This is a genomic window from Bacteroidota bacterium (genome assembly GCA_040388375.1).
Lineage (GTDB): Bacteria > Bacteroidota > Bacteroidia > UKL13-3 > UKL13-3 > JAAFJM01.
Genome location: JAZKBU010000004.1, coordinates 230,685 through 288,355, shown reverse-complemented (window position 1 = coordinate 288,355; position 57,671 = coordinate 230,685). Strand labels below are relative to the sequence as shown.

General features: G+C 36.4%; 57 protein-coding genes (2 of these 57 cut by a window edge). 27 read left to right on the top strand and 30 right to left on the bottom strand.

The features are described 5' to 3' along the window. Together V4538_07010 and V4538_07005 are read left to right on the top strand one after the other, a co-directional pair. A protein-coding gene (locus V4538_07010) for a PAS domain S-box protein (GenBank protein ID MES2380772.1) crosses the window boundary here: on the top strand, positions 1-1,162 show its 3' portion. The gene continues 911 nt to the left of window position 1, outside the view; only the last 1,162 of its 2,073 coding nucleotides appear in the window; its start codon lies beyond the left edge, outside the window; its stop codon occupies positions 1,160-1,162. Positions 1,163-1,219: 57 nt separating this feature from the next. Beyond that, the gene (locus V4538_07005) at positions 1,220-1,387 is read left to right on the top strand and encodes a DUF1328 domain-containing protein (GenBank protein ID MES2380771.1); all 168 of its coding nucleotides are present in this window, start codon (positions 1,220-1,222) and stop codon (positions 1,385-1,387) included. 70 nt (positions 1,388-1,457) lie between these two features. Here V4538_07005 and V4538_07000 read toward each other — a convergent pair whose 3' ends face one another. The 3 genes from V4538_07000 to V4538_06990 all read right to left on the bottom strand — a co-directional run bounded on the left by V4538_07000 (position 1,458) and on the right by V4538_06990 (position 9,797). Then, entirely contained in the window at positions 1,458-2,075 is a 618-nt protein-coding gene (locus tag V4538_07000; GenBank protein ID MES2380770.1) for an outer membrane beta-barrel protein, read from the bottom strand. Positions 2,076-2,241: 166 nt separating this feature from the next. Then, positions 2,242-3,507, bottom strand: a complete 1,266-nt coding sequence (locus V4538_06995) for a response regulator (protein ID MES2380769.1) — start codon at positions 3,505-3,507, stop codon at positions 2,242-2,244. A gap of 11 nt (positions 3,508-3,518) precedes the next feature. After that, positions 3,519-9,797, bottom strand: coding sequence for a HAMP domain-containing protein (locus V4538_06990; protein ID MES2380768.1), 6,279 nt, complete (start codon positions 9,795-9,797; stop codon positions 3,519-3,521). Between the two features lie 605 nt (positions 9,798-10,402). Between V4538_06990 and V4538_06985 the strand changes: the two genes are divergently transcribed. Further along, positions 10,403-10,558, top strand: a complete 156-nt coding sequence (locus V4538_06985) for a hypothetical protein (GenBank protein ID MES2380767.1) — start codon at positions 10,403-10,405, stop codon at positions 10,556-10,558. A gap of 37 nt (positions 10,559-10,595) precedes the next feature. Here V4538_06985 and V4538_06980 read toward each other — a convergent pair whose 3' ends face one another. The 5 genes from V4538_06980 to V4538_06960 all read right to left on the bottom strand — a co-directional run bounded on the left by V4538_06980 (position 10,596) and on the right by V4538_06960 (position 14,063). Next, a complete protein-coding gene (locus V4538_06980) occupies positions 10,596-12,008 on the bottom strand; it encodes a sigma-54 dependent transcriptional regulator (protein MES2380766.1) in 1,413 nt (470 codons plus the stop codon). A 2-nt stretch (positions 12,009-12,010) separates the two neighbouring features. Further along, complete coding sequence (locus V4538_06975) at positions 12,011-12,370, bottom strand: response regulator (protein ID MES2380765.1); 360 nt, start codon at positions 12,368-12,370, stop codon at positions 12,011-12,013. A 186-nt stretch (positions 12,371-12,556) separates the two neighbouring features. Continuing rightward, positions 12,557-12,799 (bottom strand): YtxH domain-containing protein, encoded by a 243-nt coding sequence (locus V4538_06970; protein ID MES2380764.1) that lies wholly within the window; start codon positions 12,797-12,799, stop codon positions 12,557-12,559. A 46-nt stretch (positions 12,800-12,845) separates the two neighbouring features. Further along, entirely contained in the window at positions 12,846-13,001 is a 156-nt protein-coding gene (locus V4538_06965) for a lmo0937 family membrane protein (protein ID MES2380763.1), read from the bottom strand. 114 nt (positions 13,002-13,115) lie between these two features. Then, positions 13,116-14,063 carry a YihY/virulence factor BrkB family protein gene (locus tag V4538_06960; GenBank protein MES2380762.1) on the bottom strand — a complete coding sequence of 316 codons (948 nt, stop codon included), beginning with the start codon at positions 14,061-14,063 and terminating at the stop codon, positions 13,116-13,118. A gap of 78 nt (positions 14,064-14,141) precedes the next feature. Between V4538_06960 and V4538_06955 the strand changes: the two genes are divergently transcribed. Genes V4538_06955 through V4538_06945 form a run of 3 tightly spaced genes read left to right on the top strand, consistent with a single transcriptional unit; the run spans position 14,142 to position 17,793 of the window. Continuing rightward, entirely contained in the window at positions 14,142-15,269 is a 1,128-nt protein-coding gene (locus tag V4538_06955) for a DUF748 domain-containing protein (protein ID MES2380761.1), read from the top strand. Between the two features lie 27 nt (positions 15,270-15,296). Continuing rightward, positions 15,297-16,703: an ATP-binding protein gene (locus V4538_06950; GenBank protein MES2380760.1), complete on the top strand. Its 1,407-nt coding sequence runs from the start codon at positions 15,297-15,299 to the stop codon at positions 16,701-16,703. Position 16,704: 1 nt separating this feature from the next. After that, complete coding sequence (locus tag V4538_06945) at positions 16,705-17,793, top strand: hybrid sensor histidine kinase/response regulator (GenBank protein MES2380759.1); 1,089 nt, start codon at positions 16,705-16,707, stop codon at positions 17,791-17,793. A 54-nt stretch (positions 17,794-17,847) separates the two neighbouring features. Here the strand turns inward: V4538_06945 and V4538_06940 are convergent, their stop codons facing one another. From V4538_06940 to V4538_06910, 7 genes are all read right to left on the bottom strand, one after another. Next, complete coding sequence (locus V4538_06940; GenBank protein ID MES2380758.1) at positions 17,848-18,294, bottom strand: PA2169 family four-helix-bundle protein; 447 nt, start codon at positions 18,292-18,294, stop codon at positions 17,848-17,850. Between the two features lie 380 nt (positions 18,295-18,674). Next, positions 18,675-19,442 (bottom strand): hypothetical protein, encoded by a 768-nt coding sequence (locus tag V4538_06935; GenBank protein MES2380757.1) that lies wholly within the window; start codon positions 19,440-19,442, stop codon positions 18,675-18,677. A gap of 33 nt (positions 19,443-19,475) precedes the next feature. After that, positions 19,476-19,916 carry a pyridoxamine 5'-phosphate oxidase family protein gene (locus tag V4538_06930; GenBank protein MES2380756.1) on the bottom strand — a complete coding sequence of 147 codons (441 nt, stop codon included), beginning with the start codon at positions 19,914-19,916 and terminating at the stop codon, positions 19,476-19,478. Between the two features lie 34 nt (positions 19,917-19,950). Further along, the gene (locus V4538_06925; protein ID MES2380755.1) at positions 19,951-20,658 is read right to left on the bottom strand and encodes a hypothetical protein; all 708 of its coding nucleotides are present in this window, start codon (positions 20,656-20,658) and stop codon (positions 19,951-19,953) included. A gap of 138 nt (positions 20,659-20,796) precedes the next feature. Further along, complete coding sequence (locus tag V4538_06920) at positions 20,797-21,273, bottom strand: hypothetical protein (GenBank protein ID MES2380754.1); 477 nt, start codon at positions 21,271-21,273, stop codon at positions 20,797-20,799. 182 nt (positions 21,274-21,455) lie between these two features. Beyond that, a complete protein-coding gene (locus V4538_06915) occupies positions 21,456-21,950 on the bottom strand; it encodes a response regulator (GenBank protein ID MES2380753.1) in 495 nt (164 codons plus the stop codon). A gap of 174 nt (positions 21,951-22,124) precedes the next feature. Next, the gene (locus V4538_06910) at positions 22,125-23,819 is read right to left on the bottom strand and encodes a YCF48-related protein (protein MES2380752.1); all 1,695 of its coding nucleotides are present in this window, start codon (positions 23,817-23,819) and stop codon (positions 22,125-22,127) included. Between the two features lie 243 nt (positions 23,820-24,062). On the opposite strand from V4538_06910, the gene V4538_06905 reads away from it, so the two are divergent. The 4 genes from V4538_06905 to V4538_06890 all read left to right on the top strand — a co-directional run bounded on the left by V4538_06905 (position 24,063) and on the right by V4538_06890 (position 26,453). Further along, positions 24,063-24,425: a hypothetical protein gene (locus V4538_06905; protein MES2380751.1), complete on the top strand. Its 363-nt coding sequence runs from the start codon at positions 24,063-24,065 to the stop codon at positions 24,423-24,425. Positions 24,426-24,791: 366 nt separating this feature from the next. After that, positions 24,792-24,986: a hypothetical protein gene (locus V4538_06900; protein MES2380750.1), complete on the top strand. Its 195-nt coding sequence runs from the start codon at positions 24,792-24,794 to the stop codon at positions 24,984-24,986. A 92-nt stretch (positions 24,987-25,078) separates the two neighbouring features. Further along, entirely contained in the window at positions 25,079-26,191 is a 1,113-nt protein-coding gene (locus tag V4538_06895; GenBank protein ID MES2380749.1) for an AI-2E family transporter, read from the top strand. A 43-nt stretch (positions 26,192-26,234) separates the two neighbouring features. Continuing rightward, positions 26,235-26,453, top strand: a complete 219-nt coding sequence (locus tag V4538_06890; GenBank protein ID MES2380748.1) for a DUF3606 domain-containing protein — start codon at positions 26,235-26,237, stop codon at positions 26,451-26,453. 12 nt (positions 26,454-26,465) lie between these two features. Here the strand turns inward: V4538_06890 and V4538_06885 are convergent, their stop codons facing one another. Then, a complete protein-coding gene (locus V4538_06885; GenBank protein ID MES2380747.1) occupies positions 26,466-26,825 on the bottom strand; it encodes a hypothetical protein in 360 nt (119 codons plus the stop codon). Positions 26,826-27,216: 391 nt separating this feature from the next. On the opposite strand from V4538_06885, the gene V4538_06880 reads away from it, so the two are divergent. Then, the gene (locus tag V4538_06880) at positions 27,217-27,813 is read left to right on the top strand and encodes a DUF4142 domain-containing protein (GenBank protein ID MES2380746.1); all 597 of its coding nucleotides are present in this window, start codon (positions 27,217-27,219) and stop codon (positions 27,811-27,813) included. Positions 27,814-27,895: 82 nt separating this feature from the next. Then, on the top strand, positions 27,896-29,104 hold the full coding sequence (locus V4538_06875) for an FAD-dependent oxidoreductase (GenBank protein ID MES2380745.1): 1,209 nt from the start codon (positions 27,896-27,898) through the stop codon (positions 29,102-29,104). A 67-nt stretch (positions 29,105-29,171) separates the two neighbouring features. On the opposite strand, the gene V4538_06870 is transcribed toward V4538_06875, so the two are convergent. The 7 genes from V4538_06870 to V4538_06840 form a co-directional block, all read right to left on the bottom strand. Continuing rightward, positions 29,172-29,528, bottom strand: a complete 357-nt coding sequence (locus tag V4538_06870) for a hypothetical protein (GenBank protein MES2380744.1) — start codon at positions 29,526-29,528, stop codon at positions 29,172-29,174. Between the two features lie 282 nt (positions 29,529-29,810). After that, positions 29,811-30,161 (bottom strand): hypothetical protein, encoded by a 351-nt coding sequence (locus tag V4538_06865; protein MES2380743.1) that lies wholly within the window; start codon positions 30,159-30,161, stop codon positions 29,811-29,813. Between the two features lie 10 nt (positions 30,162-30,171). Continuing rightward, positions 30,172-30,447, bottom strand: coding sequence for a DUF3764 family protein (locus tag V4538_06860; GenBank protein MES2380742.1), 276 nt, complete (start codon positions 30,445-30,447; stop codon positions 30,172-30,174). Between the two features lie 88 nt (positions 30,448-30,535). Then, positions 30,536-31,126, bottom strand: coding sequence for a Crp/Fnr family transcriptional regulator (locus V4538_06855; protein MES2380741.1), 591 nt, complete (start codon positions 31,124-31,126; stop codon positions 30,536-30,538). Between the two features lie 88 nt (positions 31,127-31,214). Continuing rightward, complete coding sequence (locus V4538_06850; GenBank protein MES2380740.1) at positions 31,215-32,735, bottom strand: T9SS type A sorting domain-containing protein; 1,521 nt, start codon at positions 32,733-32,735, stop codon at positions 31,215-31,217. A 280-nt stretch (positions 32,736-33,015) separates the two neighbouring features. Beyond that, complete coding sequence (tsaB, locus tag V4538_06845; GenBank protein ID MES2380739.1) at positions 33,016-33,711, bottom strand: tRNA (adenosine(37)-N6)-threonylcarbamoyltransferase complex dimerization subunit type 1 TsaB; 696 nt, start codon at positions 33,709-33,711, stop codon at positions 33,016-33,018. Between the two features lie 3 nt (positions 33,712-33,714). Beyond that, the gene (locus V4538_06840) at positions 33,715-35,772 is read right to left on the bottom strand and encodes a thiamine pyrophosphate-dependent enzyme (protein ID MES2380738.1); all 2,058 of its coding nucleotides are present in this window, start codon (positions 35,770-35,772) and stop codon (positions 33,715-33,717) included. Positions 35,773-35,952: 180 nt separating this feature from the next. Here V4538_06840 and V4538_06835 point away from each other — a divergent pair, with 180 nt between their 5' ends. The 7 genes from V4538_06835 to V4538_06805 all read left to right on the top strand — a co-directional run bounded on the left by V4538_06835 (position 35,953) and on the right by V4538_06805 (position 40,789). Further along, positions 35,953-36,255 carry a DUF1801 domain-containing protein gene (locus tag V4538_06835; GenBank protein ID MES2380737.1) on the top strand — a complete coding sequence of 101 codons (303 nt, stop codon included), beginning with the start codon at positions 35,953-35,955 and terminating at the stop codon, positions 36,253-36,255. Between the two features lie 107 nt (positions 36,256-36,362). Next, on the top strand, positions 36,363-36,578 hold the full coding sequence (locus tag V4538_06830; GenBank protein ID MES2380736.1) for a YdeI/OmpD-associated family protein: 216 nt from the start codon (positions 36,363-36,365) through the stop codon (positions 36,576-36,578). Next, complete coding sequence (locus V4538_06825) at positions 36,579-37,661, top strand: serine hydrolase domain-containing protein (GenBank protein ID MES2380735.1); 1,083 nt, start codon at positions 36,579-36,581, stop codon at positions 37,659-37,661. It abuts the gene before it with no gap. A gap of 174 nt (positions 37,662-37,835) precedes the next feature. After that, positions 37,836-38,921, top strand: a complete 1,086-nt coding sequence (locus V4538_06820; GenBank protein MES2380734.1) for a hypothetical protein — start codon at positions 37,836-37,838, stop codon at positions 38,919-38,921. Positions 38,922-39,113: 192 nt separating this feature from the next. Then, positions 39,114-39,536, top strand: a complete 423-nt coding sequence (locus tag V4538_06815) for a VOC family protein (protein MES2380733.1) — start codon at positions 39,114-39,116, stop codon at positions 39,534-39,536. 25 nt (positions 39,537-39,561) lie between these two features. Next, complete coding sequence (locus V4538_06810) at positions 39,562-39,960, top strand: AraC family transcriptional regulator (protein ID MES2380732.1); 399 nt, start codon at positions 39,562-39,564, stop codon at positions 39,958-39,960. Positions 39,961-40,027: 67 nt separating this feature from the next. Beyond that, entirely contained in the window at positions 40,028-40,789 is a 762-nt protein-coding gene (locus tag V4538_06805; GenBank protein MES2380731.1) for an SDR family oxidoreductase, read from the top strand. A 160-nt stretch (positions 40,790-40,949) separates the two neighbouring features. On the opposite strand, the gene V4538_06800 is transcribed toward V4538_06805, so the two are convergent. The 3 genes from V4538_06800 to V4538_06790 are packed head-to-tail and all read right to left on the bottom strand — an operon-like array spanning position 40,950 to position 44,263. Next, a complete protein-coding gene (locus V4538_06800; protein ID MES2380730.1) occupies positions 40,950-42,662 on the bottom strand; it encodes a hypothetical protein in 1,713 nt (570 codons plus the stop codon). An 11-nt stretch (positions 42,663-42,673) separates the two neighbouring features. After that, positions 42,674-43,447, bottom strand: a complete 774-nt coding sequence (locus tag V4538_06795; protein ID MES2380729.1) for an ABC transporter ATP-binding protein — start codon at positions 43,445-43,447, stop codon at positions 42,674-42,676. An 18-nt stretch (positions 43,448-43,465) separates the two neighbouring features. Continuing rightward, on the bottom strand, positions 43,466-44,263 hold the full coding sequence (locus V4538_06790) for an inositol monophosphatase family protein (protein ID MES2380728.1): 798 nt from the start codon (positions 44,261-44,263) through the stop codon (positions 43,466-43,468). An 81-nt stretch (positions 44,264-44,344) separates the two neighbouring features. Between V4538_06790 and V4538_06785 the strand changes: the two genes are divergently transcribed. The 3 genes from V4538_06785 (at position 44,345) to V4538_06775 (ending at position 47,275) form a co-directional block, all read left to right on the top strand. Next, positions 44,345-45,370: a GntG family PLP-dependent aldolase gene (locus V4538_06785; GenBank protein MES2380727.1), complete on the top strand. Its 1,026-nt coding sequence runs from the start codon at positions 44,345-44,347 to the stop codon at positions 45,368-45,370. Between the two features lie 49 nt (positions 45,371-45,419). Beyond that, on the top strand, positions 45,420-45,830 hold the full coding sequence (locus V4538_06780) for a WG repeat-containing protein (GenBank protein ID MES2380726.1): 411 nt from the start codon (positions 45,420-45,422) through the stop codon (positions 45,828-45,830). A gap of 128 nt (positions 45,831-45,958) precedes the next feature. Beyond that, a complete protein-coding gene (locus tag V4538_06775) occupies positions 45,959-47,275 on the top strand; it encodes a citrate (Si)-synthase, eukaryotic (GenBank protein MES2380725.1) in 1,317 nt (438 codons plus the stop codon). 514 nt (positions 47,276-47,789) lie between these two features. Here the strand turns inward: V4538_06775 and V4538_06770 are convergent. Genes V4538_06770 through V4538_06755 form a run of 4 tightly spaced genes read right to left on the bottom strand, consistent with a single transcriptional unit; the run spans position 47,790 to position 51,217 of the window. Next, positions 47,790-48,992 (bottom strand): phospholipase D-like domain-containing protein, encoded by a 1,203-nt coding sequence (locus V4538_06770; protein MES2380724.1) that lies wholly within the window; start codon positions 48,990-48,992, stop codon positions 47,790-47,792. Positions 48,993-49,012: 20 nt separating this feature from the next. Beyond that, positions 49,013-49,360 (bottom strand): MmcQ/YjbR family DNA-binding protein, encoded by a 348-nt coding sequence (locus V4538_06765; protein ID MES2380723.1) that lies wholly within the window; start codon positions 49,358-49,360, stop codon positions 49,013-49,015. After that, positions 49,350-49,925, bottom strand: coding sequence for a GNAT family protein (locus tag V4538_06760; GenBank protein ID MES2380722.1), 576 nt, complete (start codon positions 49,923-49,925; stop codon positions 49,350-49,352). Before V4538_06760 ends, V4538_06765 begins: the two co-directional genes overlap by 11 nt. 2 nt (positions 49,926-49,927) lie before the next feature. Next, positions 49,928-51,217 carry an NAD(P)/FAD-dependent oxidoreductase gene (locus V4538_06755; protein MES2380721.1) on the bottom strand — a complete coding sequence of 430 codons (1,290 nt, stop codon included), beginning with the start codon at positions 51,215-51,217 and terminating at the stop codon, positions 49,928-49,930. 517 nt (positions 51,218-51,734) lie between these two features. Here V4538_06755 and V4538_06750 point away from each other — a divergent pair. The 5 genes in view from V4538_06750 to mnmG are tightly spaced (at most 15 nt apart) and all read left to right on the top strand, a layout consistent with a single transcriptional unit that may run on beyond the window. Next, on the top strand, positions 51,735-52,985 hold the full coding sequence (locus V4538_06750; protein MES2380720.1) for a pitrilysin family protein: 1,251 nt from the start codon (positions 51,735-51,737) through the stop codon (positions 52,983-52,985). Continuing rightward, the gene (locus V4538_06745; protein ID MES2380719.1) at positions 52,972-54,255 is read left to right on the top strand and encodes a pitrilysin family protein; all 1,284 of its coding nucleotides are present in this window, start codon (positions 52,972-52,974) and stop codon (positions 54,253-54,255) included. The genes V4538_06750 and V4538_06745 overlap by 14 nt, the downstream gene beginning before the upstream one ends. Positions 54,256-54,258: 3 nt before the next feature. Next, positions 54,259-55,998 carry a hypothetical protein gene (locus V4538_06740; protein ID MES2380718.1) on the top strand — a complete coding sequence of 580 codons (1,740 nt, stop codon included), beginning with the start codon at positions 54,259-54,261 and terminating at the stop codon, positions 55,996-55,998. Beyond that, the gene (gene ybeY / locus V4538_06735; GenBank protein ID MES2380717.1) at positions 55,999-56,424 is read left to right on the top strand and encodes an rRNA maturation RNase YbeY; all 426 of its coding nucleotides are present in this window, start codon (positions 55,999-56,001) and stop codon (positions 56,422-56,424) included. 15 nt (positions 56,425-56,439) lie between these two features. Next, positions 56,440-57,671: the 5' portion of a tRNA uridine-5-carboxymethylaminomethyl(34) synthesis enzyme MnmG gene (gene mnmG / locus V4538_06730; protein ID MES2380716.1), read on the top strand. It continues 634 nt past the right edge of the window; 1,232 of the gene's 1,866 nt are visible here — the first part of the coding sequence; the start codon lies at positions 56,440-56,442; its stop codon lies beyond the right edge, outside the window.

The window sequence follows — 57,671 nt, the reverse complement described above, 5'->3', positions numbered from 1 at the left end:
TTTGAATGCCCAAGCTGCTGAGTTATTCAGAAAAAATGCAGAACTTAAATCGCAGAAAGAATTTGTAGAAGTTATTCTAAATTCTTCTGTTGATATTATTGCTGTGTTTGATAAAGAATTAAGATATGTTTCGCTCAATAAACAAGCAATAGATGTTTATAAAAGAAACGACCTTGTAGGTAAAAAGGTAAACGATGCATTTCCTCAAGTAATAGAGTCAGGTATGTATGCTGATTTGCTTAAAGCCCTTGAGGGAGAAACTATTCAAAATTTTTCTTACCAGTCAAAAGTGTTAAACAAGTATTTTGAAAACTATTATATCCCGTTAAAAAATGATTTTCAGGAAATATATGGCGTGCTTGCCATTGGGCATGATAACTCAACCATACTAGAAGCAGCCGAAAAGGTAAAAATTGCCAATGCTGAATTAGAGAAAAAAAACAAAGAGTTGGAGCGCAGCAACGATAGTCTTGAACAATTTGCCTACGTATCGAGCCATGATTTACAAGAACCTTTGAGAAAAATTCAAACCTTTTCTGATCTTATCATGACAAGGATAAATGAGCCTGGTTTTAAACCGGATGAATACCTGACTAAAATTAATGCTTCAGCAAATCGTATGTCCTTATTGATTAACGACCTGCTAAACTTTTCACGTTTGAGCAAAGCTGATGATTTGCATGAAAAAGTAGACCTTGAAGAGGTATTGGATCAGATAACGGATGACTTTGAATTACTCATCAAACAAAAAAACGCGGTGATTAAAAAATCAGCTCTTCCTATTATAGAAGCTATCCCTATTCAGATGAATCAGCTTTTTTATAATATGATAAGCAATGCCTTGAAATTTTCTGAAAAGGACCCTGTTATTTCTATTAGCGGGAAAATAATTGATGGGGAACTTATCTCTGCTATACCACAACTGGATGCATCAAAAAGCTACTTACACTTAAATTTTAAAGACAACGGAATTGGTTTTGACCAAGCCTTCGCATCTCAAATTTTCACTATTTTTCAAAGGTTAAACAATTATCAAAAATACAATGGTAATGGAATTGGCTTAGCCATTTGCAAAAAAATAGTAGATAACCATGGTGGTTATATTACTGCTTTAAGCAAAATAAACAGTGGTACCTCTTTTGATATTTATCTTCCGGTTTAACAAATCTGTTTTTGGCATAATTTTTTAATATAGTTGGGTAACTAAATACTCACGATTATGTTAAAATGGGCAGCAACATTTTTATTGATCGCCATAGTGGCGGCAATATTCGGATTCACAGATATCGCAGCAGGCGCAGCAGGAATTGCTAAAATATTATTCTTTATATTTCTAGTGCTTATGCTACTGGTAGTGATTTTTGGAGGAATGATTTTTAAAAAATAAACCTCTACAGTTAAACAAAAAAGGCCGCTTCAAATGAAGCGGCCTTTTTATTTATTTGTCGTTAAGCTATTTATTCCTCATTGCCTGCTCCACCTAAACGTATTCCAAGACCTAATACAACTTTATATGGTTCATAAAAGGAAGCATTTCCTGAACCGGAAGTATAAGCAGCACCTTGGTAACTAAGTCCAAGTGTAAGCCCTCCTAATTCTAAATTTGCTCCAAACCGATAACCTAAACCATTTCTTCCCACATCTACCGTTTGTGAATTATACCTGTCGGTTACTGAAATAAGATAGTTGTATACCGGCCCGGCCTCTATATTTAATGGCCCTACAAGATGAAGCCCAAGCAATACCGGAATTTCTAATTTGTGTAAGGTAATATCTGAGTGTTGCGAGTTGTTGGAAGCATCATTGTAATCTACACTGCCACTGCGGAAATTATATAATGCCATTGGTTTAATGTAGAAAGGATCTAACATAAACTTTGCATACAAACCGGCTTCAAAGCCATATAAATCGCCTTTTATATTATTGGAGAAAGCTTGGTCAAGGTCATTAATTTCAACGGCTCCCATACTTAATCCGCCCATTAGTCCTCCGCTAAATCCGGCTTGTGCATTTGATGCATTAATGCTAAAGAATAAGGCTATAGCAATGGCATATTTTTTAATATTGGTTTTCATAATGATATTGGTTTTGCCATATCAGTTACAAATAATATTCCTTATTTAAAGTGGGGTAAAATTGTTCTTTTATAATCAGAGATAAATGATTTGCAAATATTGTGTAGATAAAAATCTACGTTTATGGTAATTTAAATTCCCACATAGATGGAGGAGATTTATTGGCCTAAGCGCCTTTTTTTACCGTTGAGGGAGGTAATGCAAACGGCAAAGAAATGATAAAGGTTGACCCTTCATTGAACTTGCTTTTAGCTGATATAAAACCATTGTGCTCTTCTACAATTTTTTTACAGAGCGTTAGGCCAATACCTGTTCCTTCAAACTCAGAACCTGAATGCAGCCTTTTAAACATTCCAAAAATCTGTTCCGCATATTTTTGTTCAAAGCCAATTCCATTATCCTCCACATAAATACGCCAGTATTTATCGGGTGTTCCGCTTCTTTTTTTACTTTCAAACGTAATCGTGTCTGCGTATATTTTAATAAGCGGGTTTATATCTTTCTTACAATATTTAAGCGCATTACCTATTAAGTTATTAAAAAGCGGTCTCATTAATCCAGGGCTTACAAATAAAGAGGGAAGGTTCTCCACCAGAATGGTTGCTCCTTTTGCTTCTGAAATGGATTGCAAATCGGAAAGCACTTCATCCATAACTATGTTTAAATCGCAGTCTTCAAAAGCATCTTTTTCGAGTGATATTTTAGAGAAGGTAAGAATATCTTTGATAAGCGCTTGCATACGTTCCCCTGCTTTCTGAATGCGGTCGATATACATCAAAGCCTCATCATCAAACGTGTCTTCATATTTTGAAAACAACCTATCACTAAACATTCGTATTTTCCTCAAAGGCTCTTGCAAATCGTGTGATGCCATAAATGCAAAACGATCCAACTCTTTGTTAGCCGTTTCTAAACGTTCAATACTTTCTAATAACTGCTGGTTTAAAGCTTTTACTTTTTCTTCTGAAATTTTGCGCTCATTAATTTCGGCTTCCAGGTTTTTATTGGTAGTGATTAATTTTTGCTCCTGAGCCAATAGTATATGGTTCTTTCGGTACAGGTCAATAAAAACGCCTACTTTAGCGCGAAGCAATTCAGGTTTAATGGGTTTATAAATATAATCAACTGCGCCTGCTCTGTATCCTTTAAAAACATTCTCGTCACCATAACTATTGGCTGTAATAAATATAATGGGTATGTGCTTCAGCTTTTCGCGTTCATAAATCAACGAAGCCGTTTCAAGCCCACTTAAACTTGGCATTTTCACATCCATTAATATCAATGCAAAATCAAACTCGGTAAGCAATATTTTTAATGCCTGCCTACCCGAATTTGCTTTCGTAAATTGATACCCTTCTGTTTCCAAAAGGGTTTCAATAGACATTAAATTGTCTTCACGGTCGTCAACTAATAATATTTTGGGTTGTTGCATCAAATTTATTTTTATTTATAAAACCATACGCGCATAAGCGATAATAGCTGATCAATTTTTAAAGGTTTGGTAATATAATCTGAAGCTCCTGCTTCAATACATTTTTGCCTATCGCCTTTCATTGCTTTTGCAGTTACAGCAATAATTGGTAAGGATGTATTTTTATGCTCTCTCCTTATTTTTTGGGTGGTTTCATACCCATCCATTTCAGGCATCATAATATCCATCAACACCATATTAATAGCAGGATTTTCATTCAGAATATTAATGGCTTCTTTCCCACTCTCGGCAGTAATTACATTGATATTGAAACGTTCGAAAACGGTTGTTAGTGCAAATAAATTTCTAACATCATCATCCACTACCAAAATATTTTTGCCGGTAAGAATATCTTCTTTCATTCGGATATTCTCAATTACTTTTCTTTTTTCAGCTGCCAAATTTTTATGGTTGATGTGTAAATGCAAAACGGTTTCTTCCAGCAAATGCTCCAATGAGTTTACACCTTTCAATAACACTGTATTTGAATTTTGATTAAGCATGTTCACTTCTGCCTTGTTAAAATCTTTGGCAGAGTAAACAATAATTGGTGTGTTTTTTTCTTTGATGTCATATACCTGTTTCACCAAATCGGCACCCGACATATCAGGCAAAGTATAGTCTAAAATAATACAATCAAAACTTTGCTTTTTAATTGTTGAAAGTGCCTTTTTAGCGGAAGAAACAATGGTTACCAAAATATTTTCTCCTCTTAAAATTTTAGCAATTTGTGATGATTCCAATTGGTTATCCTCCACTACAAGCAATTGCTTCACTTCTTTCTCATTAAATTTAATGATGTCATCAAAAAGTTCATTCAAAGAATCATTCTCTATTGGCTTCAATTGGAAACTGCGTGCTCCACGTTTTAAAGCCAATATTCTATTTTCTTCGCCAGAAATAAGGTGAATAGGAATATGGCGGTAGCTTAAATCGTTTCTCAATAAATCAAGTACACGCCAACCACTTGTATCCGGAAGTTTTACATCCAGCGTAATGGCAATAGGCGAAAAGCGATTCACAAAATCAAAAACCTCAATATAACTCACCGCAACAATTGCTTTCAGTTTTTCCTGACGTGCCTTCTCCACCAATATTTTTCCAAAGCGTAAATCATCTTCCACAATCAATACTACTTTATCGTGGGGTTGAATATTGTTCCTATCATCACCGGCATCGTTAATCATTTCATTTACCAAACCTTTGGATTCTATTCCTTCAGAAGTAATACGAATAGAGTTTAATAAATTATCAATGTCTCCATTGCCGTTAGATAGTTGTTGCAGTTGCTGAAAGGTATTTAATGTACTTTCATTTAACGCAGCACCTGTTGTGTTTTCGACCGGTAAATACAAGGTAAATATACTACCCTGTCCTGATGTGCTCTCCAATTCGATTGTACCACCCAATAACTCGGTAAGACCACGGCTGATGGAAAGCCCTAAACCTGTCCCGCCATATTTCCTACTTGTTGAACCTTCTGCTTGCTGGAAAGCTTCGAAAATGATGTTTTGTTTTTCCTGCGGAATACCAATTCCGGTATCGCTAATGGCAAATGCTACTACCTGTTTGGCAGTATCTAGTGCTTGTATTCCGGGTTTCCATGATTTTTTCGCTTCGTATATTTTTAGTTTGACGCCACCTTTTTCTGTAAATTTAAAAGAGTTCGACAATAGGTTCTTCAAAATCTGATTCAAGCGCTGTAAATCCGTTTCCATAATGTCTGGAAGGTTTCCATCTATGTCTATATTAAATCCTAAATGCTTGGCCTCTGCAATAGGCTTAAAGGTTGTTTCCACAAATCCGGCAATATCGTTAAAGCGAACAGCAGAGAAATTGGTGGTGATAAATCCTGATTCGATTTTAGATAAATCGAGAATATCGTTAATCAATTGAATTAAATCGTCACCACAAGAGTGAATGGTTTTGGCATAGCGTACCTGTTTATCATTCAAGTTACCTTCAGCATTTTCGTACAACTGCTGTGCAAGAATGAGCAAACTGTTAAGAGGGGTACGCAACTCATGTGACATGTTTGCCAAGAACTCTGATTTGTATTTAGATGTTAATGTAAGCTGTTCTGCTTTCTCTTCCAATGAAAGCCTTGCTTCTTCTACCTCTTTGTTTTTAGCCTCCACCTCATTTTTTTGTTTAACAAGGAGTAGTGCTTTGTCTTGTAACTCATCGTTTGTTCTGCGTAACTCTTCTTGCTGAATTTTTAACTCCCCTGCCAATGATTGTGATTGTGTAAGCAATTCCTCTGTACGCGAATTGGTTTCAATGGTGTTCAATACAATCCCGATACTTTCCGTCATCTGACTTAAAAAGTCCAAATGTGTTTCACTGAATGCATCCAGTGAAGCTAACTCAATTACCGCTTTCACGTTGTTCTCAAATAATACCGGAAGCACAATAAGATTAGCCGGTTTTGCTTTACCCAGTGCCGAGTTTATTTTGATGTAATCAGAAGGAACTTTTGAAAGAATAATCCGTTCTTTTTCCAAAGCACACTGACCAACTAATCCTTCACCAATGGCAAATTCTTTGGCAATGTTTTTCTCTGCTTTATATGCATAAGCTGCAAATAATTTTAGCCTTACACTTTGCAAATCTTCATCTTGTTTCAACAAATAAAACGCGCCATAATGTGCATGTACAACCTGGGCTAATTCTGAAAGAATCCTTTGTGTTACGGTTTCCAACTCACGTTGCCCTTGTAACATCTGACCAAATTTCGCCAAATTGGATTTCAACCAATCCTGATCCTGATTAATCAATGTGGTTTCACGTAAGTTGGTAATCATCTGGTTGATGGTATCCTTCAAAGCCTCCACCTCACCTTTTGCATCCACCCTAATGTTTCGTGTTAAATCTCCTTTGGTTACAGCCGATGCCACATCCGAAATGGCACGTACCTGCGTTGTTAAATTTTGTGCTAACTGATTTACGTTTTCTGTTAAGTTTTTCCAGATGCCCGAAGCACCCGGCACACTTGCTTGTCCTCCCAGTTTTCCTTCTACACCCACCTCACGCGCCACGTTTGTTACCTGATCGGCAAATACCGCAAGTGTTTCAATCATTTCATTGATTGTATCCGTTAATTGCGCAACCTCCCCTTTTGCGTTAATCGATAATTTTTGGCGAAGATTTCCGGTTGCCACTGAGGTTACTACTTTTGCAATACCACGTACCTGCGATGTTAAATTGGAAGCCATCATGTTCACGGAATCCGTTAAATCTTTCCACGTTCCCGCTACTCCTTTTACTTCTGCCTGACCCCCTAATTTTCCTTCTGTACCCACCTCACGAGCTACACGCGTTACCTCGAAAGCAAAAGAGTTTAACTGCTCCACCATCGTGTTAATCGTGTTTTTCAAATCCAGGATTTCTCCTTTTACGTCAATGGTTACCGTTTTTGAAAGGTCACCTCCCGCTACCGCTTTTGTTACCTCTGCAATATTCCTTACCTGTGCAGTAAGATTACTTGTCATTTGGTTTACACCATCCGTTAAATCTTTCCAGGTTCCTGCTACTCCCGGTACAAATGCATATCCTCCTAACTTACCATCTGTTCCTACCTCTCGGGCCACCTTGGTTACCTCTGATGCAAATGCCCGCAACTGATCCACCATGGTATTCAGTGTTTCTTTTAACTGGAGAATTTCTCCGCGTACATCCACTGTAATTTTTTTCGACATATCACCTTTCGCCACCGCAATGGCCACCTCGGCAATATTCCTCACCTGATCGGTAAGGTTACCCGCCATTTGGTTTACCGAATCCGTTAAATCTTTCCAGGTTCCTGCTACTCCTGGCACGTTTGCTTGTCCTCCCAGTTTTCCATCTGTTCCTACCTCACGAGCAACACGCGTTACTTCTGATGCAAAACCACGAAGCTGATCCACCATGGTGTTAATGGTGTTTTTCAACTCCAAAATTTCGCCCTGAACATCCACCGTAATTTTACGCGACAAATCTCCGTTTGCCACAGCTGTTGTTACCTCTGCAATATTCCTTACCTGTGAGGTAAGATTGGATGCCATTTTATTTACGGAGTCCGTTAAATCTTTCCAGGTTCCTGCTACACCCGGTACGTCTGCCTGCCCACCTAACTTTCCTTCCGAACCTACCTCACGTGCCACACGCGTTACCTCCGAACCAAATGCATTTAACTGATCCACCATTGTGTTGATGGTATTTTTCAACTCCAAAATTTCCCCGCGAACATCCACCGTAATTTTACGCGATAAATCTCCTTTTGCCACAGCAGTTGTTACTTCGGCAATATTCCTTACCTGAGAAGTTAAGTTACTTCCCATTTGGTTTACAGAGTCTGTTAAATCTTTCCATACACCACCAACTCCTTCCACCGTAGCCTGTCCACCTAATTTTCCTTCTGAACCTACCTCACGTGCCACACGTGTTACCTCCGAACCAAATGAGTTCAACTGATCCACCATGGTATTAATGGTAATTTTCAACTCCAAAATTTCGCCCTGAACATCCACTGTAATTTTACGCGATAAGTCACCCCTCGCTACGGCTGTTGTTACCTCTGCAATGTTCCTTACCTGGCCCGTTAAATTGGAAGCCATTTTATTTACTGAATCCGTTAAATCTTTCCATGTTCCGGCAACACCTGGTACATCTGCTTGTCCACCCAATTTCCCTTCCGAACCTACCTCACGTGCCACACGCGTTACCTCTGAACCAAATGAGTTCAACTGATCCACCATCGTGTTAATCGTATTTTTTAACTCAAGGATTTCTCCTTTTACATCCACTGTAATTTTACGCGACAAATCTCCTTTCGCTACGGCCGTTGTTACTTCCGCAATATTCCTTACCTGGCCCGTTAAGTTCGAGGCCATACCATTCACACTGTCTGTTAAATCTTTCCATGTTCCCGCAACACCTTTTACATGTGCCTGCCCTCCGAGTTTTCCTTCTGTTCCTACCTCCAGCGCCACACGTGTTACCTCCGATGAAAATGAGTTCAACTGATCCACCATCGTATTAATGGTGTTTTTCAACTCTAAAATTTCTCCTTTTACATCCACCGTTATTTTACGCGATAAGTCACCCTTCGCTACGGCTGTTGTTACCTCTGCAATATTCCTTACCTGTGCAGTAAGGTTACTTCCCATTTGGTTTACTGAATCTGTTAAGTCTTTCCATACCCCACCCACACCTTTTACTTTTGCCTGCCCTCCGAGTTTTCCTTCCGAACCTACTTCCCTTGCCACACGTGTTACCTCTGAAGAGAATGAATTCAGCTGATCCACCATCGTGTTAATTGTGTTTTTTAACTCAAGGATTTCTCCTTTTACATCCACCGTAATTTGTCGTGATAAATCGCCTTTGGCCACAGCCGTTGTTACCTCCGCAATATTCCTTACCTGACCCGTTAAGTTCGAAGCCATTTGGTTTACCGAATCTGTTAAATCCTTCCAAGTTCCCGCAACTCCTTTTACTTGTGCTTGCCCACCTAGTTTTCCTTCTGTTCCTACTTCCAACGCCACACGTGTTACCTCCGAAGAAAAAGAGTTCAGCTGATCCACCATCGTATTGATGGTATTTTTTAGTTCAAGGATTTCTCCTTTTACATCCACCGTAATTTTTTTAGATAAATCGCCTTTCGCTACCGCTGTTGTTACCTCCGCAATATTCCTTACTTGTGCAGTAAGGTTACTTCCCATTTGGTTTACCGAGTCTGTTAAATCTTTCCATACACCCGCAACCCCTTTTACTTTTGCCTGTCCTCCGAGTTTTCCTTCCGAACCTACTTCCCTTGCCACACGCGTTACCTCCATCGAGAATAAGTTTAACTGTTTTACCATGTCATTTACCTCTTTGGCAATTCTGGCAAACTCTCCTTGTAGTGTATGTCCGCCAATTTCCTGCGGCATTTCTTGTGAAAGATTTCCCTTTGCCACCGAACTGATTACGTGCGCAATTTCAATAGTAGGATGCACCAAATCGGAAATAAGTGTATTGAGTGACTCAATACCTTTTGTCCATGAACCTTTGGCTGCGGGCAATTGTATACGTTGTGTAAGCTTACCTTGTTTACCAATTGTATTACCGGCATAGGTAAACTCATCCATCATCTTTTCGTTGAGCGAAATAATTTCATTCAGCGTATCACAAATTTTACCACTTAAGCCTGTTTGGTCAATAGGTAGTCGTACACTAAAGTTTCCATTTTTTACTTCGGTAAGTATACGAAGTAACTCTCTATCGTTTATCATCGCATCGGGTAAGTCAACCAATTCTTTATCTGTAAAAATATCTTTTGTCAGCTTACTATTTCGTTTCCCTTTTGCCGGGGTTACAACTTCAACATGTCCGTTTGTTGAACTGCTAGATTCTTCTTTTTTGGTAGCCATTTTTTTAAATGATTAGGATGAAAACAGTGATAAAGTATAAATGGAATTTGATGCTATTTTGAACTGTTACACACAAAGCAATAGGAAGATTTGCTATTATACAAATGATGACTCTTTTTTAACAAAAATTGTGGAATCAATTCCCCAAATACGCCTTATATTCAACTGGAATGATTTTTGCAAAAAGCGTTTAAGCGCCTGCTCGCATCTGTTTTAATTACATTCTTCACGATTTTCAGCAAAATTAAAAACCGATGGTATCCTCGTTTATTCTATAAAAACGAGGTGTGGTATTTGAGAATCTTTATATAAATAATACAACAAAAATTGGTTATATAAAGTTTAAAAACTGATGGATATAAAAGCTGAATACATTGGGATAGTTGCAGGAGTATTTACCGCTTTTCATTAGTGCCTCAATTGGTAAAAATTATTAAAGAGAAAAAGCAAATGATATTTCTATTACCATGTTGCTGGTACTTTTTATAGGCATTGGATTATGGATATGGTATGGAGTAATAAAAGAAGATTTACCTATCATAGCAACGAACCTGGCTTCACTTATTATTAACTTACTGGTTATTGGTTTCAGTGTTTATTACAAACTTAATAAAACGCTATAACAAAAAACGCGAACCTTTTAAAGGCCCGCGTTTTGCTTTATAATAACTGGTATTGTTTTAATTTATTGTACAAGGTTTTCCTATCAATATCTAAAGCCTTTGCTGCTTTTGATTTGTTATAATTTACTTGCTTCAGTACTTCTACAATTGTTTTGTATTCTGCACTCAATGCAATTGATTTTAAATCGCTTTTTGCAGGCCTTTCAGCACTCCCAAGTTGGTCATCCTGATTAGTAGCTTCCAGGTTAAAAGAAAATTTATCCTGAAAAGATATTTCATGCGGTAAAGAGTTCAATTGAACTTCGTTCCCGTCTGTTAGCAAGGCCACACGTTTAATTACATTGTGCATTTCTCTTAAGTTACCCGGCCATCGGTAGTTCCTGAAAACATCTACTACTTCCGCAGAAAAGCCTTTTATCTCTTTTCCTAAATCGGCTGCGGCTAGTTTCAGAAAATGGTTTGCAAATAACTCAATGTCTTTGCCTCGTTCACGTAACGGATAAAGATGAATGCTAAATTCGTTAAATCTATGGTAAAGATCTTCTCTAAACTTTCCACGAGAACTCATCTCTGTTAGTTTTTCATTGGAAGCAACAAGTATTCTTACATCTATATCTATTTCCCTTGTGCCTCCTACATGGCGTAGTTTTCTTTCCTGTACTACACGCAATAAAGCAATTTGTGTATCGTATGGAAGATTGGAAATCTCATCCAAAAATACGGTTCCTCCATTGGCCATTTCAAAGTGACCAATTTTTTGAGACAAAGCTCCTGTAAATGCTCCCTTTTCGTGACCAAACAATTCGCTGCCGGCAAGTTCTTTGGTCAAAGCTCCACAATCAATGCTTACAAAAGGCATGTTTTTCCTTTGGCTATTGTTATGAATTGCCTGCGCTACAGATTCTTTTCCTGTTCCACTTTCGCCATAAATAATAACGCTGTAATTTGTCGGTGCTACCAGTGCAATTTGTTTTTCAATCTCTTTTGCTTCAGGACTTACACCCTTTATAAAGTTACCATCAGTAAGCTCTCTTTTTTTCTTCTTTTTGTTTTCTGATGAATCCTGATCGGGACTATCGCCTCCATTTTCTTTTTTAGCAATAGCCTTTTTAACGAGCAATAAAATCTCATCGGGAAGAAGTGGTTTAGTGATATAGTCAAACGCTCCTTGTTTAATTACATCTACTGCCACTTTTATATCAGAATACCCGGTAATAATAATTACCTGAGTAGAGGGATCTTTCTCTTTTACTTTGTGAAGAATCTCCCTTCCATCTGTATTTCCTAAACGGAAATCTGATAATACCACATCATAATTGTTTTTTTCAATTAATGAAAAAGCATTTTCTCTGGAGTATGCTGCCTGAACAGAAAATCCGTTCTTGGTAAGGAATCTGTCAAGCAAATGACACATGTCAATATCATCATCAATTACTAGTATATTCTGCATAATTATTCACCTATTAACTCTTTTGTTTTTTCAATAATTTGTGCCAGCGAAAAAGGCTTAATTAAAATTCCATCCGCATGATAATCATATGCTTTGTAAATATCATCATTGGCACTTATAACGCAAATTTTTACAAGGGGTAAGTTTTCTTTAAAATAACAAATATGGTTTAACCCGTTTCCATCAGGAAGATTAATGTCTAAAAAAAGGAGTTCCGGTTTCAACTCTTCAAATATAGCCTTCCCTTCTCCTAAACCCTTAGCATTTTCAATCTTATACCCTTTATTTTTTAATGCTATTGACATCAACATATTGGTATCACTTTCATCATTTATAACGAGTATTTTTTTTATTCCGGTCATTGGGTTTATTTCATTTAAACAAAACTAAATTAATTAAAAATAACAAATACTTATTTTACATTACGTATTACCAATATTTTATATGGGCCAAAAGCACTATACCTACACTTGTAAATAGCAATAAGAATACCCTCCAAAAAGAAGGTATTCTTTCATTTATCAATGTAATTAGATAACGTGTTAAGCTTACATTTTTGTTGCAGATGATAATTCATCTTCTGCTTGTGCCATTAACTCATCTGTTTTATTGATAAGACTAGCGTATTTTTCTTTTACTGCTTCTGTTATATCATCCGCAAAACCCTGAGCACGTGAAAGGATTCTTTTGCGGGTGTCTGATCCTTTTTCGGGAGCTAATAAAATTCCCAAGGCAGCACCTATGGCGGCTCCGCCAATAAATGCAAGTGTGGTTTTAAATGAATCGTTCATGATGTTTAGTATTTAGTAAGTAAATTTAACTGGTTGATTATTTAGTTTACAAAACATCCTTACCTCTTATTAAGCGTAATAAGACTGCTATTACAGCAATCACAAGAAGAAGATGAATGATGCTTCCTACACTATAAGCGAAGAAGCCGACTGCCCAAGCCAATACTAAGATTACGGCAATAATATAAAGTAGATTACTCATAATAGTTTGTTTTATGGAAAGCATAATTGAAATTATTGTGCCATTAAGCTTTTATATAATAATAACTACGCTTTACGGAGGGCCTGATTAAAATTTGTGGAAATACTTCCACAATTAGTGGGGAATTTTTTCCTTAGCCACTTCTGTATTGGAACTGATTGGAATGGCCGTTTCATTTACCCAAATAGCATATTTATCGGGCTCAATATTTTGGCCTTTTAGTTTAAGATACACCTGTGTAAACTCTGCTCCAAAGAATAAAATGACTGCTGAAAAATAAACCCATAAAAGAATAACAATAACGGATCCTGCTGAACCATATGCTGTTATTGTTGCATTTTCTTCTAAATAAAATCCGATTAAATATTTGCCTCCCATAAAAAAAATGGAAGTAATAATAGCCCCTCCTAATACATCTTTCCACCTAATTTTTGCATCGGGTAATACTTTGAAAATAGTACCAAACAAAAAGGTTAACACGGAAAAGATTATAACCTGATTGATTATATAAAAAAGGACTACGGGAATATCAGGAAAATAGTATTGTACTCTATTGGTAAACTCGGAAATTAAAGCATTGATAAGCAAGGACACTATCAACACAAAACCTACTGAAATAAGCAATGAGAATGATGTGAGCCTGTTAAAAATTAATTTAAGAAATCCTTTATTGGGCTTTGCTTTCAATCCCCAAATGGTGTTGATGGAATCCTGAATTTCTGTAAAAATACCTGTAGCTGTAAGAATAAGTGTTACAATGCTTAAGGTCTTTGCCCAAGCGGAACCCTGATCAAATTTTGTATTTATTATTACTTCCTGTATTTGCTTAACAGCTTCCGGACCTAATAGCTGGTTCATGCGTGTAAGTACTTCTCCCTGAACCAGCGAGGGGTCATAAAATATTCCTGAAATCCAAATGATAATGATTAACATAGGAACCAAAGAAAATATGGTGTAATAGGCCAGTGCTGCTGAAAGTTTCAGAATATTATCGTCTATTGATTCGACCACAACAGTCTTCATCAGTTTAAAAAAAGTAAGCGTATTTTCTTTTAATTTCATACCTATTATTTACAAAAAACATTCCTGCTTTTGATATGGCATGATTGTTACCCATAGAAGGAATAAAAAATAAAAGTTATGTGGGAACAAAAAACACGTAAGAAGAAAATTACGCTCAAAATATTTTTGGGAGTACTCGTTTTATTGGTATTGGTACGCATTGCTTTGCCATATATAGTATTGCATTTTGCCAATAAGAAATTAGCCCGGTTGGATGGATATTATGGCCATATACAAGATATAGACATAGCTTTGTATAGGGGTGCCTATGTTATGAAAGATATTTATATTGACAAAATAGACCCTTCGAGAAAAGAGCGCATTGATTTTTTTAGCTGCTCCAGAATTGATCTTTCTGTTGAGTGGAAAGCCCTTTTTAAACAGAAAATTGTAGGAGAAGTAGAGTTTGAGGGACCAATTATTAAATATACTTTAAATAAAACCATTGGTAAAAAAGCTGATAAAGACACTACTAATTTTATAAACTTGCTAAAGGATTTTATGCCCTTACGTATCAATCGTTTTTTGGTTGAAAAAGGCCAGATTCATTATGTAGATATAAACAGTAAACCGTTGGTAGATATTCCGCTTACCCAAGTACATATTTTAGGTATAGGACTCACCAATGAATCGCAACAAAAAAATCAATTACCTGCTTCTATTGATATGAGTGGAAACTTATATAACGGTAATATGGATATACATGTAAGGCTAGATCCATTAAACAAAGTTCCTACTTTTGATTTGGATGGAACGTTAACCAAAACAAATCTGGTTAACTTTAATCCGTTTTTTACTGCCTATGCAAACTTTGACCTTAAACAAGGAAACATGTCTGTTTATACGGAGTTTGCTGCTAAAGACAATGGCTTTAAAGGATATGTAAAACCTTTAATCAAAGACCTGGATATTGTTCAGTTTAACAAAGAAGAAGGAGGCGTTTTACAAATAGCATGGGAAGCATTTGTTGGAAGTACTGCAGAAATTCTTCAGAACCAACCTAAAGAAGTGTTTGCTACAAAAATTCCTGTTGAAGGAAAATTTACAAAACCTGAAGTACAAGTCTGGGATGCCATTATATCTATACTCAAAAATGCTTTTATCGAAGCATTGAAACCGTCTATTGACCACACTGTTAATATTTATAACGTTAAACAACCTGAGAAGAAATTTATTTTAGGTATATTTCGTAAGAAAAAGAATTAGTATGTTACTGCTATTAATCAACTAAAGATGTTAAAACTTAAAAAACTTCAACAAGTCAAATTCAGTTTAACTGTTTCAGTTACCATTTTATTCGTTATTCTCTATTTTGTATTTTATATCAATAAGCGAAACCAAAAGGCTTTTCAAAGCGTAACACACTCGGCTGAAGTTATTGTTAAGCTAGAGCAGATTTATTCACGTACAAACGAATTGGAGAGTGCACAACGCGGATACATTATTACTAAGGAAAAGGCTTTTTTGGAACCTTATGAAAGACTTAATACAGAACTCCATTTATATGTACGCCAGTTGGAAATGTTGGTTTGTGATTATAACCAACAATTAATCAATGCTCAGAATTTACGCAGCCTCATTGACAAAAGGCTAAAAACACTGGAACAGAACTTAGTAAACGCCCAAACAGAAAATTTAATGGTGGGGAAGTTGATGATGACGGAAATCCTATCAAAAATAAGGCAGATGAAAGAGGTAGAGGAAGTACTGATGAAACAGCGACTGGTACAATCCAGACTTTTAGATGATAAAACAACAATGGCAATTATTATTTCCATTATACTTTCAAGTATTTTTATTTTTTCGGCCTCCTTAATCTTAATACAGGAATACAAACTAAAATCTAAAATAGAGCAGGAATTATTGCTCTCTCAAAAAATGTTGAGGGATAAAGTAAATAAGCTGGATGCAAGCAATAAAGAATTGGAACAGTTTGCATACATAGCCTCACACGATTTGCAGGAACCATTACGAAAAATTATTACTTTTAATGAGCGTATTGCACATAAGTTTTCTTCCATTATTGATCCTTCGGTAAAAGATTATTTAGGCAGAACTATTCATGCTGCTGAAAGAATGCGCATATTGATTGATGATTTGTTAAATTTTTCGAGGATTACCAAAGGAGATATAGAAATGGTTCCGGTTTCGCTCAAAAAAGTAATGGATATGACGAAAGAGAATCTGGAGGTTCAGATTAAAAAAAGTCATGCAAAAATAATTCAGCACAATGGGCTTCCTGACATATATGGCGATCAAACACAACTGGTAAGACTATTCCAAAACCTGATAAGCAATGCAATCAAATTTACTGAATCAAGTAAGATACCGATAATAGAAATATTTTGCACAATTGCCGATGAAAAAAGCAGACAGGAATTACCAGGAATGCCTGATTACTCCATTTACTATAAAATTACCATTCGTGATAATGGGATAGGTTTCAGCGAAGAGTTTAGTGAGAAAATATTTATTATTTTTCAACGCTTACATGGACGAAGCGAGTATGAAGGAACAGGAATAGGATTAAGTATTTGCAAAAAAATTGTAGAAAACCACCAGGGATATATAACTGTAAACAGCGAAGTAGGTAAGGGTTCGGAGTTTAATGTGTATTTGCCAAAAACAAACATTGTATAGCATGGATGCGAAAGAACTAATAAAAATATTGCTGGTTGAGGATGATGAAGATGATTACATGATTATCAAAGATTACTTGTCGGATACTTTTTTACCTTATGAAATTACCTGGGCCGTTAACTATAATAATTTTCTTACGCACATTAGTGAAGGTACTTTTGATTTAGTAATTACAGATTATTTACTGGGCACTACGAGTGGTATTGAAGTATTGAAAAGAGTAAAGGAAAAAGATGCTTTTATACCTGTTATATTACTTACCGGTAAAGGCAGTACAAGCATTGATATGGAGGCCATGAAACTGGGCGCTTCGGATTATCTTGTTAAAGGTACTTTTGATGCATCAACCATTGAAAGAGCAGTAAGGTATACCATTGAAAGCGCTAATAATACGCGTATCATCAAAGAGAATGAAAACTACCAGAACACCATTAACAAAATTGTAAGTACGGATAGAATAGCAAGAATGATAGCGCACGAAGTAAAAAATCCGCTTACCAATATTTTATTATGTGCAGAACAAATGAAAGAACTTCTTCCGGAAAACGAAGAGTTTAACTCGTATCTGGAAATTATTACAAGAAACAGTAAACGCATTAACCAATTGGTTGTAAACTTAATGGATTCCACAAGGTTTGGCGATATAGTATTAGAAGAATGCAACCTGATAGACATTGTAAAGGATACGTTAAAACTGGTGGAAGATAGATTGAGCCTGCAATCGGTTAAAATTATTGAAGAATATTCACATCCTGTTATTCAGCTTCCTGTTGATGCAGAGAAATTAAAAATTGCTTTCGTAAATATTATTATCAATGCCATTGAGGTTTTAGAAGAAAACCCGGAAGCAACCATTACCATAAAAACAGAAAAGCTACCTAATCATATAAGGGTGCGGATAAAAGATAACGGGACGGGTATTCCTCCTGAAATCATGGACAAATTATTTGAGCCTTTTTTTACTTCTAAAGAAAAAGGATCGGGACTTGGTCTGGCATCTGCCCAAAATATTATTTTAGGACATAAGGGAAAAATAGAGGTAAGCTCTGAACAAAAAGGATCAGAGTTTATTATTTCATTTTTAACATAAAAAAGGTGGCAGAAATATATTCTGTAACCTTTTACGTTTTAGTAAGGAATATTGCTAAGCACTATCTCTCATTGCTTTCACAGTATTGTGTGCTTCTTGCAATGCATTCTTATGTTTTGAAATAGTATCTATAATATCTTCCGACAGTTCTTCTTCCTTCAGTGCTGATTTGTAAGAAGCCAATGCTACATCTTCGCCAAATTCACATGAAGAGAGAACCGCTTTTCTGTCATTAGCAGTAATCGCTGCACGAACGTCCATCCATACACGATATAACTTTCCCGAAGTTGTTGTTTCTCCATCTGGTGATTCTTCTCTGGGAATAAAACTGCGTAGTTCCGAGTTAAACTGATTGCTTTGATTACTGAAACGCTCAAACATTGTTTTCAAGTCCAAGTCGTTTGTTTCTGTAGCTGCAGTGTTATAACCTTCATATCTATCGTTGTTTATGATAATAAGGTCTTTAATAACCCTTACTGCTTTATCTGTTATTGTGCTCATAATTGTTTGAATTAAGGTTTATATATACCTACAGAAATACAACTAATATGCCATCGGGTAAAGAGTGCTTATTCCCCATATATCAGCTTAGCTTGTGTTGAATTTATCCCACAGCAGAGGAAAATAATACACATTCCTTTGTAAAGAATACCCAAAAATATTGCAAAAAACGATTGGCATGTTTTTTATATAGTTTAAGTATCAATTCTCTTATAAAGTATATATATATAAAGGAGGAGTAAAGTTTACCGAAGCGTTTTTGCTTCAATTGTTGTGCTTGTTTTATAGAATAAGTAACTCATGTAAACCTTACTCCTCCTTACTCTTTTTAAGTAAAGTAAGCACTAATAAAACTTTTGATTTATTATAGTATGTTGTTCTTATGTGATATTGCTTTTTCTGAATGCCTCTAAACTAAAATAGGCAACAAGCCAAGCCAATAATATAACAACTAATAGAACTGCTGAATAGGATACAATAGGATTGATAGAAATGTTAGCTATTGATATACCAGTAATAGCCCAAGTAATTACCAATGGATACACCCAGTTTTTAAAACGGATGCTTATTACAAGTGCTGCCACAACAGCAAGTACCATCATTATTATTGTCCAAGTAGAAAGGCCTAGCGTGCCCCCGTCCCAATTCATTGCTGCTAACCAGGTTGAAAAATTTGCAATAGTAGCAACTGATATCCAACCAAAGAAAAGACTAAAGGGAAAAAGAAACCACGTATATGAAGCCCGGTATTTTTCTGCTATGAAAAACAAAAACATAGCACAAACCAGAATCATAATGATAAGCACTAAGCTTCCGGTAATTTGATTAGAAGCAAATAAAACAAGCCATACTGAACACAATATATTGGCAATAATCATTGGCCAAGCCAATAGGTTTAATACTGCTAAATTTCTTTGTGCGGCAAGCAATTGGTAAAAGCCATAATCAATAAAAGTTATGTAAATAACACCCCAAATTATAAAGGTATATGGTGCCGGAGTAAAGAAGTTATAATGCAATTGTGATACTTCCTGAATGGTCAGGAGTTCAGAAAATAGCTTATTATAAAACAGGTTGAAAAATACATTGAGTATTATAGCTAAAAACACAGCCATTCTAAGAGTGGGTTTTGCAGTTAATGTATCCATAAACAAGGTTTATTAAACGAAAGCATTTTTTGTTTACAACAGCGAAAGCATTTTTCCGTTTTTTGTATCCCAAAAATTTGCATGCTCAGGTGTAATTCTTATAAACGTAAGGTTGGGATTTCTTTTCTCCTCGGGAAGCAATGCTTTAATTAAATTGTTACCAAGCTTTTCTATTTTGAGAAAATCCTTTATTACTTCCGCGTGCCCAAATATGCTTAAGAAATAGGTTTGTGAAGGTTTTGAATAAATAAGCTGCACTTTATCGTCATGCATATTTTCTATTTTTTTAGAAAAATTATCCGAGCTTAGAAACCAGATACTCCCATCTTCGTCTACTTTTCGCGTTCCCATTGGTCTTGTTTCAAAAGGTATTCCCTCGGTATGTGTGCAAAACATACATATACTAATATCTTCTGCTACATCTTTTATTTTTTTGATTGCATCGGAACGGTTCATATTTTTAGTGTCTGCCATGATAGTTAGATTATAAATTTTATTTAGGAATGCTTTATTTTAATAAAATACCAATTCCAATATTAATGTTCATTGTGCTATAACTCTGATCGATATCAGCAGTAGATGAGGATCCAAAAGAAGTAGTAGTTTTTACATCATTAAATGTAGGATTAGCTCCGATAAAATCGGCTCCGGCTAATAAACATAACGAGCCTCCGACTTTATAGCGAAACATAAAACCTAAATCGAAGGTAGGTGCTGCTGCTGTTTTCTCTTCGCGTGTGGCTGTTGCACCGGCAATACCGGATACAGCAGTTGCCCTTATTTGAGGCATAGTAGAATTTAGTACGCCACCTAATAAGCGTACATCAAATGATAAATTTTCGCTGGCCGGAAATGTGGCAAAGCCACCAACCATTAATCCACCAATTCTCCATCGGTCTGCACCAATAGTCCAAGTGGCACCCGGATAATTTTCATTGAAATCTGCTGCGATTGCATCTTCATCAACTACATTACTTGTACCAGTAAGCATTGCTGTAAGGCCTAGATTGTTACCAAGCCTGTATGCAAAAGTTATATTTAAATTACCTCCTGCCATTGCATAGCCGGCATCATCGTTTCCTGTACTGGTGCTTGAGAAATCTGAAAAAGGAATAGATGGACCAAATCCAAGAGTTAAATATCCGCGTTTGTCATCCTGCGCATTTGCCTGAATACATATAGCTGCAAGGAATAAGTATGTTAGTACTGTTTTCATAAATATTGTTTTAATAATGTAAACATCAATAGAAAAACAGTGCCAAATAAAAAACCTACTGTATCAGGCACTATAGCATTTTAGTGTGGAATAAATAAAGTAGTTATGAGAACTTTATTCTACAATTATTAAAAACAATTATTCGGGTTTATAATCATCACCTTTCATAAAGCCAATCGTTTTGCGCATTTTTTCTTTGTTAACTGCTTCCCATGCTTTATCAACGTTACTTTTAATACTTTTAAAATCTCCACGCAAAGCTTTTAATGCATACTTTTCTCGCTCAATTTCCTTATGCGTTTGCATACCGAGTTTTTTTAATAAAGGGAGCGAAGGACACCATTTTGAAATAAGGTGTTGTGCAATAAAAGCAGTAATGGCTACCGATAAAACGGACCATCTTCTTTTTTTAAAAGTGCCAAACAAAACACCTGCAAGAGCTAATACTGATATATTAAAACGAATTGTTTTTTCCATATCCCATTTGTTATCAAGTTCACGAACCCGCCTGTCAATAGCACCCTCACCTTGGTCTATATATTTTTGGATATTTTCTTTTGTGGTCTCATCAATACTCATTTTGTCTGATGAGAAGTCGTCATTTCCTGCTTTCATACTATTAAGTTTTCAGCAGAAAGTAATTCAAGAATTATACCACCCAATTAGTAAACAGGTTGCAGAAATAAAGTGGCTCCGATTTAGTGTAAGATGTTATTAAAGGGTATTGCACAGCAATGTATTGATATGCTGCTTGAGCTATCAATAACTCTCCGTCCTTTAACTACCTACTGAAAGAATTAAGCTGTTACAAGAAGATGGGAAGGAAATTGTCCTTTTAAAGCTATGCCTATAAATTCCTGCCTGTTAAGCCTGTGTCCAACAAATGATTGCCAGTCTACATTTAGTACGGAGTGTACCAATGTTTTAAGTTCTTTAAACGTATAAGGCTTAGAAAAGAAAAGATTTGCTCCACTGTTATAACACGCTTCTATATCATGCGGATCTTTTGAAGTAGATAATACTACTATAGGAAGCCTGTCGAATTTAGTATTGGAACGGATTTCAAGTAAACATTCAATTCCGTTTTTATTAGGCATATTTAAATCCATTAAAACAAGACTCGGAAGTGGTGAATTTTCAAGTACCTTGATTAGTTGGCATCCATCTGAAACCATTTGGGTGGCTGGGGGATTTTCAAAGTCTTCCAGAGCTTCTTTTAACAGAATCTGGTCGTCATGATCATCATCTGCAATTATTAATTTCTTAATAATATTTTTTTGAACAGGGCTCATCTTAAATTTATAGAGGTAATTTATATTTCACTCAATAATAGCGAAATATAATTAAAAACCAAGCCTGTACAAACATTTTGTTTATATAAGCAGTGGTTTTATTTATACGAAATGCAAAGAGGGCGTAACAGTTTTACCTGTTACGCCCTCCTAAATTATTGAATTTGGTATACCTTAAAAGGTAACTACTTTCATTGTTTGGCTGCTATCACCACTTTTAATGTTTACAAAATAAACACCTGATGAAAATGCTTCCAAAGAAATTTTATTAGCATATTTACCCGCTTGGGCTATGTATTCAGAATAAACTACATCACCAATAATATTGGTAATGGTAATTACAGTTTCTTGTTTTTGTTTAACTGAAAAGTCAAGGGCAAATACTTTGTTATTAGGATTAGGATAGATAACCAAATCCACTAGGTTTCCTGAAAGTGTTTCTACTCCTGTAGAAAGGCTTACTTTTATTGAATCTGACGTAACGCAACCATTGGCGTTTTCTACGTCAACTCTATAAGTACCGGCAACACCAACTGTATTTGTTCTTGAAACAACTCCAGTAGCAACACCATCTCTGAACCATTTATAGGTTGAACCCACATTACCTGCATTCAAGGTAATAGTACAGGTAGAGCAAATAGTTGTATCATTACCTAAATTAACTACTGGTGCTGCTCCTACATTTACAACTTGTGTTAAACTGCTTTGGCAAGTTCCGTTATCTGCAATCAATCTGATAGAATAGTTTCCTACTGTGTCAAACTGATAGCTATAATCTGTATTTAAACTAACAGTATCTCCATCTTGTAACCATATATAGCTGGTAGCATTTTTACTTTGATTGGTAAAGTTTGCAGAGCTATGAATACAGATACTGTCGTTAGGCGAAGCATCAAACATTACGGTAGGGCAAGTTCTGATAACTGTTCCGGCAACACCGGCTGCATAACCTCTGTACTGATCTGTAAAAGCAATATCTTTTAACTCGTTGGTAGTTCCGCTTACGGCAGTTGTCCATGTGGTTCCTCCATTTATAGTTCTTAAAAGAGTACCTGCTGCACCTGCTATATAACCGCTGTCTTTACTTACAAAATAAGCTGCATTTAAGTTATTTAATCCTCCTCCTGTTTGAGTGGTCCAATTAGCACCATAGTTAGTTGTTTTAAGAATGGTTCCAATGTTTCCAACTACATAAGCAGTTGAATCGTTTATAAAAAACACATCATTTAATTGTGAGCTGGCTCCGGTTGAAACAGGAGTCCATACGGTTCCTGAGTTGTAGGTAATAAGTAAAGTGGCTGTAAGAACGCCTCCTCCTGCTACTACTGCGCTGGTGCTGTTCATCATAAACACACTGTACAAATTGTTGGTTGTATTTGAAGTAAGTGGGGTAATACTTGTTCCTGAAACACGTAAAATTACTCCGCCATCACCAACTATAAAGCCTTCTCCGTTTTTTATAGAGATATCATTTAATTGAGCAGTGGTTCCGCTTGGAATCATTGACCAGCTTGACCCGCCATTAATGGTCATCAATACAAGACCGCTATCACCTACAATATAACCTGTATCAATAATATTGTTAGAGAAGCTAACAGCCGAAAGGTTATTTACTGTTCCTGAGTTTTGTAAAACCCAAGTGTTTCCACTGTTGGTTGTTTTAATAATTCTTCCACCTGAAGCAACGGCAAATCCGGTATTAACCGATTTAGAAAAAGTAAGCCCGTTGATATCATCGGTAATTAAAGAACTTTGAGTTCCCCATGTTTGAGCGTTTAAAGAAAATGTTACACTAATTGCAATGATAAGAAGAGAAATATTTTTCACATGCTGCACTGCCTGTTTTGTTTTAAGTACGATTGTTTTCATAATTGATTATTTTTAATTTGTACTTCTACTCTTTCAAAATCGTACCCTCATTTATACAAACGGTGAAGAATACCGCCATTGCTACTTATTCAACAATTATTAAAGATAAATGGGTAAATAGGATATGTGGTGATTTTTTACTCATGTGGGAATTCTTTGCCACACTTTTTGTTTGGGAGCCCAAGCAAAACGAATAAAAAGGGCGTTGGCATGGTTTTGTAATATGTTATGGAAAAAACTAACATGGAAAACACAGAAAAAACTGAGATGAAAACCCTCTCTTCATGCATGAATAAGCTAAAAGGAGACGGTTTTAAAGAAGAGTATACTGTTAAAGGCAATTTATTAGAATCTGCTGACTCAGGACAGCGCTATACTTCGGACGATGTTAAAATTGTAAACTTTTATCGCTTTGAAGGCGATAGCGATCCAAGCGATAATGCTATATTATATGCGCTCCAAACGGAGGATGGCCAAAAAGGTTTACTAATCAATGCTTATGGTATGTATTCAGATGGCGATACCGGTAAGTTTATTGTAAACGTTAAAGAAATCAATAAAAAAATGGACCAAGACGGCCCTGATTCAAAACATATAGATACCTGATAACCGTAGGTACAGGTTTACACCTTGTATCATTAGCACTTCAGGCCACTCACAAAAGCAGACAATATAATATTATGTGCTTTTTGTGCTTTATACGGGCTCTGAATAGTTGTTTGAATACTTACAGGCTAATGCAGTGTAAACAATATAAATGGCTTTAATAAAATATATGGAAAAAATTTCCCGAATGAAATTACAAATGCGGGATAAAATGCCACATAAAATAGTTACTGTATATTGATTAATAATACTTAGAAAAGGTATAAAAGCCCATTAATAAAGGGAACTGGAGGATAGTAAGTTGTTCTTTTAAAAAATGGCATGCTTTTGCTTTAAGTTTAAACACAACCTTTAATAAAAAGAATTATGCAAACGCAAAAACCAAATCAAAAAGACGACCAACGTAAACAAAACGACAGAGATGTTTCAGGTCAATCTAAAAACTTGAATACTAAAAATGAGTCAGGTTTGAAAAAAGATGCAGAAGTTGATTCTAAAGTTGACAAAAACGCTTCAACTAAAAATCCTTCAAAATCTTCACCTACACACAGAGACAGATAATCTATCTACTCTATTTTGTTGTAATAAAAATCCGCCTCTGCAGCGGATTTTTATTTTACCTCCTACTCTACAATATAAATTACCTTAAACCTATGGAAGCGCCTAAACCAAAACTATTCAATATATCCTGTATTCTTGTTGCAGTTACCCTTTTTACATTTATCATGTACATCGGTCAGGATATTATTATTCCGTTAATATTTGCTGCATTTTTTGCTATCTCGCTAAGCCCTATTGTTGTATTTTTTGAAGACAGGAAAGTACCTCGTGTTTTAGCTCTGACCATTACCATGTTGCTTGCAGTTATAGTAATTGCAGGTTTGGTATATTCTATATCGCTGCAGCTCGCTTCCTTTTCAGAGTCGCTACCCGAGCTTGAAAAAAAAATTGAAGCATTGCTCGCTAAAAGTGTTCAGTGGTTTTCACAAACTTTTCATATTAAAACCGGAAACATTCAGCATTGGCTTACTGATTTAAAAAATGATTTTATGGAGGATAGCAAAACTTATATCGGCACTACTTTAACTACTTTAACAGGTGTGCTTGCACTTCTCATATTACTTCCTATTTATACCGTTATGATGCTGTATTATGAACCTTTGTTTGTTGCTTTTATTCAAAAAGTAGTTCCGGAGCAAAAACAAGCCATGACCAAAGATATTATTATAGAATCAAAAACAGTGATGCAAAATTATCTTACAGGTTTAATGATAGAAGCATTGATTGTTGCCGTGATGAATGCTGTAGGGCTTTTATTATTGGGAATAGATTACGCTATACTGTGGGCCATTATTGGCGCGCTCTTAAATATTATTCCTTACATCGGAATTATTATAGCCATGGTTTTCCCGGTTGCCATTGCGCTTGTAACCAAAGAACCTTCTTATGCGCTTTTTGTACTGCTGTTGTATGCCTGTATTCAATTTATTGATAACAATATTATTATTCCAAAAGTGGTAGCATCACGCGTTAAAATTAATGCCCTGGTATCTGTTATTATTGTAATAGTGGGTGGAAGTATCTGGGGCATATCAGGCATGTTCTTATCCATTCCACTGGTAGCTGTAATAAAAATTATTTTTGACAGAATTCCTTACTTAAAACCTTACGGTTATTTAATAGGAGATATTATGCCACACAAAGCAACCTTTTTTAAACGACACAAAAACAACAAGGTTGCAAAAGTAACTGAGTTACAAAAATAACGCTTCGGAACAGAATTTGCTTTTTATACAAAAAACCTTTCAAATGAAACCCACTTATTACATTAACCCGCTTGAAGCAAACGATGTTCAATACTGGACCAGGAAATGGGATATAACCCCAAGAGAATTAAACAACGCCATTCTGGAAACGGGCACTAATAATATAACCGTACTCAAAGAAAACCTGAAGAGTAAAGGTTTATACCTTTTCCCGATGGGGAAAACAATACACGATTTAATGCTTAAAATAAAGTTGAGGTAATTATTCCCCAACTTATTTATTAATCACCACCATATCCGCAATGGAGTAGGCTTCGTTCGAAACAATCAAATCAAAATGTTTGATATAACCCATAAACTGTTTCCACTCCATTTCAAGCTTAAATTTTTTCACGGGTAATTTATTATCCGGGTAACCATCTTTCTCACGAGCCGATTTATCCAACGCATACAGCGTAGCTATAATGCCTGATTCGCTGGCCATTATTTTCAAAGCAACCGGATCAAACCTGTCGGGGTTATAGTCTGTAATATTTGCTGCCAATACATTAAAATCTTCCTGCTTGTGAAAGTCTAATGCTGCATAACCGGTAAGCCCGTGTTCGCGTTTTTCAAATGGTTGTTCTGGTATCATATTATTAAGTATTAAAGTTTTTGATATAAAGTTTCTTGAATCGTGTTTAGCAAAGGCTTTACCGTTCTTTGCTTTGGATATATAAGTAACAAGGTGTAAAAACTGTACCAACAATAAACACTGTGGAATTATAAAAAAGTGTGGAATCAGCTTAAAAAAATGAGGATATTTTTACCCGTTTTTTTACCCATAAAACAGGTGTATTACAATGCTGAAATGTTTTTGAAAAAAAATGAAATGCTAATGTTAACAGGCATTTCCAATCTATTTCAATTGTTTTTATACTATTAAATTATTTTCATTTAAATCGTATTGGCACAGTTTTTTGAAATGATGAAGTACTTTCATTTAGTATATGGAAGTTTTATACACACTCTAAACAAACAATACTATGAGCAACCATGTAACAATGAACCGCACCATTAAAATAATAGCCCTTGGCTGGATTCTTCTTTTAGCCCTGTTATTAGTTCTTACTTCATGTGGAGATAGTCCGCAAACAAAAGATACAAAAGAGGTAGCCGAAGACCATAACGATGCAAAATTTGCAAGCAACGATGCAGAAAACGATGCGCAATATTTAGTTGATGCATACAGTATAGGTATATACGAACTGGAAGCATCGCAACATGCAAAACAAAAAGCAGTAAGCAATAATGTAAAAACCCTTGCTTCTGAAATGGTTGAAGCACATGCTAAAATGAATGTGTCATTAAAATCATTGGCCGACAAAAAACAAGTTTCAGTACCTGTAAAATTAACTGACGACCAAATGAAGGAAATTAAAGACTGCAGCGATAAAAAAGGAGCAGAATATGATAAAGCCTATATTGAAAAAATAGTAAGCGATCATGAGAAAGCAATTAAATTATCAGAGGCAGCAGCTGAGAAAGCACACGATCCGGAAATTAGAAATCTTTTCAGCAGCTCTTTGCCGGCATTAAGACATCACTTGGAAATGGCAATGGCAATAAAAGATAAAATGTAAATAATAAAAATCTTTCTTTCATAGGAAAAAGCATTAAGTCGGGTGTCTGTAAAGATGCCTGGCTTTTTGCATTTAATAAAGCATGATGAATTTAAAAAGTGGCTATCCCTATTGGCTTATTAAAAACGGATTACCTTATAATTATCCAAAGCTTGCACAAAACATACAAGCAGATGTGGTTATAATAGGAGGAGGAATTACAGGCGCTTTATGTGCGCATGAACTCATCAATGCCGGAATAAACTGCATAGTAGTTGATGGACGAACTATAGGGCTGGGAAGCACTTGTGCCAGCACATCATTACTACAGTACGAATTGGATAAACCATTACATGAACTGAGTGCTTTAATTGGAAAACGAAGTGCAGAGCGCGCTTATATTTTATGTGGAAACGCCATTGACCGATTAAACGAAATAAGTACCACTGTTAATTACAAGGATTTTGAATTGAAAAAAAGCCTGTACTATGCCGCTTTTAAAAAAGATACTGCGCTATTGCAGCAGGAATATAAAGCCAGAAAAAGTGCGGGTTTTACGCTTGATTTATTAAACGAAAAAGATATTAAAGAGGGTTACGGATTTAAAGCACCCCTTGCACTGCTTTCTCATAAAGGTGCCTGTGTAAATGCATACTTACTTGCACATAATATTCATCAATACAATATAAATAAAGGGTGTGGGGTGTACGATAGAACAACTGTTTCTGAAATAACCTATCTGCCCCGCAGTGTAAAATTACTGACTACTGATGGTTTTACCATCAGCGCAAAAAAGGTAATTAATGCCAGCGGTTACGAAATTGAACATTTTATACAGAAAAAAATTGTTACGCTACATGCTACCTATGCACTAGCCTCTGAAAATATTGGCGGTGCTGATGCATTTTGGAAAGAGAATGCCATGATATGGAATACTGCAGATCCGTACTTGTATATGCGCACAACAAGTGACAGAAGAATTATGGTTGGAGGAAGAGATGAACCTTTTTACAACCCTGCCAGACGGGACAAATTATTGAAACAAAAAACCAAACAACTTACCAAAGACTTTCAACAATTATTTCCTCACCAGCCAATGATTCCCGAATTTAGCTGGACAGGAACATTTGGTATTACAAAAGATGCATTGCCTTTTATTGGGGTATACAAAAAATATCCTCATACCTACTTTGCACTGGGGTTTGGGGGCAACGGAATTACATTTAGTACCATTGCTGCACAACTTATTTGCGAGCAGATAAAAGGAACCAGGAACAGGGATTTGGCACTTTTCAAATTCGATCGTGTTTAAATACGTAACATAAAAAAAGCAGCCGTTAAGCTGCTTTTTTATTACTCAAATCAATCCTTTTATTTGATTAAGGATTGATTTGGTCATCATCTTGTCTGTCAATATCACTGTCTTCTCTACGCGAAGTATTGGTAGGAGTGTTAGTATTTCTTGATTCAGGACGTTGATTAATCTGGTCATCGTTTGAATCTTCCCTATCATCTTCATGATTGATAGATGAATCTTTTTTACTGGCATATATTTCGTGTTTTCTCTCAGGAGAAGTAGGATCAGGATTTTTCCATGGCTCTTCTTTTTTAGGAGTTTTGGTTGGTTCCTCGTTACGATTATTTGTGCCGGTTGTTACAGTAGGATTCGTTCTTTTGGTATCCTCATTGCGATTCGTGCTTTGCGGATTAATGTTTTTGTTGTCTTCGGTTTTCATGATTTTTATATTTTAAACGTTGAATGATAAATGATATACTGTATAGTTACAAAATCATGCCATTACAATTTTCTCTTTGTTTTCAAGGGTTTCCAGAAAATAACATACAAATGCTCGTGAAAAAAAAGCCTCATTATGAGGAATAAATTGCAAATCATTTATTAGCTAATATTTTAGTACGTTTTGCATTGGGAAATAAAAGAAAAGCGAAGTCAAGACTATTAAAACCCTAAAAACTTTTCTTATACAGTTTTTAGGGTTTTTGCTTTAATTGTCTACTAATTATTCAGCTTTATCAAATAGTTTAACATCAAGCTTAGATAAGTCGCCTGACTTTTGCCTTGTTTGCAATACTTTTAAGAAGTTATGGGCTGCTTCTGCATTTTCTGCCTCTTCTACTACTACCAATTGGTTTTCATTGGTTACAGAACGGCAAATACATAATACTTTTATGCCTGCTTTTTCACGAACAGGTGCGCCTGCATCAAATGCTTTTTTCCAATCGGTATAGTTGTTTACTTCCAACGTAACCATCATTACAACTTTACTGTTGTTAAAACCTGAAAATGCTTGTGCTGTTGCCATTGCTATCAATAATATTACTATGCTTAATACTTTTTTTGTATGTTTCATAACAACGGGCTTAAAACATTTGAGTTAATACTTTTATTTCAGGAGCTGAAATAACACCACTTTTTGCCATTACTTCTTTCATAGCTGCCGAAGAGAACAAGGCCTTTGCCACATCGGGGTTTGGTACTTCTGAAATAATAGTAACTGAATTCTCGTCATCTACTGCCTGGTAAATGCCTTTGATAATAATTCCTGCTTGCGCGCGCATTGCTTCGCCTGCTTCAAAACCTTGTTTCCATTTAGCAAAGTTTTCTACTTGTTGCGTGTTAATAATTGTTGTTGCCATAGTTTGTTTTTTATTGGTTTAAAAAATAATGATGGCACAAACCTACTGGCAGCAATAGCCTCGGAACGTTGACTATTGTCAAGAAATTTTAAAGGTTGAATATTTTTTTGCGAATGCGGCTCAACGTTTCGGGGCTTATGCCCAAATAAGAAGCAATATAATGTTGGGGTACACGTTGAAATAAGCCCGGCTTCTCCTTCAGTAAAGTTAAATATCTTGTTTCACCTGTTTGGGTATTTAAATCGGCCATTTGCTGTTGCATTTTTGCAGCCCATTTCTGGTAGCCTGTTAAATGTGCTTGTGTCCACCAAGGAAACCTGATAAAAGCCTCTTCCCAATTCGCTGCACTAATGGTAAGCAATTCACATTCTTCTATGGCTTGGAAAATAAACGCGGAAGCTACTTTGCTTCGCATGGCGGGCAAGTCGCCAATCCAGTGTCTTTCTTCTGCAAAATACACAATGGACTCTTCGCCTTTTTCATTTACAATATACTGGCGCAGGCAGCCCTTTAACACAAAAATGGAAAACTTAGGAACTTCGCCTTCCTGCAAAATGTACTCATTTCGTTTAAACTTTTTAAACTCCCATAAGCTAAGAAACTCTTCATACTGCCCTTCCGGAACAACCACTCTTTTTTGCAGCTCTTCTAAAAACAAAGTGGTATCAATTTCTTTCATGTTTTTATTTACTGATTGCATCATACAATAATAGAAAAAAGACTGATAACAGAAGTTACCAGTCTTTTTTATTTAAAGCTAATGCTTTTTATTCTACTATCAGTTTTTTGAAAACAACCTGGCCATCTGAAGTTTGAATCCTAATAATATACGTTCCTTTGCTTACAGATTCAGTATTCCATTTTACGCTGTGCTTGGCATCTTTGGTTTTAAGATTTTCAAAGGTTTTCATGGTTTTGCCACTCATATCGTTAATGGTAACGCTGAATGCTACCTCACTTTTTGCAGAAAAGTCAATCATTACTGATCCTTTGGTAGGATTAGGATACATTTTAACCATATTAGTAATATCTGTTTTTGTATCTAATACACCTGTTGGAGCAACTGGCGATCTCGGTCCTTTAACAGCTCTAGGAAATGCACATTTCTTTTCAGATTTTGCAGTAATCCCATCTGCACATACAGCAGTAACACTCCACGAGAAACAAGAAGGGTCTCCTATTACACCGAGTGCAGCAAGGGCAGCAACATTGACTACAAAGGAATTACCGGTTACACTAACTGTGAATAAAATACCAGGACTTCCATTACCATCATTACAACAAGCGGGGTCATTGATAATTAATTGTATGGTATAGGAAACAGCTCCGGAAACAGGCGCCCAAGAAAGCACATTTGTTGATCCATCGTATACGAGGTTAGTGGGGGGTGTTAATTCTGAACAGCCTTCCGTTACAGAACTTTCACATAATTGGTAGCAAGCGCTTTGCGCTACACAAGCTGTACCGCAGTCATTTGTTAACGTGTGTTTAATTAGCCAACATGGGCCACCTGTGTAATAGCAAGAAGGATCTGTTGAGTTACCTAAGTATGTATAAGAACCAACATTACCTGTAGGACTGCTGTATATCTTCCATTCGTGGGTTCCACCCGAACTATTGGCCGTAACAGACAGACCTGAACTTGTAGCGGTGTTTATACAGAAAGAAGCATCAGGACCTGATATAATAGTAAGATTGCCATCAACCTCCATTCCTGTTTGGGAATAAGGCTCTACAATATTACCATAGTTATAAACGGCAAAAACAATCTCATTGATACCCGGCTGAATATCGTTGGGATTAATAGAGAGACTAACATTTGTAGAAAAGGCATTGAAACCGTATGCAACAACATAAGGATGACCATTCACGCTAATCTGGTTAATCTGGTCATCTGCACCTATCAAATCAAAATTAAATGTGGCTTCCTTGGCCAAACAACCTTCCTGATAATCAAAAGTCATTTTGTAATAATAATAGCCCATTGGTGCGGTATAAAGATGGTTACCTATGCCGTCTATATAAGGAGTAATCCATTTTACACTCGAACTAAGTCCTGCTAAATATGCATATGGAATTACTGGACCAGTAGACACGCCAGTACCACATAATGCAGCTTGATAAGTGGAGGATCCGGGAACCAAGACTGTCCATGTATCATCGGCTGAACCGGTAGACATAATACCTCCTGAATTGACCCCCGTCCTAAGGTCGATTACTTGTGACGAACTACTCATTGGAGCAAACAGCATTGCTAAAAATGCTAAGCAAATAAAAAATTGTTTCATAGTTTTATTTTGATAATGGATAAGCCTACTCTATTAGCTTTTCGGCATACACTATACCTTTGCAGGCATAAATCCAAACTTAGGTGCAACACTTATAATTTTTGGAGAGAGTTTCCCAAAAGCTGTTCCCATGCTACAAAATAGTAGTATGGGTTGCCCGGATAATTTATAAAAGTGTATGCAATAGAACATTTCAGACAATGCTATGCTAAGCAGAGAGGAACCAAGCAATTATATGTTTAGACTACGTTCAATATGTCTGTATTTCCGAAGTAGTTACTTACACCAACTTCTTAGCCACCGTACCTACAAAGTCCTTTAAATAAAAAGGCTCAAAATAAGCTACGTCTTCAAATTGTTTTTGGGTAAAGGCCTGTTGGGCCAGGTTGCTTAAATAAGAGGCATTACACACCACAGAAACATCAAATAGAGCATTGGGTGTATGAGGGGTGTTAATAGTGCTTTCACATTTAGCTGCGCCATTGCCTGTAAAAACAATTTCGTTTTGTAGTAAGTCTGCTTTAAATGATTCTTGGTCTATTATTTTGGCTTGTGTAGGCATTACCTCTTGCAGCTTTGCATTGTATAAAGCACAATACACTTCCATTCTGCGTGCATCTATCATAGGGCAAACCAAGCCTGAAAAATGAGGATTTTTTAACCAATAACCATTGGCTAAACTCTGCAACGTATTAATGGCTATCAATGGAATTTGTAAGGCATAACAATAACCTTTAGCAGCCGAAATACCTACCCGTAAACCGGTATAGCTGCCGGGGCCTTTGCTTACGGCTATAGCCTCCAGTTGTTGTAAAGTAATGCCTGCTGCGTGCAAAGCTTTACCTACCAATATATGTAATTGAGCCGCATGGCTATTGCCCAAAGCATCCTCTGCCAACGCAATGGTTTCCCCATTGCGGGCAATGGCTACCGAGCAAATCTCCGTGGCGGTTTCAATACATAAAATAAAAGCCATGTATTAGTAATTTAGCAGTTCACCCAACTTAGCAGCTACCTTATCGGCATTAGGCAACATTTCTGCTTCCAAACCCATGTTTAAAGGCACTGCCGGTAAGTTTTTAGCACCAATGGTCATTACAGGAGCATCTAGCTTGGTAAAACAGTTTTGCATAATACGTGCAGCCAAACTTTCGGCAAACGAGTTAAGCAAAGGCTCTTCCGTTACCACCAAACATTTACCATGCTTGGCTACACTCGCCATAATGGTTTCTTCGTCTAATGGTTGTAACGAGCGTAAGTCAACTATTTCAACCCTGCCTGCAAACTGCTTGGCAGCGGTTAAGCTCCAGTATACGCCCATACCCCAGGTAATAATGGTACAGCTTTCGCCATTTTCTATGGCTTCATCGCTGGCTTGTAAAACTATATTGGCTTTGCCAAATGGCAATATATAATCTTCATCTGGCTCAATGCAACGGGCTAATTCAGTACCCGGGTTTTTACTCCAGTACAAACCTTTATGCTCCAACATAATACACGGATTGCCATCGTAGTAAGCCGCTTTCATTAAGCCTTTCATATCGGCTGCATTGCTTGGGTAAGCTATTTTTATACCTTTTAAGGTTAATAAAGTTGACTCTATACTGCCACTGTGGTAAGGACCTCCCCCACCATAAGCACCTATAGGAATACGTATAACACAACTTACGGGAAACTTACCCATGGTTAGGTAACTCGATTTGGTAATTTCACATACCAACTGATTCACACCGCTCCATACATAATCGGCAAACTGAATTTCAACAATAGGTTTAACACCTACTGCACTCATACCCACGGTTGAGCCTACAATATAGGCTTCCTGAATAGGCGTATTGAATACCCGGTTATCGCCATATTTTCCGGCTAAAGTAGCTGCTTCGCGAAATACGCCTCCTAACCTTGCTCCCACATCCTGTCCGTAAAATATAGCTTCCGGATGTTTGCGCATAATTTCATCAACGGCATGTAAAGCAGCATCAACCATTACACTGGGTTCTTTGCCTTCGGGTGTTCTGTTACCTACTTCCGTTGCGGCTTGCGAAGGCGCAAACACATGGTTTTCCAAACTGGCTAAAGTAGGCTCCGGTGCATTTACAGCATCGTTAAACTGGGTAGCTACATAAGCAGTAGCTTCTGTATTAATTTTTTCTATTTCCTGTGCATTGGCAATGCCATTGTCCAGCAAATACATTTTTAATTTATCAAACGGGTCAATGGCTGTGTGTTTAGCCATATCATCATCCGTTCTGTACCACTCTTTGCGCACCCCTGAAGTATGGTGACCTAACAAAGGTACTTTGGCATGTAACAAAATAGGCGCACGGTGAATACGTACATAAGCCAAACACTCTTTAATGGCCTGATACGAAGCCACAAAATCGCTTCCGTCAACCCTGCGTCTTTCCAATCCTTTAAAACCTGCGGCATACTCGTAAGCATCCATGGCACGCATTTCTTCGCCACTGGCACTAATGCCCCAGTCGTTGTCCTGCACAAAATAAACCATCGGTAACTTTTTCAAAACAGCCATTTGCAATGCTTCAGCTATTTCGCCTTCGGTTACCGAACCATCGCCTAAACTACAAACCACTACGGGTTTTTCGTTCGGGTTGTTTAACCCTTGACTTTCTTTATAAGCTACGCCATGTGCCATACCCGTTGCCGGAATAGCTTGCATACCTGTAGCGCTGCTTTGGTGCGGCATAACCGGGATACCTTCTCTGCGCAATGATGGATGCGCATAATAGGTACGTCCGCCAGAAAATGGATCATCGGCCTTGGCTAAAAGTTGTAACATGAGTTCGTAAGGTGTTAAACCCAAGCCCAATAACAAACTTTCATCGCGGTAATAAGGAGCCACAAAATCAAAAGCCTGTAGCTGAAAAGCCAATGCCAATTGCACTGCTTCGTGGCCTTTGCTGGTGGAGTGAACGTATTTGGTAATAGCACGGTTGGCATCATAAATATCAGCCATAGCCCTTGCCGTACACATTAATTGATACGCTTTTAAAAGTACACTGTTTTCTATACTCATAAGGGCTGCAAGTTTAGCTTTTATATGCTATTAAACCAATGTGTTTTTACAATTACGTAATATGGCTTTTATCATAAACGTACTTAAACTAACAGCATAAAAAGCATAAATTTTTTAGGAAACGTACACACTATTTATTTCCTTGCAATGGCTTACTCATAATAAATAACATACGCCCCTATGGAACAACCCGACCAACGCATAGATGCATACATAGCAAAGGCACAACCTTTTGCACAACCCATATTAAAACATTTACGAAAACTCATACACCAGGCCAATCCGGAGGTGCAGGAAACCATTAAATGGGGTATGCCCAGCTTTGATTACAAGGGCCCTTTTTGCAGCATGGCATCGTTTAAGCAACATGTTGCTTTTGGATTCTGGAAACCTTCTTTACTGAATGACCCTGAAGGTTATTTACAGGAACGCTCCAACCAGGGCGGTGAAGCCATGGGAAACCTGGGAAGAATAACGGATTAAAAGACCTTCCGCCAGATAAGGTAATTATTGATTTTATAAAACAGGCTAAAAAACTAAATGACGATGGTATAAAATTACCTGCTAAACCTGTTAAAGAAAAAACCGAATTGGTAATACCTGATTACTTTACCAAAGCTTTAAGCAAAAACAAAAAGGCATGGACCGTATTTGAAAACTTTAGCTACAGTAATAAGAAAGAATATGTAGAATGGGCTAAAGAAGCTAAAACAGAAAGCACCCAACAAAAACGTTTAGACACCGCTATAGAGTGGATAAGCGAAGGCAAAATAAGAAACTGGAAATATTTAAAACCAAAAGAATAATTGAACCCATTTACCAAAGCATTTACAGGCGCAAGCTTGTTGCTACTACTCACCACAGCTTCCTTTGCACAAACACGCTCGCATTTTGCCGATAGCGTTCGTATACATTACCATATACCCGAATTGGCCTATGCAGTTGTTTCTGCCGATCATATTTTGGAAATGCAAACACTGGGCGTGCAAAGGGTAAACACCCCTTATAAAGCACAGGCAACGGATTTATTCAGAATAGGCTCTAACACCAAAGCCATTACAGGTTTTATTGCTGCTTTATTGGTTAAGCAAGGCAAAATTAGCTGGCACACCCGGTTTTTCGATTTATACCCCGAGCTGAAAGCCAAAAGCAAGCCCGCTTACCATCAGCTTACCTTGCTTCAATTGCTTAGTTTCAGAACACGTCTTTTCCCCTATACCTATACCTATAGTAAACCAGCACCCAACCAATTTACAGGCAACGAAGCCCAACAACGTTACCAGTTTACCGAATGGTTTTTTCAGCAAAAACCCGTAATGAGCGGGGATAGCATTCATTTTTCTAACTTAGGATACATAGCCGCAGCCCTTATGCTGGAAAAGGTTTCGGGCAAACCTTATAAAGAGCTGGTAACAGATTTAGCCAAACAACTGAATATACACATAGGCTTTGGACCACCAAACTTAACCGATACATTACAACCGTGGGGACATGACAGTAACCTGAAACCCGAGCCACCTCAGGAAAACCAAAAGCTGAACTGGTTGCTGGCTGCCGGAAATATACACATGAGCATAAACGATTACGCCCGGTTTATTCAACTGCAACTGGCGGGTTTAGCAGGCAAATCAAGCTTGCTGAGCAAAAAAGAGTTTGAGTTTTTACACTTTGGCTTGCAAACCTTTTCAGTAGGCTGGTTTTGGGCTACCGATGAAAACCAACAAACATACAGTTACAATATAGGCAACCCCGGTACTTTTTTAAGCAAAGTATATATTTACAAAAACACCAACAGGGCTTATATACTCCTTACCAATGCCCAAACCGATGAGACCGATGAGGGCTTGGACGTATTGTATACCCAACTTAAAAAAATATACCATCAGTAGCCATATTTTTTGCCATTATACCCTTGCCTATTCTCTTATAGGTATAAATACCCGTTTTTATAATCGGTTATTTATATGTTCAAAAAGGCGCTTTTACTCCCTTTAGTTTGCTCTGCCAAAACGCCCAAACCGAAAAGCGATAATAGAGTAGGTAAAAAACTAATCATTACACCAATGCAAGTATTTAACGAAAACAACTACAATGCCTATCCGGTAACTGCCATAGGACTATGCGAAATATCGTACCTTAATAACGGAGGTTCCGTAAGCGGTCCGGCTATAGCCAATGCAGTAACCAATGCTTATAATACCCCTTACAACCCCAACAATTACGACCCTAACAATCCACCCATTCAACCCAATACACCCTTAGAAACAAGCATTGTGTGGGGACCGGCCTTTTCGCCCGTTAATGGCTTTGCTACAAACAGTTTAATGTTTATAGCACAAGTAAAAAGCAGCAGCGAATATTTTGTGGTTATTAGGGGTACCGACCCTATTAGCCTGAGCTCCTGGATTAATGAAGACCTGAAGGTAGATACCATTGTTCCGCTTAATACCTTGCCAAACGTTCCCTCCTCTATAATATATGACGACATAACCATATCATTAGCGGCTTTTAATGGTATGAGTGATTTATTGGGCCTTACAGACCCCAATACAAACCAATCAGCCCTTACCTTTCTACAAAATACAATAGCCAATAACAGCGATGCTTATATTTATGTTACAGGGCATAGTTTAGGCGGTACACTTACACCCGTAATGTTTAGCTACTTAAATGCTATATTGTTTAATGGAAATACCTATTGTAATATGGCTATGTGGTCGTTTGCAGGTTTAACAGCCGGAGGTACCAATTTTAACGATTACGTTGATCATTTGAATCCAAATGCTGCTTTTAATTGGCGCATACCAAACACTTTAGATATAGCACCCTTTTTAGTGGGTCCTGCCAATATAAACCAAGCGCCTGTGCCTTCAGACATTACCAATATTTACAGTGAATTGAGTATAGACCCGGGGTCATACGCGCTATTAATGGACCTTTTTTCCAAAGCCAATGCTACTACAGGCACAAACCCTCCCGGATTAAATTTTTATCTTCAACCAAGTTTTGGTATCAACCCTATTAATGGTACTTACCAACCCGCACTTACACATATTCCACTTGTTGCTCCATGGGCAACGCAGGCTTTGTACCAACACCATGCAAGCACTTATTACCAAATGGTATACCAAAGCTTTATGCCCGCTTAAATCATATACAGCCATCAAAAAGCCGCATCTGTTAAGTAGATGTGGCTTTTTATTTAAGCAAGTACTTTGGTTTTATACTTGTTTCTATAAAATACGGGTGTCATGCCATGGCTATTTACACTGCTTTTAAAGGCAAAACGGAATAAGCGGTATTTGCATTTTTTAGTTCAATAACTATATTCGAACTACAAAATGAGACAAAAACTAAACTTAATAACGCTTGGCGTTGACGATTTTGAAAAGTCGCTTCATTTTTATGAAACAGGGCTTGGATGGAAAAAGTCCGATAAAAGCATGGATGGCTTAGCTTTATTTCCTTTAGGTGGAATAACATTGGCCTTGCACCCACGGGCAGAATTAGCCGAAGATACTACCTTGCCTTATACACCTTCAGCATTCAATGGTTTAACTATTTCGTACAATGCTAAGTCAGAAAAAGAAGTAGACGATGTTTTATTAAAAGTAAAACAATTAGGTGCTACCATTATAAAACCCGCCCAGCAAGTATATTGGGGTGGTTACAGTGGCTATTTTAAAGACCTTGACGGGTATTTGTTTGAAGTAGCTTTTAATCCGTTTTGGGAACTTGACGAAAACGACAACCTGAAACTATAAAACCCATTGCTTGTTAACCAAACAAATGACCATACCTAAAAAAATACTATCGCGCCAACACGAAATAACGGCTACTTTTTTAAAGGAGATAGACAAGCATTTATTGGATATTACCGATGGGCGCACCCTCGAAATGTTTGAAATAAGGGACATTGCCGATATCATGCATATTCATCCAACCCATTTAAGCAATACCATTAAACTTACCACGGGCAAAGCACCTTGTTACTTTTTTGAAGAAAAAATTCTGACCATTGCCAAATCAATGATAGAAAAAAATGAAGAATCAATAGGAAACATTGCCACTTCACTTACCTACGACCCTTCCAACTTTACCAAGTTTTTTAAACGATTCACCAACCAAACACCAAAACAATACCGGGAATTGTTTTTACTTAAAAAATCGGAAGCTGTCACCATTTAAACTGAAACTGTCACCATAATTTAACTAAATATCCAGACTACGTTTGTATCATTAATTCAATACAAAAATGATACAAAATAAAATTGCAATAGTTACAGGTGGAAGCCGCGGCTTAGGTAAAGACATGGCTTTAAACCTGGCCAAAAAAGGAATAGATGTAATACTTACCTACAACAGCAAAAAAGAAGAAGCCGAAGCTGTTGTAAAACAAATGGAAAGCATGGGGCAAAAAGCGGTAGCCCTGCAGCTAAACGTAGCTGATACCAAAAGCTTTGAACCCTTTTTTACCGAGGTACAAAAAGTATTAAGCCAGACTTTCAACACCAACAAATTCAACTATTTAGTAAACAATGCAGGCATTGGTATTCATGTACCTTTTGCCGAAACTACCGAAGAACAGTTTGACACGCTGATGAATATTCAATTCAAAGGTGTTTTCTTTTTTACCCAAAAAGCTTTACCACACTTGGAAGACGGAGGAAGCATTATCAATATTTCTACCGGATTGGCCCGTTTTTCATTTCCCGGTTACGCTGCCTATGCTTCCATGAAAGGAGCCATTGAAACACTTACTAAGTATTTAGCAAAAGAGTTAGGCGAACGCAAAATAAGGGTAAACGTAGTTGCTCCCGGAGCCATTGAAACTGACTTTGGAAATGGTGCAGTAAGAGACAACAAACATTTAAACGATTCCATAGCCTCGGCAACAGCGCTGGGAAGAGTAGGAAAAGCAGAAGATATTGGAGGTGTGGTAGCCTTTTTATGCACCGATGAAGCCCGTTGGATTAACGCCCAAAGAATAGAAGTTTCCGGTGGAATGATGTTGTAAAAACACCCAATTATGTCAAAAAAAACAGCAATATTGTAAAAGCTATTGCTGTTTTTTTATTCAGATTCATCCGCTAAAAAACTGCTTTAAAACCCTAAAAAACAAACCATTAAAACATTTTAATGCATTTGTCGCACTTCAATATTTCCTCTATAAATGCTTAGTTTTCTTCACTAACCCGTATGCGGCTCCAGTCTTTATTTTTAATAGAGTCCATGGCCATCCAAATGGCAATACACGATAATACAATCAGTAAAAAAACAATTGGCCAATAATCACTGATGGCATAATGCACAGCACCCACACTAAAGGGAATAATCATACTCGCAAGACCTCTAATAAAACCACTGCCTTTTACTTTTTGACTGGCTAAAACAGAAAACGGTAAATTATTAAACGTAATAAACGCAATAGCAAACACAATAAGCATTTGGTTACAAACACCTAAAATAAAATTGGGCAAAGCATTGATGCCTACAAACCAATAAGCCAAACCAATAATAAGAGCCGCTACAGGAAAATAAAACTTAACAATAATAGACTTTACTGCCCCTAGTATCAAAGCTCCCGGCTTTTCAATAGGTGTTATATAATATATCCATGCGGCTTTGTATTTATCAGAAAAACTCAGTTGCATTAAAGCCGTTATCAGTATAAAATTACACAGGTAAATAACAAAAATATAGATAAAAGAATTAGGGTCCGGTAACGAAACTTTACCTCCCTCATCAGGGTTCTTAAAAAATATAAGTACTGCATAAACCAGCAAATATCCTAATGATGGATAAACCTTCATTTTAAAATCGCGGCTTCGTGCAGTCATTTTCCATGTATGCAAAAAGCCCATTCTTTCTGGCCCGGCTTTGGTAATTAGCAAACTAAAGAATTTGGCGTATTTATCGCTTTTTATCTTGGTTTCAGGTTGTTTTAATGCGTTTGTCGCAGTTGGCTCATCACCAGTACTGCCAACCATAGCCAGCTTTTGGTTAAACGAAGGGGCAAAATATTTTACCACTACATAAATACTTAAAAAAGGAACCACCAAAGCCAGTAAAAGGCATGTAAGTAACTTCAATTCGCCATTAAAAGAATGTAAATATTGCCAGGCACCTGCAAACCAATAAGGGGGTGTTAACATAGCCCAAGTGGAGTCTTTTAAACTAAAACTGCTAATAGATGATTTTGAAATCAGTCGAGGTACAACCTGATAACTTGCATAAACCGTTACCGCAAACACAATTTGAAAATAAGAAATTATGTTTTTAAACCTTTGCGGTGTGGTTATTTTTAACACCAGAATATATACAGCATTAATTAAAAATATAGTGAGCAAGGTGGCCAATATAACCAGTAGGAATAATACCAAAAATGCCCAGAAACCTTCTGTATAAAATATAAAAGCAAAGCTTACCAAAGTTAACGGAATAACTATTTTAGTCACAAAAACTATAATGTACAACAAGCGCGAAACCACAAAAGTGCTATCGTTAACCGGCTTGGGTAATATAATAGCATTATCCCTTACATCAATTAAAACAGTTGTGAAATCGGCTATTAAAACCGAGGCCAAAAAGAAAATATAAAAGGAGAAAAAGAAACTCAGTTTAGTAATATAATCAGCTCCAATAAAAAAAGAGAACAGGAACATCATACCCAGAAACACTGATATAATCATGTTTCTTACACCTTGCATTTGAGAGGTTTTACCCGGTTTTGCCGCTTTAAAACCTCTGAAACTACTGGGCATTCTGTTACCCATCATAATTTTAGTGGTCAGTATTGCTTTTAGCTGTTTGGTGTCAACACCCATTTGGCGGAAAAAGCCTTCAGGGAGCAGAACCAACATAACAAGGAATTTATCAATTACATTCATTCTGTTAAAAATTAAGCATTAAAAGCACTCATTAATTCATCCGAAGCATTCGTGTTACCTTCCTTATAAGTCAGTTGCGAAAATATTTGTTCCAAGCTTTGGTTGCCCTGTTGTTGTTTTAACTCTTCAAAACTGCCATCAGCAACTACTTTTCCGTTATTAATTAAAACAATTCTGTCACTAACCTTTTCTACCACATCCATCATATGGCTGCAATAAAAAATGGTTTTACCCTCCTTAGCCAGTTTGCTGATAAGCTCCTTTACTATAATAACACTATTGGCATCCAAACCACTCAACGGTTCATCTAAAATAATTATATCCGGGTTGTGCAACAAACCAGATATAATTAAAACCTTCTGGCGCATACCCTTGCTGAAAGTATCCATCCGTTGATTCATACTAGCTTCCAAACCAAAAGCAGTCAGCATTTTTACCATTCTCTCCTGAGCTATATCCAAATCAATACTATATAACTCCGCCATAAACGATAAAAACTCAAGGGGAGTTAATACTTCGTAAAGCTCGGCCAACTCAGGCACATAACCAATTTTTTGTTTTATTTTTAAAGCATCGGTTTTTACATTCATACCATGCACCAAAACTTCGCCCTCAAAATCGCTTATTAAACCACACAATATTTTAACCGTAGTGCTTTTACCCGCACCATTGGCTCCTATATAACCAATAACCTGTCCCGGATAAATAGTTAAATTAATACCGGAAAGCACTTGTTTGCTTCCATAGCTTTTCTGTACGTTTTGTAAACTTATTATTGGTTCCATAGCCTGTTATTACTAATATTATTGTTTAAAATGTGTTTTTATAACCTCATAAAAAGGTTCATATAAAGCCCCTGACGATGCAATTAACGTTTTATCAAACACATAATCATTACCACCACTAAAAGTTGATAATTTACCTCCCGCTTGCTGCACTATAAAAGCTCCACCTGCCACATCCCAAGGGTGTAAACCATACTCAAAAAAACCATCAAAGCGGCCACAGGCAGTATAAGCCAAATCAACCGCTGCACTACCCATCCTGCGCATACCTTGTGTGTTTACCATTAAATAACGCAATGCCGATAAATAATTTTCCATTACTTCAAAGTCATAATAAGGAAAGCCGGTCGCTAATAACGATTTACTTAATTCCGCATTTTGCTTCACATAAATAACCTCATTATTTAAGTACGCTTTGCTTCCCTGCCAGGCATAAAACATTTCATCCCTGTTACATTCATACACCACGCCCAATAACAATTCATTGTTTTGCATTAAGCCTATGCTTACACTAAATACAGGTAAAGCATGAATGAAATTAGTGGTTCCATCCAGTGGATCAATAATCCACATAAACTCTTTTTGTTCCGTTGCAATGGTTGCCTCTTCTGTTATAAAACCCGCAGCCGGCATTATTTTCTGCAGGGCTTCAACCAGCATTTCCTCTGCGGTTTTATCAACATAGCTTACCAATTGATTAAAGGTTTTTGTTTCCACCTTATCCATGCTAAAAGCTTTACGCTCCTGCATAATAAACAAACCCGCCTGTTTTGCTGCTCCACAAACTTGGTAGCATAATTTCTCACTTATTATCACGCAGCCAAAATAAGCATACAGGCTACAATATTTATAATTTAAATAATTAGTTTTGGGGAATAAACTTTGAAATAACCCCATATGATTGATTTAAGAAGTGATACAGTAACTACCCCTACTAAAGCTATGCTTGATACCATGATGAAAGCACATGTAGGTGACGATGTTTTTGGTGAAGACCCAACCGTGAACGAATTACAAAAATTTGCAGCCGATATGTTTGGTATGGAAGCAGCCTTGTTTTGCGCAAGCGGCACTATGACCAACCAGATAGCTATAAAGCTACATACCCAACCGGGCGATGAAATTATTTGCGATAAGCTGGCCCACGTTTATTTATATGAAGGCGGTGGTATAGGTTTTAATTCAGGATGTTCCGTTCGTTTGGTAGAAGGTATTTTGGGTAAGTTTACGGCTCAACAAGTAATTGAAAACATAAACGACCCCGGTAATATTCACTTCCCTACTACCAGATTAGTTTGTATAGAAAACACCGTAAACAAAGGTGGTGGAGCTTGCTGGAGTTTTAACGAAATAAAAGCTATTAAAGCCGTTTGTCAGCAAAACGGTTTAGCCCTACACCTTGATGGTGCAAGATTATTCAATGCTTTGGTTGCAAAAAACGAAACACCTAAACAATACGGACAAGTATTCGATACCATTTCCATTTGTCTGAGCAAAGGCCTTGGTGCTCCTGTTGGTTCCCTTTTACTGGGAAGCAAACAACATATAGAAAAAGCAACCCGCTTACGCAAAGTAATGGGTGGAGGTATGCGCCAGTCCGGATTTTTAGCCGCAGCAGGTCTTTACGCTTTGCAACATAATATAGAGCGTTTAAAAACAGACCACGAAAGAGCAGTTATAATATCGGAAATAATAGAAAAAGCCAATATAGCCACTTATGTTTTACCTGTTGAAACCAATATTGTTATTTTTCAATTAGCCGAACACATCCAACTCGATAATTTTATGGAACAATTAAAAATAAATAACATAAAAGCAGCAACTATGGGAAACCGCCTTTTTAGGTTTGTATTGCATTTATCTATAAATGAGAAAGATTTCGACAATTTAACAAAAAATTTAAACTCCCTAAAACTTAACTGATAAAGACTTGGTTTTTTTAAAACTTATTTACCATATTCGCCCTCTATTTATGAATAAAAGAATATTAACCTTAATTATAATGGTTTGTGCTGTAACTATTAATACACAAGCACAATCAAAAAAGAAAGCCCCTAAAGGATACGATGCTATTTATCCTTTTATAAAAGGCAAGGCCAAAGTAGTAAAGGCCGGTAAAATAGGTTATATTAACGAAGTGGGCGAAGAGTTCATTCCTTGTAAATACGAAGAAATTTATCCATTTGAGGGCGGAAGAGCCAAAGTAATGCGCAGTGGAAAATATGGCTACATTAACGAACAAGGCGAAGAAGTAATTGAATGCAAATTTGATTATATAGGTGCTTTTAAAAATGGCAGAGCTATAGTAAAATATAATGGCAAACTAGAAGTAATTGATATGGAAGGTAACGTTATTACTGAAGCTAACCACGGAGCACAATAAACCTTGCTTATACAAATTGCATCACAAAAATCTGATATTTTTAAGGTTTTTTGTGCAAATCAAAACAAATACTAAATTCGAACGGTTTTAATAAATATATACTAAAAATAAAGTTGATAAAATAAAAAATGGGTAACTTAAAGAACAAATTTGCAGAAAAAGCGCTTCCATTAGCGGTAGAGATTAGAAATTTTGTTAAAGAAAATGGAAATGTGGTTCTCGGCAATTTTACAGTAGAAGATGTATATGCAGGTCAAAAAGGAATTATTGGTTTATTAACCGAAACCTCTTTGTTAGATTCAAATGAAGGTATCCGTTTCAGAGGTTATACAATTCCGGAGTTACGCCAATTATTACCAAAAGTACCGGGAGGAACAGAACCATTACCGGAAGGTCTTTTCTATTTAATGTTACTGGGCGAATTACCAACTTACGATGATGTATTAGCCATTCAGGCAGATTGGGCAACAAGAGCAGAAGTACCTGCACACGTATTTGCAGCATTGGATGCTTTGCCTTTAACTACCCACCCAATGACCCAGTTTTCAATAGCCATTAATGCATTACAAACAGAATCTGTTTTTGCTAAAGCATACAAAGATGGTATTAACAAAAAAGACTATTGGGATTATACTTACGAAGACGTTTGTACATTATTAGCCCGCTTACCAATAGTAGCAGCTTATATTTACCGTAGAACTTATAAAAACAATGAGCATATTGCTGCCGATCCTAAATTAGATTGGGCCGGAAACTTTGCCCACATGTTAGGTTACGACCAAAACGAGTTTTACAAACTAATGCGTTTATATCTGGTAATTCATGCTGACCATGAAGGAGGAAACGTATCAGCGCATACCACACATTTAGTTGGTTCAGCTTTATCAGATCCATATTTGTCATTAGCAGCAGCTATGAACGGTCTTGCAGGTCCATTACACGGATTAGCTAATCAGGAAGTAATCCGTTGGATAAAAGACATGCAGGAAGAAATTGGTCACGAACCAACCGAAGAACAAATTGCATCATATATTCATAAAACCTTAACCGAAGGAAAAGTAGTACCGGGTTATGGCCACGCAGTATTGCGTAAAACAGATCCTCGTTTCACAGCACAACAAGAATTTGCTAAAACTTACATGCCGGACGACCAATTGGTAAACATAGTTTGGAAAATATATAAAGTTGCCCCTCCTATTTTAGAAAACACCGGTAAAATTAAAAACCCTTGGCCAAACGTAGATGCGCATTCAGGTGCGCTATTATTACACTATGGTTTTGCTGAGTATGAATTTTACACTGTTTTATTCGGTGTAAGCCGTGCTTTAGGTGTAATGGCATCTCTCTTATGGGACAGAGCATTAGGGTTACCTTTAGAGCGTCCTAAATCAGTTACCTATGAATGGTTAAAAAACACAGTTGCTGCTAAAAAAGCAACATCGTAATTTTAAAAAAATACTTCTTAAAAGCCTCTATTTTAAAACAATAGAGGCTTTTCTTTTTTAGCTATTGTTTAATGAAAAAGGCAGAGAAATACACTGCCTTTAAGAAATCATTAAAGATAAATGCAAACCAAAAATATCCTAACAACTCACCTTTTTTAATTAGCCAGACGTAACCCGTTATAAGCCCTTTTAAGGCGCTAAAACATCGTCACAACCTTGTTGCTTGGATTCATACAAAAATCAATCCATACATCAATTAATAAGCTTATGAACCTAATCAGCAATGAGTGGATTGATAGTGGGATAGTGAATTTTACAAAAGTGTAAAAAGCTTAATTGCAACAGAAGTACTTATTTTAAATCCGAAGGGACAAGTAAAACAATGTATTTGTCATAATGAAGAAATGGCAGAGTAATGACTCTCTTTTATACCCTCAATACCAATTAAATGAAAGCTTTTTAAGCATTGCGACATTTATCGTTTATCGACTAATTTAATTAGCAGATAAAACACTTAAACCATGCTTTTATATTTGTTCTTTTTTAAATGCCTGTGTTGTAAAAAAAACATAGTCCCCAAAAGTAAGCGAACGGCAAAATAACACAGCGCATTGTACCAAAACCTCCATTTCATAAAGCCTGGGTTAAATTGCGACAATTCAATTTTGGAACACCCTTTTGCGATTATTTCATCTATTGCCGATTGCGATTGTTGACAAAACACATCATCAAAAACTTCTATATTGCACTCAATACTTCCAAAGTCACTTAAGTGGTTTAAATTATATGATCCAATGCACATCCAGTCGCTATCAACCAAGGCGAGTTTACCATGCAATACACTTTTATTCCATTCAAAAAGCCTGATACCGGATTTTAACATATCAGCATAAAAATATTGGCTTGCGTGTTTTACCAAACCTACATCCGAAACCGCGCCTAAAATTAAATTGACCTGTACCCCTCTTTTAGATGCCTTTTTTAAAATTCTCTTCAACGAAATGGGTGGAATAAAATAGCTAACCACTAACGTTATTTGTTTTTCTGCTGCCCTTATTTTCTGTTTATACTGGCGCGAAATGCCAAATTTAGCTTGTAGCCAGTTATTTTGTAATACCCGTGCTTTTATTGGCTCACTTTCAGTAACTTTCTCAACAACTTTTATTTTACGCCAAAAATGTTTTTCTTCTTTTCTTACCGTACGTAAAACACTATAGCAAATTTGCAGCAAATCAATAATAACACTCCCTTCTATAAATACAGCAAAATCAAGCCAGGGCGCTTCATCGGTATATTGGCTGTAATTGTTTGAAACATTAATGCCCCCAACTAAAGCATGCCGCTTATCAACACAAATTATTTTATGGTGCAAACGCATACCCATATGCAAATAATTACCAAATTTTATAGGCGAATAAAAGTAAAATGCTATCCCGGCTTTTCTAAATTCTTCTTGCCAGGTTTCATTAAAATTCTTACTTCCATAGGCATCAAGTACCACATAAATTTTAACACCTCTTGCAGCTGCTTTTATCAGCAAATCAGCAATAATACGCCCGGTAGCATCAGGTTCAAAAATATATAGCTGAAAGTGAATTTCTTCTTTTGCCGACTCAATCAAATCCACTAATTTATCGAAAAATAAGTGCCCACTTTCTATTAACGTTAAACGGTTACCATAACGATACGGGTAAATACCTAGTTTTCTTTGTAACATCAATTTAACTTAGTTAGTCTTTATTCTCCTTCATTTAAATAAACTGCTGCCAGCTTTGGCGGAGCAACAGTACAATAAGCTGCTATTAAAACACCCATTAAAATCTCCTTATTAACCAGTTTCAGGTTAACCAAAGTCCATCCCTGCTTGCCAAATTTATTAGGTACCGGGTAAATAATTTTAGGATCTACCAAACAAAGCATTGATTGCTCTTCCGGAGTTAATTTAACACAACACCTGCGCTCAATGGCATTGTGGGTTGCAAATATCTTTTTCTTTACCTTATATGCTTTATGCTCAAAATGTGGTGCCTCTTCTACTTCGGCAAATGATAGAGCATATTTTTTAAACTGTTCGTTAGAAATCATATTGTTCATTCCCTTTTAACAACGTGAAAACAGCCATATCTGAAAACCTTTCTTTAAAATAAATACGATCCTTATAGTGAGCTTCTTTCTTAAAACCAATCTGTTCCATTAAAGCTATAGCGCCTCTATTATCAGGCGATACCTTCGCCTCAATACTATGCAAATTCATTTCTTCCAAACCAAATTGTATAATAGCTATAACCGCTTCTATGGCTATATGTTTACCCCAATATTCGGTAGCCATTTCTCCACCAATTTCTGCCCGTAAATTTAACCTGTCAATACTATTAAATCCGCATGTTCCTATAATTTCATTGTTATCTCTCAATATACCGGCCCAGCCAATGGCTTGTTTGTTATTGTAAGCTTCAATGGTGCGTTCAGCTAAACGCAATGCATCTTCGTGCTTATCCATTTCAGGCCTGGCTATAAATGCATTCACACGCCCATTCGAACGCATATCATAAATACGTTTAGCATCTTCTTTTCTTATTTCTCTAAGTGTTAACCGCTTTGTTTTAAGCACCGGGAACTTGTCAAACACTTCCATATTAAGCTTTTCCATACTTATTTTTTGGGTATAAAGGGCCTGGTAATAATTCTAATAGCACGCTGATAACTTACATAGTTCCACATCCAATTTAAAAAAACAACCAGCCTGTTCCTAAAACCTACCAACAACATTAAATGAATAAACATCCAACCAAGCCAAGCTATATAACCCTGCATTTTTATTCCAAAAATTTCAAAAACAGCTTTATGTCTGCCAATGGTAGCCATACTACCCAGGTTAAAATATTTGTATGGTTTTAGCTCTTTGTTGTCTATTAATTTAAGTAAATTTTTACCCAACAAAACTCCCTGTTGCTGCGCTACAGTTCCAACCATTGGATGCCCGTTTGGAAAAGCGGTATCGCTTGTCATATAAGCAATATCACCTATGGCAAAAACATTTTTTAGCGTTTCTATTCTGTTAAAAGCATCCACTTTATACCTGTTGCCCCTAACTATTAAATCAGCCGGTATACCGGGAATTGTTTTTCCCTTTACCCCCGCACTCCAAATTACCGTATCCGTTTTTAAAACACTTCCATTGCTTAAAGTTAAATTCCCGCTTTGCACATCATAATTCTGTACTGCAGTATTCACCTGTACATGAACGCCTAATTCTTCCAAAAACTGTTGTGCTTTTTTCGATGAAATTTCGCTCATAGCTGCTAAAACTCTTGGAGCGGCTTCAATTAAATGCACTTGCATTTTACTGGCATCTATTTCCTTGTAATCCGCAGGAATTACATTCTTTTTTATTTCAGCTAAAGAACCCGCTGTTTCTACACCAGTTGGCCCGGCACCCACTATTACAAAATTTAAAAACCGTTCAATATCGCCCGTTTTACTTTCACTCAATGCCTTTTCAAACTCCTGTAAAATATCACTGCGTAGGTCCAAAGCATCAGGAATTGACTTCAGCTGCATGCTGTATTTTTCCAATTCAGCATTGCCAAAAAAATTGGTTTGAGCTCCTGTGGCTATACACAAATAGTCGTAATGAAACTCACCAATATTTGTTTTTATTTCATTCTTTTCAGGTAATATCTCTTCCACTTCAGCCATTCTGAAAGCTATATTGGGCATACTGCCTATAATTTTTCGAAGCGGATAAGCAATAGCATCGGGGCCCAAACCACCGGAAGCTACCTGATACATTAAAGGTTGAAAATTGAAATAATTATTTTTGTCGAGAACCGTAACTTTAATCGGTTTCTTATTGAGTTTTTTGATTAACTCTAAACCTGCAAAGCCACCACCAATGATAATAAGATGCGGTGCCTGCATACTTTGATACTGATAATCCATATTGCAATGCAATAATTTATTTGCAATGCAAAGTTTGCGGAATTAAAATTAGGTTTACAAGTATTATAAGCTTATTTAAACTGTTTTATATCAACATAGTGAATTGGGAAAAATCTTCTACACTTATTTTAATTATTTGGCATGTAGATATTTATGAAATAATCTAAAATAAAGTACTTTCTGTTTAAATCAATATAAAACCTAAAATAAACGCCCCTAATAGAATTAAATTAAAAAAGCGAGGAAATGACAATAAAAGCGATTTTAACGCATTAAAAGCGAAATAAACACGATTCCTTTTGGTTTTAAAACGCAGCTGCACTAATTAAGAATAATTTATCAGTAATATTTACAACCTTTTCACTCTTTCTTAGTCAAATAAAAACTTAACTTTGATGTAAAATAAATTATACTCTTAAACACAATGTGTGTTATAGTGTTAAGTAATGTACACTATTCTTGTTAGCGTCTCTCCTATTTTCGCATCACAAACAATTTAACTTTAATATTTACAAATTTGATCAACTATAATCAATTTAAATTATCTAACGGACTTACAGTTATTCATCATTTTGATGACAGTACACAACTCTGTGTATTAAATATTTTATACAATGTTGGTTCCAAACACGAAGACCCCAACAAAACCGGTTTTGCTCACTTGTTTGAGCATTTAATGTTTGGCGGCTCCGTAAATATTGAAGATTTTGATGAAGAGCTTCAAAACGCAGGTGGCGAAAGCAATGCTTTTACAAGCAACGATATTACCAACTATTACCTTACACTTCCGGCACATAATATTGAAACCGGCTTTTGGCTGGAAAGCGACAGAATGCTAAGTTTAGACTTTAGCCAAGAAAGTCTGGACATACAAAGAAACGTAGTAATAGAAGAATTTAAAGAGCGTTATTTAAACCAACCCTATGGAGATGTTTGGTTAAAAATATTGCCATTGGCTTATAAAGTTCATCCATATGCATGGCCAACAATTGGCAAAGAAATTAAGCATATTGAAGATGCCAATTTAGAAGATGTGAAAGCTTTTTTTAAAAACTTTTATAGTCCTAACAATGCAGTTTTAGTCGTTGCCGGAAATATAGATTTAACCACATGTAAAAACCTTGCAGAAAAATGGTTTGAACCAATTCCTGGTCAAAATTTAAACATGCCAAACTACCAGCAAGAACCAAAGCAAACAGAAGCAAGATTTGAAACTATCCATGCCGATGTGCCACTTGATATGATTGTTAAAGCATACCATATGCCTGCCCGAAAAGATCAGGCATATTATGCAGCCGATATGCTAACAGATATTTTAGGAAATGGTAAATCATCGCGTTTTTATACAGAACTAGTAAAAAAACAAAACCTGTTTAGTGAGCTAGATGCTTACATAAGTGGGGATGTAGAGGCTGGTTTACTGCTCATCGAAGGGAAGCCTAGCAAAGGGGTTAGCATGGAGATTGCAGAACAAGCTATTAATGTAGAAATAGAAAAATTCATTTCAAATGGCCTTTTGCCAAATGAATTAGAAAAAATAAAAAATAAGACCGAAACAAATATTGAGTTTAACAACATGGGTGCCCTTAATAGGGCCATGAAATTAGCTTATGCGTGGGTGCTTGAAGATGTGGATTTAGTAAATAACGAAGCCCAAATGTATCTGAATGTAAAGGATGACGATATTATTCAAGTTGCAAAAAAAATATTCAATCCCAACAATTGTTCAACCCTTTATTACCTAGCAAAACAAAATGATATTAAATAGACAAAATCCGCCAAGCATACAGCCAATTGGTAAATATAGCATAACAGAAGCCCAAAACCATAGCTTATCAAATGGTATAGATTTGTATGCAATCAATGCAGGAAATGAGTCTGTTTTAAAATTAGATATTGTTTTCAATGCAGGTATTATCCATCAAAATAAAAAATGCCAGGCCAACTTTACAGCCCAATTATTAAGCGAAGGAACCAGTAAATATACAGCGGCTGAAATTGCTGAAAATCTAGACTTTTTTGGAGCTTATTTTCAAGCCAAATGTAACCTTGATGATAGTACAATTACCCTTTACTGCTTAACAAAACACCTTGATAATTGCCTGCCATATGTAATAGACGTTTTAAACGATGCTATATTTCCTGAAGAAGATTTAAGTATTCATAAAAAAAACAGCATTCAAAAGTTAAATGTAAATGAGCAAAGAAATTCCTTTTTAGTAAGACGAGCATTTAATCAGCATATTTTTGGAAGCGATAATGCCTATGGCTCTTTTGCTACCGAAGAAGATATCAATACTATCAGCCGTGAGGACTTGCTTAGTTTTTACCATAATAACTATAAAAATGGAATCAAATATTTATTGGTATCAGGGCTATTAGCCAGTGATACGATAAGTATTGTTCAAAAGCATTTCGATACTGATTCTTTTAAACCTGCGGGTATTAAAACCATAAAATATACTCTTCACAAACCACAAAGTGAAAACATATTTATTGAAAAAGCCAACTCTGTTCAATGTTCAATAAGAGTTGGAAGAAAGCTTTTCAATAGAAATCATCCGGATTTCAGAGAAATGCAATTACTTAATCTCATTCTTGGAGGCTATTTTGGTTCGCGTTTAATGAAAAACATACGCGAAGAAAAAGGTTTAACCTACGGTATATACTCGGCTTTAGAAGCCTTTCAACAAGATGCAGTATGGTACATTGATACAGAAATGAACAATGAGTTGGTTGAATTAGGCGTAAAGGAAATACTAAAAGAAATACAAACGTTAAGAGAAACGCTGGTGGATGAACAGGAACTACAAATAGCAAAAAACTATTTACTCGGTTCTTTTCTAAGAAACACAGAAGGGCCTTTTAATTTGGCTGACAGGTTTAGAATACTTAAGGACTATAATCTTACCTATGATTATTTTTATGACTTTATTGAAATAATAAAAAATATGAAAGCAAGTCAAATTAAAGATTTGGCAAATAAATACCTTAACGAAAAAGACTTAAGCATCGTTATTGTTGGAGCCAAGCAATAATTAATGAAAAAAATATTCTTCATATTATCCCTATTTATAGCCTATGTAAGCAGTGGCCAAAACTGCTCGCAAATAAGGAGAGTATGCAGAATTGGGAGTGATAATGAATTATTTTGGAACACACCTGGTGCTATTCCATGTGGAACATTTAAAGAATATAGAGTTTTTGCCCGTGATAAGACAACAGATCCTTTTGTTCAGTTAAGCACACAAACAAATATTGGTACGCTTTCATTTAATCATAGCAATGCAAATGTACCCAGTAATAAAAACTGGGAATATTTTATTCAAATAGTAAGCGATTGCGGGGGGGTAGAGAATTATTGTTATACCGATACGCAAAACGTATCAGTATTCAAACTTCCTAAAAGTAATATTGCCTTTGTTTCTGTTAATCCAAATATCAACGAGCCGATTATTTACTGGGAGAAAAACGCCTATCCAAGCTTCTGGTACATGGACTTGTACAACGATACATTGGTTAAAAATGCTATACTCGATACCTTCTTTATAGACAATGTTTCACGTGGAAACCCACAGCAAGAAAGTCTAAAATATGTAATAGCTGCGGTAGATAGCTGCACCAACAGATGGTCATACGACTTAGCTGATTACCACAAAACCATGTTTTTGCAAAGCCAGATAGATACTTGCAAAAACATAATTTCTTTAAATTGGAGCAAATATGTTGGCTGGGGTAATAATATAGACAAGCATTACATCTACAAAAACATTAATAACACCGCATACATATTAGTAGACTCTGTTAGCGGAACAAGTTTAAGCTATACAGACAACTTGATTACTCTGAATAATACCTATACTTATTATGTTACAGCAGTCAATTCAATTAACAATAACTATAAAAGCAACTCTAATACTATAACCAAGGTAAGCGGTATCAGAGATAATACAACAGCCATCATTATTAGTGCAGTATCTTTAGAAAGCGGTAATATTGAACTAATCATTAATAAAAATAACACCTCTGATATTGACACATTAATCATTCAAAAGTCATTTGACAACATTTCCTTCTTTAATCTTAAAGCCCTAAAAAATCAAATAAGCCCTTTTACATTTAAAGACCTAACCGAAAATGGTGATAAGCGTGTTTTTTATAAAGTAATCAATAAAAACACTTGTGCCGAATACAAAGACACAACAATTGCATCGACTAACATCGTTGCTAAAGGTAGCCAACAAGCCACTAAAAACATGATAAGCTGGAACCACTATTTCACGTGGAACAGTGGTGTAGATAACTATACTTTACTAAGAGAAACAAGAGTTAATGATATAATTATCAATCCATTTAGCCAAATAGCACAAACACTTGACAGTTTCTATAATGATGATTTAGGGGCCGGTTTTACCGTTGGTAACTCATATTGCTACATGGTAATTGGCCAAGAAAAAAACACAGGATATAAAAGTAAATCAAACGAGATTTGCTTAATAGGAGGTCTAATTGTGTATTTTCCTGACGGAGTCATATCAAGTACTGAAAACAGGGTATTTAAACCGGTGGGTGTCTATATAGACTATAGTAAATCAAGTATGATTATATACAATAGGTGGGGTTCAGCTATTAAAACCATTTCCGATTTAAATCAAGGCTGGGATTTAACTAATGAAAATAATAACTTTGTGGCCGCTGATACTTATGTGTACGAGGCCCAGATTATTGGTTTAGATGGAAAACAATTAAGAAAAAGCGGCACAATAACTGTTATTAGATAAATGATACAATTTAACAATATAGATACTTCATATACCATTAAAGAAAAAAAGATGTTAAAAGACTGGATTAAGTATGCACTAAAAAAAGAAGCATTTACTTGTTCGTTTATTAATATAAATATCTGTAGTGATAAGTATTTATTAGATTTAAATATAAGCGCGCTTCAACACGACTACTATACTGATATTATAACTTTTGAATTGAATGATAAAGGAGAGCCTATAGAAGGTGACCTATATATTAGTATAGACAGAATAAAGGAGAATGCGAAGACAGAAAAAGTGACCGTTGACAAAGAATTGAGAAGAGTTATTATACACGGTGTATTGCACCTTTGCGGATACAAGGACAAGACGAAACAAGAAAGTTTAACCATCAGGGGAAAAGAAAATTATTACTTAAAAGAGATAGAAAGTTTCACGTGAAACATTGAATAAAATATGTTAGATAAATACGATGTGATTGTTGTAGGGGCAGGGCATGCAGGTTGTGAGGCCGCTGCTGCTGCTGCAAATATGGGAAGTAGGGTTTTGCTCATTACCATGGATATGAATAAAATAGCTCAAATGAGCTGTAACCCGGCCATGGGGGGAGTTGCAAAAGGACAGATAGTTAGAGAAATAGATGCGCTTGGGGGTTATTCTGGTATTGTAACAGATAAGTCAACTATTCAATTCAGAATACTGAATAAATCAAAAGGGCCGGCTATGTTTAGTCCACGGGCTCAGAATGACAGAATGTTATTTTCACAATACTGGCGTGAAATGCTAGAGCAAACACCAAATGTTGACTTCTGGCAAGATATGGTGAAAGAAATCATTATAAAAGATGGTAAGGCTTGTGGTGTTAAAACCGGAATGGGAATGGATATCTATTCAAAATCTGTTATTCTTACCAATGGTACATTCTTAAATGGTATTATACATATTGGGCAAAAACAATTTGGAGGAGGCAGAATAGCTGAGAAATCGGCTACAGGCATTACAGAACAACTGGTTCAGTTAGGGTTTGAAAGTGGCAGAATGAAAACCGGAACACCACCCAGAGTAGATGGAAGAAGCCTCAATTATGAACTAATGGAAAGGCAAGAAGGAGATGAAAATCCCGGCAAGTTTTCTTATAGCAATGTAACTTCATCTGTAACCAATCAAAGACCTTGTTGGGTAACCTATACCAATGAAAGCGTTCATGAAATATTAAGAACCGGCTTTGATGATTCTCCTATGTATGCAGGCAGGATAAAAGGATTAGGCCCTAGATATTGCCCCTCAATAGAGGATAAAATTAATCGATTTGCCGAAAGAGACAGACACCAGATCTTTGTGGAACCTGAAGGCTGGAACACAGTAGAAATATATGTAAATGGTTTCTCAACTTCGCTTCCTGAACAAGTTCAGTTAAAAGCGATGAAACTTATTCCTGGCTTTGAAAATGTTAAAATGTTTAGACCCGGTTATGCAATTGAGTATGATTTTTTTCCACCTACTCAATTAAAGCTAACACTTGAAACACACTTAATTCAAAACTTATATTTTGCGGGGCAAATAAATGGAACAACAGGATATGAAGAAGCTGCATGCCAAGGATTAATGGCAGGTATAAATGCACACAATAAATTAAACGAAAAACCTGATTTTATACTAAAGCGTAATGAAGCATACATAGGTGTTTT

What these genes read in the sequence shown, in the direction of transcription:
- V4538_06850 (MES2380740.1), bottom strand. Translation starts at nt 32,735, where the DNA reads ATGAAACAATTTTTTATTTGCTTAGCATTTTTAGCAATGCTGTTTGCT.
- V4538_06935 (MES2380757.1), bottom strand. Translation starts at nt 19,442, where the DNA reads ATGGATACATTAACTGCAAAACCCACTCTTAGAATGGCTGTGTTTTTA.
- V4538_06760 (MES2380722.1), bottom strand. Translation starts at nt 49,925, where the DNA reads ATGGAAAAGCTTAATATGGAAGTGTTTGACAAGTTCCCGGTGCTTAAA.
- V4538_06755 (MES2380721.1), bottom strand. Translation starts at nt 51,217, where the DNA reads ATGGATTATCAGTATCAAAGTATGCAGGCACCGCATCTTATTATCATT.
- V4538_06920 (MES2380754.1), bottom strand. Translation starts at nt 21,273, where the DNA reads ATGAAAGCAGGAAATGACGACTTCTCATCAGACAAAATGAGTATTGAT.
- V4538_06835 (MES2380737.1), top strand. Translation starts at nt 35,953, where the DNA reads ATGGAACAACCCGACCAACGCATAGATGCATACATAGCAAAGGCACAA.
- V4538_06800 (MES2380730.1), bottom strand. Translation starts at nt 42,662, where the DNA reads ATGAATGTAATTGATAAATTCCTTGTTATGTTGGTTCTGCTCCCTGAA.
- V4538_06880 (MES2380746.1), top strand. Translation starts at nt 27,217, where the DNA reads ATGAGCAACCATGTAACAATGAACCGCACCATTAAAATAATAGCCCTT.
- V4538_06980 (MES2380766.1), bottom strand. Translation starts at nt 12,008, where the DNA reads ATGCAGAATATACTAGTAATTGATGATGATATTGACATGTGTCATTTG.
- V4538_06840 (MES2380738.1), bottom strand. Translation starts at nt 35,772, where the DNA reads ATGAGTATAGAAAACAGTGTACTTTTAAAAGCGTATCAATTAATGTGT.
- V4538_06875 (MES2380745.1), top strand. Translation starts at nt 27,896, where the DNA reads ATGATGAATTTAAAAAGTGGCTATCCCTATTGGCTTATTAAAAACGGA.
- V4538_06775 (MES2380725.1), top strand. Translation starts at nt 45,959, where the DNA reads ATGGGTAACTTAAAGAACAAATTTGCAGAAAAAGCGCTTCCATTAGCG.
- V4538_06985 (MES2380767.1), top strand. Translation starts at nt 10,403, where the DNA reads ATGTTGCTGGTACTTTTTATAGGCATTGGATTATGGATATGGTATGGA.
- V4538_06820 (MES2380734.1), top strand. Translation starts at nt 37,836, where the DNA reads ATGCAAGTATTTAACGAAAACAACTACAATGCCTATCCGGTAACTGCC.
- V4538_06795 (MES2380729.1), bottom strand. Translation starts at nt 43,447, where the DNA reads ATGGAACCAATAATAAGTTTACAAAACGTACAGAAAAGCTATGGAAGC.
- V4538_06745 (MES2380719.1), top strand. Translation starts at nt 52,972, where the DNA reads ATGATATTAAATAGACAAAATCCGCCAAGCATACAGCCAATTGGTAAA.
- V4538_06765 (MES2380723.1), bottom strand. Translation starts at nt 49,360, where the DNA reads ATGATTTCTAACGAACAGTTTAAAAAATATGCTCTATCATTTGCCGAA.
- V4538_06965 (MES2380763.1), bottom strand. Translation starts at nt 13,001, where the DNA reads ATGAGTAATCTACTTTATATTATTGCCGTAATCTTAGTATTGGCTTGG.
- V4538_06930 (MES2380756.1), bottom strand. Translation starts at nt 19,916, where the DNA reads ATGGCAGACACTAAAAATATGAACCGTTCCGATGCAATCAAAAAAATA.
- V4538_06975 (MES2380765.1), bottom strand. Translation starts at nt 12,370, where the DNA reads ATGACCGGAATAAAAAAAATACTCGTTATAAATGATGAAAGTGATACC.
- V4538_06990 (MES2380768.1), bottom strand. Translation starts at nt 9,797, where the DNA reads ATGATAAACGATAGAGAGTTACTTCGTATACTTACCGAAGTAAAAAAT.
- V4538_06910 (MES2380752.1), bottom strand. Translation starts at nt 23,819, where the DNA reads ATGAAAACAATCGTACTTAAAACAAAACAGGCAGTGCAGCATGTGAAA.
- V4538_06865 (MES2380743.1), bottom strand. Translation starts at nt 30,161, where the DNA reads ATGAAACATACAAAAAAAGTATTAAGCATAGTAATATTATTGATAGCA.
- V4538_06860 (MES2380742.1), bottom strand. Translation starts at nt 30,447, where the DNA reads ATGGCAACAACAATTATTAACACGCAACAAGTAGAAAACTTTGCTAAA.
- V4538_06780 (MES2380726.1), top strand. Translation starts at nt 45,420, where the DNA reads ATGAATAAAAGAATATTAACCTTAATTATAATGGTTTGTGCTGTAACT.
- V4538_06740 (MES2380718.1), top strand. Translation starts at nt 54,259, where the DNA reads ATGAAAAAAATATTCTTCATATTATCCCTATTTATAGCCTATGTAAGC.
- V4538_06895 (MES2380749.1), top strand. Translation starts at nt 25,079, where the DNA reads ATGGAAGCGCCTAAACCAAAACTATTCAATATATCCTGTATTCTTGTT.
- V4538_06945 (MES2380759.1), top strand. Translation starts at nt 16,705, where the DNA reads ATGGATGCGAAAGAACTAATAAAAATATTGCTGGTTGAGGATGATGAA.
- V4538_06805 (MES2380731.1), top strand. Translation starts at nt 40,028, where the DNA reads ATGATACAAAATAAAATTGCAATAGTTACAGGTGGAAGCCGCGGCTTA.
- V4538_06970 (MES2380764.1), bottom strand. Translation starts at nt 12,799, where the DNA reads ATGAACGATTCATTTAAAACCACACTTGCATTTATTGGCGGAGCCGCC.
- V4538_06890 (MES2380748.1), top strand. Translation starts at nt 26,235, where the DNA reads ATGAAACCCACTTATTACATTAACCCGCTTGAAGCAAACGATGTTCAA.
- V4538_07005 (MES2380771.1), top strand. Translation starts at nt 1,220, where the DNA reads ATGTTAAAATGGGCAGCAACATTTTTATTGATCGCCATAGTGGCGGCA.
- V4538_06960 (MES2380762.1), bottom strand. Translation starts at nt 14,063, where the DNA reads ATGAAATTAAAAGAAAATACGCTTACTTTTTTTAAACTGATGAAGACT.
- V4538_07000 (MES2380770.1), bottom strand. Translation starts at nt 2,075, where the DNA reads ATGAAAACCAATATTAAAAAATATGCCATTGCTATAGCCTTATTCTTT.
- V4538_06915 (MES2380753.1), bottom strand. Translation starts at nt 21,950, where the DNA reads ATGAGCCCTGTTCAAAAAAATATTATTAAGAAATTAATAATTGCAGAT.
- tsaB (MES2380739.1), bottom strand. Translation starts at nt 33,711, where the DNA reads ATGGCTTTTATTTTATGTATTGAAACCGCCACGGAGATTTGCTCGGTA.
- V4538_06855 (MES2380741.1), bottom strand. Translation starts at nt 31,126, where the DNA reads ATGAAAGAAATTGATACCACTTTGTTTTTAGAAGAGCTGCAAAAAAGA.
- V4538_06810 (MES2380732.1), top strand. Translation starts at nt 39,562, where the DNA reads ATGACCATACCTAAAAAAATACTATCGCGCCAACACGAAATAACGGCT.
- V4538_06905 (MES2380751.1), top strand. Translation starts at nt 24,063, where the DNA reads ATGGAAAACACAGAAAAAACTGAGATGAAAACCCTCTCTTCATGCATG.
- V4538_06940 (MES2380758.1), bottom strand. Translation starts at nt 18,294, where the DNA reads ATGAGCACAATAACAGATAAAGCAGTAAGGGTTATTAAAGACCTTATT.
- V4538_06870 (MES2380744.1), bottom strand. Translation starts at nt 29,528, where the DNA reads ATGAAAACCGAAGACAACAAAAACATTAATCCGCAAAGCACGAATCGC.
- V4538_06785 (MES2380727.1), top strand. Translation starts at nt 44,345, where the DNA reads ATGATTGATTTAAGAAGTGATACAGTAACTACCCCTACTAAAGCTATG.
- V4538_06885 (MES2380747.1), bottom strand. Translation starts at nt 26,825, where the DNA reads ATGATACCAGAACAACCATTTGAAAAACGCGAACACGGGCTTACCGGT.
- V4538_06900 (MES2380750.1), top strand. Translation starts at nt 24,792, where the DNA reads ATGCAAACGCAAAAACCAAATCAAAAAGACGACCAACGTAAACAAAAC.
- V4538_06925 (MES2380755.1), bottom strand. Translation starts at nt 20,658, where the DNA reads ATGAAAACAGTACTAACATACTTATTCCTTGCAGCTATATGTATTCAG.
- ybeY (MES2380717.1), top strand. Translation starts at nt 55,999, where the DNA reads ATGATACAATTTAACAATATAGATACTTCATATACCATTAAAGAAAAA.
- V4538_06955 (MES2380761.1), top strand. Translation starts at nt 14,142, where the DNA reads ATGTGGGAACAAAAAACACGTAAGAAGAAAATTACGCTCAAAATATTT.
- V4538_06950 (MES2380760.1), top strand. Translation starts at nt 15,297, where the DNA reads ATGTTAAAACTTAAAAAACTTCAACAAGTCAAATTCAGTTTAACTGTT.
- V4538_06815 (MES2380733.1), top strand. Translation starts at nt 39,114, where the DNA reads ATGAGACAAAAACTAAACTTAATAACGCTTGGCGTTGACGATTTTGAA.
- V4538_06995 (MES2380769.1), bottom strand. Translation starts at nt 3,507, where the DNA reads ATGCAACAACCCAAAATATTATTAGTTGACGACCGTGAAGACAATTTA.
- V4538_06770 (MES2380724.1), bottom strand. Translation starts at nt 48,992, where the DNA reads ATGTTACAAAGAAAACTAGGTATTTACCCGTATCGTTATGGTAACCGT.